Origin of the sequence: Vibrio sp. dhg, assembly GCF_003443775.1 — a bacterium.
In the GTDB taxonomy this organism is placed as follows: Bacteria; Pseudomonadota; Gammaproteobacteria; order Enterobacterales; family Vibrionaceae; genus Vibrio; species Vibrio natriegens.
The window spans coordinates 57,672-115,342 of sequence record NZ_CP028944.1; the positions used below are offsets into that span (position 1 = coordinate 57,672).

Annotated in this window: 42 protein-coding genes (2 of these 42 cut by a window edge); 19 read left to right on the forward strand and 23 right to left on the reverse strand. The window is 45.5% G+C overall.

The genetic code is table 11. The features are described 5' to 3' along the window. Positions 1 to 263, forward strand: the end of a protein-coding gene (locus DBX26_RS15985) for a sodium:alanine symporter family protein (RefSeq protein WP_231113068.1). 1,168 nt of this gene lie to the left of the window's left edge; the window shows 263 of its 1,431 coding nt (coding positions 1,169-1,431); its start codon lies beyond the left edge, outside the window; its stop codon occupies positions 261 to 263. 95 nt (positions 264 to 358) lie between these two features. Here the strand turns inward: DBX26_RS15985 and thpR are convergent, their stop codons facing one another. Together thpR and DBX26_RS15995 are read right to left on the reverse strand one after the other, a co-directional pair. Next, entirely contained in the window at positions 359 to 838 is a 480-nt protein-coding gene (thpR, locus tag DBX26_RS15990) for an RNA 2',3'-cyclic phosphodiesterase (protein WP_254063590.1), read from the reverse strand. Positions 839 to 924: 86 nt separating this feature from the next. Further along, on the reverse strand, positions 925 to 1,815 hold the full coding sequence (locus tag DBX26_RS15995) for a LysR family transcriptional regulator (RefSeq protein WP_118119919.1): 891 nt from the start codon (positions 1,813 to 1,815) through the stop codon (positions 925 to 927). A gap of 143 nt (positions 1,816 to 1,958) precedes the next feature. On the opposite strand from DBX26_RS15995, the gene DBX26_RS16000 reads away from it, so the two are divergent. The 5 genes from DBX26_RS16000 to DBX26_RS16020 all read left to right on the forward strand — a co-directional run bounded on the left by DBX26_RS16000 (position 1,959) and on the right by DBX26_RS16020 (position 13,141). Next, on the forward strand, positions 1,959 to 2,429 hold the full coding sequence (locus tag DBX26_RS16000; RefSeq protein WP_118119921.1) for a nucleoside deaminase: 471 nt from the start codon (positions 1,959 to 1,961) through the stop codon (positions 2,427 to 2,429). Positions 2,430 to 2,549: 120 nt separating this feature from the next. Continuing rightward, positions 2,550 to 3,143, forward strand: coding sequence for a cysteine dioxygenase (locus DBX26_RS16005; RefSeq protein WP_118119923.1), 594 nt, complete (start codon positions 2,550 to 2,552; stop codon positions 3,141 to 3,143). Between the two features lie 1,309 nt (positions 3,144 to 4,452). Continuing rightward, positions 4,453 to 8,229 (forward strand): S8 family serine peptidase, encoded by a 3,777-nt coding sequence (locus tag DBX26_RS16010; protein ID WP_118119925.1) that lies wholly within the window; start codon positions 4,453 to 4,455, stop codon positions 8,227 to 8,229. An 818-nt stretch (positions 8,230 to 9,047) separates the two neighbouring features. Further along, positions 9,048 to 10,130 (forward strand): membrane protein, encoded by a 1,083-nt coding sequence (locus DBX26_RS16015; RefSeq protein WP_014234351.1) that lies wholly within the window; start codon positions 9,048 to 9,050, stop codon positions 10,128 to 10,130. A gap of 881 nt (positions 10,131 to 11,011) precedes the next feature. After that, entirely contained in the window at positions 11,012 to 13,141 is a 2,130-nt protein-coding gene (locus tag DBX26_RS16020; RefSeq protein ID WP_254063592.1) for a D-(-)-3-hydroxybutyrate oligomer hydrolase, read from the forward strand. Positions 13,142 to 13,276: 135 nt separating this feature from the next. Here DBX26_RS16020 and DBX26_RS16025 read toward each other — a convergent pair whose 3' ends face one another. The 3 genes from DBX26_RS16025 to DBX26_RS16040 form a co-directional block, all read right to left on the reverse strand. After that, positions 13,277 to 14,788: a sigma-54-dependent Fis family transcriptional regulator gene (locus DBX26_RS16025; RefSeq protein WP_254063594.1), complete on the reverse strand. Its 1,512-nt coding sequence runs from the start codon at positions 14,786 to 14,788 to the stop codon at positions 13,277 to 13,279. Between the two features lie 555 nt (positions 14,789 to 15,343). Continuing rightward, entirely contained in the window at positions 15,344 to 15,640 is a 297-nt protein-coding gene (locus DBX26_RS16035) for a hypothetical protein (RefSeq protein WP_254063596.1), read from the reverse strand. A 123-nt stretch (positions 15,641 to 15,763) separates the two neighbouring features. Then, the gene (locus tag DBX26_RS16040) at positions 15,764 to 17,554 is read right to left on the reverse strand and encodes a S8 family serine peptidase (RefSeq protein WP_118119932.1); all 1,791 of its coding nucleotides are present in this window, start codon (positions 17,552 to 17,554) and stop codon (positions 15,764 to 15,766) included. A 352-nt stretch (positions 17,555 to 17,906) separates the two neighbouring features. On the opposite strand from DBX26_RS16040, the gene DBX26_RS16045 reads away from it, so the two are divergent. Continuing rightward, positions 17,907 to 18,479: a protocatechuate 3,4-dioxygenase gene (locus DBX26_RS16045; protein WP_118119934.1), complete on the forward strand. Its 573-nt coding sequence runs from the start codon at positions 17,907 to 17,909 to the stop codon at positions 18,477 to 18,479. Here DBX26_RS16045 and DBX26_RS16050 read toward each other — a convergent pair. Continuing rightward, entirely contained in the window at positions 18,472 to 21,189 is a 2,718-nt protein-coding gene (locus DBX26_RS16050) for a cation-transporting P-type ATPase (RefSeq protein WP_118119936.1), read from the reverse strand. The two genes, DBX26_RS16045 and DBX26_RS16050, sit on opposite strands and share 8 nt — an antisense overlap. 260 nt (positions 21,190 to 21,449) lie before the next feature. Between DBX26_RS16050 and fdhF the strand changes: the two genes are divergently transcribed. Genes fdhF through DBX26_RS16065 form a run of 3 tightly spaced genes read left to right on the forward strand, consistent with a single transcriptional unit; the run spans position 21,450 to position 25,505 of the window. Continuing rightward, entirely contained in the window at positions 21,450 to 23,642 is a 2,193-nt protein-coding gene (fdhF, locus tag DBX26_RS16055) for a formate dehydrogenase subunit alpha (protein WP_118119937.1), read from the forward strand. Then, positions 23,639 to 24,691, forward strand: a complete 1,053-nt coding sequence (locus DBX26_RS16060; protein ID WP_118119939.1) for a 4Fe-4S dicluster domain-containing protein — start codon at positions 23,639 to 23,641, stop codon at positions 24,689 to 24,691. Before fdhF ends, DBX26_RS16060 begins: the two co-directional genes overlap by 4 nt. Further along, positions 24,681 to 25,505 (forward strand): FAD-binding oxidoreductase, encoded by an 825-nt coding sequence (locus DBX26_RS16065; protein ID WP_118119941.1) that lies wholly within the window; start codon positions 24,681 to 24,683, stop codon positions 25,503 to 25,505. The genes DBX26_RS16060 and DBX26_RS16065 overlap by 11 nt, the downstream gene beginning before the upstream one ends. 17 nt (positions 25,506 to 25,522) lie before the next feature. Here DBX26_RS16065 and ppsA read toward each other — a convergent pair whose 3' ends face one another. The 5 genes from ppsA to acsA form a co-directional block, all read right to left on the reverse strand. After that, complete coding sequence (ppsA, locus tag DBX26_RS16070; RefSeq protein ID WP_118119943.1) at positions 25,523 to 27,937, reverse strand: phosphoenolpyruvate synthase; 2,415 nt, start codon at positions 27,935 to 27,937, stop codon at positions 25,523 to 25,525. 62 nt (positions 27,938 to 27,999) lie between these two features. Beyond that, positions 28,000 to 28,245 carry an acyl carrier protein gene (locus tag DBX26_RS16075; protein ID WP_118119945.1) on the reverse strand — a complete coding sequence of 82 codons (246 nt, stop codon included), beginning with the start codon at positions 28,243 to 28,245 and terminating at the stop codon, positions 28,000 to 28,002. Further along, a complete protein-coding gene (locus tag DBX26_RS16080; RefSeq protein ID WP_118119947.1) occupies positions 28,242 to 29,555 on the reverse strand; it encodes a dihydrolipoamide acetyltransferase family protein in 1,314 nt (437 codons plus the stop codon). The genes DBX26_RS16075 and DBX26_RS16080 overlap by 4 nt, the downstream gene beginning before the upstream one ends. 13 nt (positions 29,556 to 29,568) lie before the next feature. Further along, positions 29,569 to 31,575, reverse strand: coding sequence for a pyruvate dehydrogenase (acetyl-transferring) E1 component subunit alpha (gene pdhA, locus DBX26_RS16085; protein ID WP_118119949.1), 2,007 nt, complete (start codon positions 31,573 to 31,575; stop codon positions 29,569 to 29,571). Beyond that, positions 31,572 to 33,308 carry an acetate--CoA ligase gene (gene acsA / locus DBX26_RS16090; protein WP_118119951.1) on the reverse strand — a complete coding sequence of 579 codons (1,737 nt, stop codon included), beginning with the start codon at positions 33,306 to 33,308 and terminating at the stop codon, positions 31,572 to 31,574. Before acsA ends, pdhA (DBX26_RS16085) begins: the two co-directional genes overlap by 4 nt. Positions 33,309 to 33,612: 304 nt before the next feature. Between acsA and DBX26_RS16095 the strand changes: the two genes are divergently transcribed. Then, positions 33,613 to 34,302 carry a phage tail protein gene (locus DBX26_RS16095; RefSeq protein ID WP_020334973.1) on the forward strand — a complete coding sequence of 230 codons (690 nt, stop codon included), beginning with the start codon at positions 33,613 to 33,615 and terminating at the stop codon, positions 34,300 to 34,302. 4 nt (positions 34,303 to 34,306) lie between these two features. After that, positions 34,307 to 35,269 carry a tetratricopeptide repeat protein gene (locus DBX26_RS16100; protein WP_118119953.1) on the forward strand — a complete coding sequence of 321 codons (963 nt, stop codon included), beginning with the start codon at positions 34,307 to 34,309 and terminating at the stop codon, positions 35,267 to 35,269. Between the two features lie 63 nt (positions 35,270 to 35,332). On the opposite strand, the gene DBX26_RS16105 is transcribed toward DBX26_RS16100, so the two are convergent. Together DBX26_RS16105 and DBX26_RS16110 are read right to left on the reverse strand one after the other, a co-directional pair. Further along, positions 35,333 to 35,806, reverse strand: coding sequence for a heme-degrading domain-containing protein (locus DBX26_RS16105; protein ID WP_118121213.1), 474 nt, complete (start codon positions 35,804 to 35,806; stop codon positions 35,333 to 35,335). A 10-nt stretch (positions 35,807 to 35,816) separates the two neighbouring features. Continuing rightward, positions 35,817 to 36,860, reverse strand: coding sequence for an oxidoreductase (locus DBX26_RS16110; protein WP_118119955.1), 1,044 nt, complete (start codon positions 36,858 to 36,860; stop codon positions 35,817 to 35,819). A gap of 330 nt (positions 36,861 to 37,190) precedes the next feature. On the opposite strand from DBX26_RS16110, the gene DBX26_RS16115 reads away from it, so the two are divergent. After that, on the forward strand, positions 37,191 to 37,970 hold the full coding sequence (locus DBX26_RS16115) for a DeoR/GlpR family DNA-binding transcription regulator (protein ID WP_065301228.1): 780 nt from the start codon (positions 37,191 to 37,193) through the stop codon (positions 37,968 to 37,970). 88 nt (positions 37,971 to 38,058) lie between these two features. On the opposite strand, the gene DBX26_RS16120 is transcribed toward DBX26_RS16115, so the two are convergent. From DBX26_RS16120 to pdhA (DBX26_RS16140), 5 genes are all read right to left on the reverse strand, one after another. Then, the gene (locus tag DBX26_RS16120) at positions 38,059 to 40,887 is read right to left on the reverse strand and encodes an AMP-binding protein (protein WP_118119957.1); all 2,829 of its coding nucleotides are present in this window, start codon (positions 40,885 to 40,887) and stop codon (positions 38,059 to 38,061) included. Positions 40,888 to 40,980: 93 nt separating this feature from the next. After that, entirely contained in the window at positions 40,981 to 42,642 is a 1,662-nt protein-coding gene (locus DBX26_RS16125; protein ID WP_118119958.1) for an electron transfer flavoprotein-ubiquinone oxidoreductase, read from the reverse strand. 201 nt (positions 42,643 to 42,843) lie between these two features. After that, a complete protein-coding gene (locus DBX26_RS16130; protein WP_162889733.1) occupies positions 42,844 to 43,992 on the reverse strand; it encodes a dihydrolipoamide acetyltransferase family protein in 1,149 nt (382 codons plus the stop codon). Next, on the reverse strand, positions 43,989 to 44,972 hold the full coding sequence (locus DBX26_RS16135) for an alpha-ketoacid dehydrogenase subunit beta (protein ID WP_014234327.1): 984 nt from the start codon (positions 44,970 to 44,972) through the stop codon (positions 43,989 to 43,991). The genes DBX26_RS16130 and DBX26_RS16135 overlap by 4 nt, the downstream gene beginning before the upstream one ends. After that, a complete protein-coding gene (gene pdhA, locus DBX26_RS16140; protein ID WP_118119962.1) occupies positions 44,965 to 46,059 on the reverse strand; it encodes a pyruvate dehydrogenase (acetyl-transferring) E1 component subunit alpha in 1,095 nt (364 codons plus the stop codon). Before pdhA (DBX26_RS16140) ends, DBX26_RS16135 begins: the two co-directional genes overlap by 8 nt. A 669-nt stretch (positions 46,060 to 46,728) precedes the next feature. On the opposite strand from pdhA (DBX26_RS16140), the gene DBX26_RS16145 reads away from it, so the two are divergent. The 3 genes from DBX26_RS16145 (at position 46,729) to yegD (ending at position 49,208) form a co-directional block, all read left to right on the forward strand. Continuing rightward, positions 46,729 to 47,049: a DOPA 4,5-dioxygenase family protein gene (locus DBX26_RS16145; RefSeq protein ID WP_014234325.1), complete on the forward strand. Its 321-nt coding sequence runs from the start codon at positions 46,729 to 46,731 to the stop codon at positions 47,047 to 47,049. A gap of 107 nt (positions 47,050 to 47,156) precedes the next feature. Continuing rightward, entirely contained in the window at positions 47,157 to 47,783 is a 627-nt protein-coding gene (locus DBX26_RS16150; RefSeq protein ID WP_118119964.1) for a hypothetical protein, read from the forward strand. Between the two features lie 72 nt (positions 47,784 to 47,855). Continuing rightward, entirely contained in the window at positions 47,856 to 49,208 is a 1,353-nt protein-coding gene (yegD, locus tag DBX26_RS16155) for a molecular chaperone (RefSeq protein ID WP_118119965.1), read from the forward strand. A gap of 64 nt (positions 49,209 to 49,272) precedes the next feature. On the opposite strand, the gene DBX26_RS16160 is transcribed toward yegD, so the two are convergent. Next, positions 49,273 to 49,746, reverse strand: a complete 474-nt coding sequence (locus DBX26_RS16160) for a copper chaperone PCu(A)C (RefSeq protein WP_118119967.1) — start codon at positions 49,744 to 49,746, stop codon at positions 49,273 to 49,275. 89 nt (positions 49,747 to 49,835) lie between these two features. After that, positions 49,836 to 50,297, reverse strand: coding sequence for a hypothetical protein (locus DBX26_RS16165; RefSeq protein WP_118119969.1), 462 nt, complete (start codon positions 50,295 to 50,297; stop codon positions 49,836 to 49,838). A 382-nt stretch (positions 50,298 to 50,679) separates the two neighbouring features. Here DBX26_RS16165 and DBX26_RS16170 point away from each other — a divergent pair, with 382 nt between their 5' ends. After that, positions 50,680 to 51,732 (forward strand): Preprotein translocase subunit SecY, encoded by a 1,053-nt coding sequence (locus tag DBX26_RS16170; protein WP_118119971.1) that lies wholly within the window; start codon positions 50,680 to 50,682, stop codon positions 51,730 to 51,732. Positions 51,733 to 51,797: 65 nt separating this feature from the next. On the opposite strand, the gene DBX26_RS16175 is transcribed toward DBX26_RS16170, so the two are convergent. Then, positions 51,798 to 52,082 (reverse strand): hypothetical protein, encoded by a 285-nt coding sequence (locus DBX26_RS16175; RefSeq protein WP_014234319.1) that lies wholly within the window; start codon positions 52,080 to 52,082, stop codon positions 51,798 to 51,800. Positions 52,083 to 52,240: 158 nt separating this feature from the next. Here DBX26_RS16175 and DBX26_RS16180 point away from each other — a divergent pair, with 158 nt between their 5' ends. Continuing rightward, entirely contained in the window at positions 52,241 to 53,170 is a 930-nt protein-coding gene (locus tag DBX26_RS16180; protein WP_118119973.1) for an SRPBCC family protein, read from the forward strand. A gap of 442 nt (positions 53,171 to 53,612) precedes the next feature. Here the strand turns inward: DBX26_RS16180 and DBX26_RS16190 are convergent, their stop codons facing one another. Beyond that, positions 53,613 to 54,866 (reverse strand): aromatic amino acid transport family protein, encoded by a 1,254-nt coding sequence (locus DBX26_RS16190; protein WP_118119975.1) that lies wholly within the window; start codon positions 54,864 to 54,866, stop codon positions 53,613 to 53,615. An 818-nt stretch (positions 54,867 to 55,684) separates the two neighbouring features. On the opposite strand from DBX26_RS16190, the gene DBX26_RS16195 reads away from it, so the two are divergent. Further along, on the forward strand, positions 55,685 to 56,638 hold the full coding sequence (locus tag DBX26_RS16195; protein WP_118119977.1) for a glycosyl transferase family protein: 954 nt from the start codon (positions 55,685 to 55,687) through the stop codon (positions 56,636 to 56,638). 99 nt (positions 56,639 to 56,737) lie between these two features. On the opposite strand, the gene DBX26_RS16200 is transcribed toward DBX26_RS16195, so the two are convergent. Continuing rightward, positions 56,738 to 57,671, reverse strand: partial view of a branched-chain amino acid aminotransferase gene (locus DBX26_RS16200; protein ID WP_014234314.1) — the 3' portion only. Its footprint extends 65 nt past the window's final position; 934 of the gene's 999 nt are visible here — the last part of the coding sequence; its start codon lies off the right edge, out of view; its stop codon occupies positions 56,738 to 56,740.

Here is a 57,671-nt window from a genome sequence, read left to right on the forward strand (position 1 = left end):
GAATTGCCGTTATAGCTATCGTATTTGTTGGCGCGGTTGCACCAGGCGCGACTTCAGTATTTTTCTTCTCTGATCCGATGATGGGAATTCTCGCCATCGTAAACTTGCTGGCATTGATCATGCTGTTCCCAACCGCAATGCGTTTGTTAAAGGATTACAGGAAGAAACTTGCTGCCGGTGCTGAGCATCCGGAATTCAATCCCGATGAGTTCCCTGATTTGGATATTGACCGCACGGCTTGGGTACCTAAAAATAAAAAATAGCAAACGTGGAGCAAACCTCCTTTTCAATCCTGTTGAGATTACTTAGAAGGGGGGAGAGCGTTAATCGCGTTTGTTACAGTCACGAGTCAGGGAGCCTATCCCTGACTCTGAAACACCTCATCGATAACTCGATAAGTTAGCTTATTGTCAACGTAGATGCTTTCCATTAGCGCAATTGAATAAACATCAACGTGTTGCGCCTTAACATCGACGTACTTTAGCTGTGTATCGCCAGTATCATGACGAAAAAGCGTAATATGGGGCATATACTTTTTTGCTTCAGTAGCAAAGCCTTGTTCTTTCAGTGCTGTCGTCAATTCTCTTTGTAAATTCATTAATGCGCGATTGCTTGCTATTCCCATCCAAACCAACCGACTTCGTTTTTGGTGAAACGCACCTAAATGATCGATTTGTAGACCATCACATTTTGATTTCAACTGATGCAAGATACGGATTAATTTTTGCTTCTGCTCTTGCGTCGCTTCACCGACAAAAGCCAACGTGAGATGGAGGTTCGCTGTACGAGTATGTCGGCCATTTATACCGTTTGAACGCAATAAATTTTGGTACGTCATTAAGTTGCGCTTTGTGTCATTATCAAAGGTCAGTGCAAAAAATAACCGCATAAAACGCCCTCTCAAACCAGAATCGGTGTTTGTTCTCACTGGATTACTTTAAGAATACTATTGATTATACTTTGGGTCTGTTCGTTCATTTTTACAGTAGACGGCAAGCACACGCAGAGTTCTTCTTCTAGTCGTTTGTCTTTCAGTGGCGTAAACGCCAATTCACCATTCATCACTTGTTTTTCAATGTCATACCAAGTCATAAAACTGACTCCGGCACCTTCACGAACCAGGCTAGCAAGCAAATTAAACGAATTGCTTGTGGCGGAAATATCAAAGCTACTGTTCTGTCTCATGATCTCCGAATAAAGACGCGTATGCACTGATAAGTTTTTGTCAGGAAAGCAAAGTGGCCATTTGAGGCACTCGTGCAATTCTATGGATTTCGTTTTTTCATCGAATAGTTTTGGGAGGTGGACCAGCCCAATCTTAGTCCTGTGCCGCGCTGCAAATTGGATTTTTTCATGTCTGGCGACGTTAAACGCGATAACGAAATCCAATTGATTGTCCAGAAGCAAGTTTGTCAGTGTTTGTGTGTCTCCGGTTGTAAAGTGAACACGTAAATTGTCGAATTGAGAGGAAAGCAAATTGTAAAGTTTAGGCAGAACACTGTGGCTTAGGCAATCAACTGCGCCGATACGTAGTTGAATTAAGTTTTGCTGAGCCTCTTCCTTTAAGCTCCGTCGAAAGCGGTTTTCTTCAGTAATCCATTGTTGCGCTTGTTTATAAAGTGCCTGACCTTGCTCCGTTAGATCAATCCCTTTTGGGAGTCTCACAAGTAGTTGGGTACCGAAATCTTCTTCAAGAATATTCATCTGACGGCTCAGCGCTGACGCGGCAATATGCAGCTTTTCTGCGGCTTTACGTACAGATTTTTCGTGTGCGATGACGACAAACGATCGAATTTCTTTTGTTAATGCAGACATGACTAATATCCGAGAATAAAAATATTGTTCTAAATATTAGCACGCAGCTTTCTAAACGTTCTAGTTTGAATAACGGTTACGCTCTCTTATAGTGTTTTCAGATTCAATAAGGGACTTAAAAACATCAATATATGGAGTTAGTGATGAAACACGACATTGAAAATCTGAAACTCACCATTGAGTTAGCAAAATTGAGTGTGGAAAGTGGGAATCATCCTTTTGGCGCAATGTTGATTGGTCCAGACGGAGAAATACTGATTCGTTCTGGTAACACTTATCAGCAAGATAAGGGAGTCGGTCATGCTGAGTCTAATGTCGCTCGCCTTGCTTCTCGTCAATATCAACCGGAATTTCTAGAGAAGTGTACGTTAGTGACATCAGTCGAACCTTGTTGTATGTGTGCCGGTTCGATTTACTGGGCTGGTATTGGTAGCGTGGTGTTCGGGCTTACAGAAAAGCGTCTCGCTGAATTAACTGGCGACAACCCTGAAAACTTAACGTTAGATTTAGCCTGCCGGGATGTATTCATGGCAGGACAGCGCAAAGTTGAAGTCCGTGGGCCATACGTTCAGCTAGAGGAAGAGATTGCTGCTGACCATATTGGTTTTTGGTAAGGAGAAATATCAAGAGGCTTCTACCTCTCAGTTCTCTGCATAGCTCAAGCGGAAATCCAAGGCCGACTACACGACCTGCTATAGTTAAAACGTTTTATCTAACGAGACGGAAAGTCAGCAATGAGTAACACATCCAGGTTAAGGGACTTTATTCACGCCTTCACACATTTGGTCGATAAAGCGGGCCAAGATGAAGCGCGTATTATGATGGACGGCAAACTGCTTCTCTCCGAACTTGTCAGCTGCGATGATTGGTTACCTGATGAGTTCGCCCAACCAAATCCAGAATCGTATCAGCAATACTTATTGTATTGCGACCCATTGGAGCGCTTTTCCGTGGTGAGTTTTGTTTGGGGACCTGGTCAGCAGACGCCAGTGCATGATCACACCGTGTGGGGTATGGTCGGAGTAATGCGAGGTGCTGAGTGTTGTGAAGAGTTTTATCTGGATCCAAAATCGAATAGATTACAACCGAATGGGAAACATCAACTCCAATGTGGTGACATTGACCTAGTATCACCTCGTATCGGAGATATTCATAAGGTATCAAACGCTCACTCTGATCGCACGTCGATCAGCATCCACATTTACGGTGCCAACATTGGGTCTGTGAGTCGACATGTCTATGACTCACAGACAGGGGAGGTAAAGCGTTTTATTTCTGGATATTCAAACAAAGTGCTGCCGAATATTTGGGACCGTTCAACGGAGTAATGAACGGTCTGTTGATGAGTATTGACCAATGAGACTAGAAAGGTGCTACGCCGAAGCAGCTGTCTTCTTCAACGGTCAATTTCAAGCTCAAGCTTTAGCACGAAGAACATCTCACCTGTAACACGAAAATATCCCTTAATATATTGGCTCACTTCATTCGTTATTTTGTGCAATAGCGATTAATATTTACCTAACACTCATAAAAATAAGTAGTCGTCGTTTAAAACGAACGCGTAAGTTATTTAAAAATCGTGCGGTTTATGGAAGTGAGTGTTTATATAAAGTAGTTGGTCCTGAAATAATATAGAAACTGGGAACTCTTATATCATTATAATTACTATGGACAAATAGTATAAATATTGTCTTCAATAACAGCGGGAATTGTGTGCGATCTTCCAACCATTATCTCTGCACTAGCGCCTAGGGTAATAAATATTCCGCAATCGGTATCTCATACGCATTAATTAAAATTGCAAAGAACGGTAACCGTTACGCACTAATAAAGGTTGCTGAAATATGTTTAAAAATTAATCTCTGCGCATGGTGCTCAAAAGCTTGGAAGAAGTCCTTAACAGACGTCGATTCGCGTGTACATCATGAACCTATTGAATGAAAGTCAGGTACTCTGAGGATCTGTGTAGCCATTTGTCATGAACAGATTGCCAATGAGTCTCTTATGAAAATGATGTAACGTACGTGTAGGAAAATCACTAGTATCCCATTAGTGACTTTATCCATTTAACTCATCACGTCATTAATTTAGCGGAGTATTATATTTTAAAATAACACCTTTGAATTAGAATCACATTTTGTGCGGTAAATGAATGAAAATTTAAATATTAAAATCATTTAAATATTTTTGATGCGGCTAGGCTTTTATTTTGATTTTAAGTGAGATTTTGATGATATTTGAAGTTAAATGTTATCGAATATATTTTTAAAACGACGATTTTATTGAAAGCACTTTGCATTATCTGGCGTGATCTTATCCGCATGTATAGTGTTTCTTGTATCCATTAATATTGGTTTTAGAGGGTTTATTTAATATAACTACTCTCTGTTTTAAGGAGATGATAAGATTTTTAAACCGTACGCTAGTACGTTTAAATATAAATTTTATCCTCATAAAAACGAAAGTTGACGGTAAAAACACATAGTGATTATCTGGTGTAAATAATGTGGTAGTCATTTTTCTCATACTCAGGGGCTGTATGTACTGTGTTTGAAATAAAAGAGATTTGGTTTGCAGTCTGTAAAATCAAACGATAGCAAACTGTATAAATATAAAAATTTAGATATAAGGGAATATATGAGTAGTCGCTTTAAGCGCAGCAAGGTTGCTGTGCATTGTTTAGCGTTATTAGGTGCAAGTATGTCACTATGTACGCAAGCTGAAACGGAATTGGCTGCGGTACAAGGGGGAGCTAAAGGGCTTGAATTCACCTTGATTACTGGCGACAAAGTCAGTGCAGTTGTGAATAATGCCGGTGAACTTGGTGGTATTCGCATGCTGAATAAAGACGGTGTGGAAATTGCCACTTCTGTTTTCAAACGTGGTAAAGACACCTACTTGGTGCCAGCCAAAGCACAGCCTTTTGTAGACTCACGCGCCATTGACTTAGAGTTGTTTAATATCAATAAGCTCTATCAGTCAAATTATGATGACGCGAGCACAGACAATCTTCCTGTGATAATCGAATACGCAGATGGATCGCTTGCAGGTGCAGCAACGCCCACTGTAATCGAAGGTACTTCGCTGACCGGTGAAATCGAATTAATCGACAGTGCCGCATTTGGCATCGAAAAAGAGAAAGCCGAGGCTGTATGGGAAAGCCTGACACAGGATGGACGCATTGAAGGAGTTTGGCTTGATGCTGTGATTCATGGTCATAAGCAATCTGTTGGCACCACGTTAACACCTACCGTACCTTTGACAGGCGCGTTGGGCCCTTCAGCCGTCACGTTTAATGGTGAAGGCGTTACAGTAGCGGTATTGGATACTGGCTACGATGTTGAGCATAGTGACTTGAGAGGGCAGGTGATTGGCTCAAAAGATTTTTCATATTCAGCAAACGGTGTTGATGATTTAAATGGTCACGGCACTCACACGGCTTCAACTATTGCAGGTACGGGGTCAGAATCGAATGGGTATTGGGCAGGCATGGCGCCTGGTGCTGATCTTCTCGTTGGTAAAGTTCTGAGCAACAGCGGTGGTGGCAGTACTTTCGGTATTATTAATGGCATGATCTGGGCCGTCGAAAATGGCGCAGACATCGTCAATATGTCACTAGGTGGTTCAGCCACAGCCTGTGAAGGCCCAATGGTAGACGTGGTTGAAGCATTTAGAGATCAAGCTCTGTTTGTTATTTCAGCCGGTAACAGCTTTACCCGTGAAACGGTGGGTTCGCCGGGCTGTGCGCCAAGCGCCTTGACTGTAGCTGCACTGGATCGTGAAAATCAGACGGCTGTGTTCTCTTCGCGTGGTCCATCACCAGATGGCCACTCAGCGAAACCAGATATCGGCTCACAAGGTGTCGATGTCGTGGCTGCTGCATCTGGAGGCGTGGGTAGCAACGCTTACCGCTCTTTGTCGGGTACATCAATGTCGGCACCTCATGTTGCAGGTGGTGCGGCGATTGTATTACAGGCTCGTCCAGATCTATCTCCTGTACAACTCAAACGCGTTTTAACTTCTTCAGTCTTTGATAATGACGCTCATGTGTTAGAGCAAGGCGCAGGCCCAATGGATGTGAACCGCGCTATTACTCAACCAGTGATTGCCGCGCCAAATGTAGAACTAGGTCGCTTTGTTGACGTATCATCTGCTGTCAGTGTCGATGCGCATGTGACGCTGACCAATATCAGCAACAGTGATGTAACTTATAAGCTGAGCATGGATCTGATCGGCGAAGACGGTATAACGCAATTGCCTGCGACTCTGGCGGGTTTAGGCGTTAAATCAGTAACGGTACCAGCGAATGGTTCAGTGGACGTGCCAGTTTGGATTGAGCCACAAGTGGCGCTGCGCGATGGCGCTTATGGCACCATAACTGGACGTATTAAAGGCGAGGGTACTGGTCAATCGGATGATCAAATTATTGTGCCTGTTTCGTTTTTGATCCAGCCGCCAGAAGTCGAGCTGACATTAAACGCGTACGATAACCGCGGCAAGCCTGCAAACAGTTTCTCTAAAGCCTATATCATTAATGAAGAAGATGACTGGGGGCATGCTCTTTCCTTTACCAATGGTCAAGCCAGCATTAGCCTGCCTAAAGGTAACTACAGTGTTATTTCACACATTGTAACTTACGACAATGACTCTGATTTTGGTGGACTACCAGAATCCGCAGCGCAGATGGCCTACCTTGATCACAAAGTCACTTCAGATACGGTACTGACTTTTGATGCTGGTGTGGCAGAAAAAGTGGAGTTTAAAGCGGATAAGCCAATTGATACACAGGGCTTCTCGTTTGGTTTCACCTACGCTCTGGATGACAATAAAGTAGCGAAACTCGCTGCGATTGATTTGATGCCGGATTATGTTGAAAACATGTATCTGTGGTCACAAGGTTACGACAGCCGTTTCCGTGCATTTTTATCTACTCATGCAACCGCTCCTGAAACTGTGCTAAGCATGGAAAATGGTCAGCAGTTACATGCCGTCGCACAAGGTCTTGCTGTTGGTTTTGATGGTGAAGGTAGCGCTGAAGTAGTACCTGTTGGTGAAGGTGGTTACAGCACAGATTGGAGCCAATTTGATTTGGCTGGCAAAATTGCTTTGATCCAAAACCCTTACAATGTCACTTCTTACATGGTGAAAGGTGCGCTGGAACAAGGTGCAATTGGTGTACTTTTCTATCGTCCAGGCACTAATGGTCGTTATAAAACAGCCTTTACTGGTATCCCGACTAAGCCGATTGTTGGCTTAAGTGCTGAAGAAGGTGAAATGTTGTTTGCAGAAATCCAAAGTGGTCGCAATAAGGTGAGTTGGTCAGGTACTGCCGTTGATAAGACGCCTTATACTTACCAACTACATCACATCACTGAAGGTCACAACAAAGGTGGCTTAATTCGTGTGCATGATAAAGACATGTATCACATCAGTGCTGCGTACCATGCTCAAGGTGAGGAACGTCCTGTTTTCCGCGACATGATGGCTCAAACCAACAGCACTGGTGAGTTCTATTCAACGGGCAGTCCACAAATGTTAGTTGCACCGGTTGTACGTGATGAATATTACACCGCAACCAGCAAAAACACCTGGACCAACATTGTAATGCAAGGCAGCCGCATTCAATCGGATGGCGCGTATTTTGATGGCCCACGAATTATGGAAGCTGGCGCTAAAGAAGAGACTACCTGGCTAAGAGGACCAAAAGGCGCAAGCTTGAACACGAGTTCTCATTCTGTTGGTTACCGCGATACCAATTTGATTCGCTGGAACTTCCCGCAGTTTGGGGATGCGTCAGGTCACGATGCTATTGCAGGTTACAATGGTCGAGCAGCCTATGGTTTATGGGTAAATGGTGAGAGCACGTACATGGACACTGGCACCTTAACCATGCCTGTAGAAAGTGCGGAAGTGCGCCTGGAGCTACGTAATTATAACCGTGGTGTTGCTGAGCGTTCACCGATTGACGACAAGCTAGGTTCGTTTTATCAGGGTATCTTTACCTTTATGACTGACCAAAGCATGCAAGGTGCGCAACCTATTTTGGTGCCGAAAATTGATGTTCCAGTCGATATGCACAACAGCCATCCCGCAGGCGAGCCTGCAAAAGTTGTTCTTTCGGGTGAAATGGACAGCAATGAAGATGTGACTCTCGCAGAAGTGACCCTGCAATACGCTTATGGTCAGGAATGTGTAGTGAGCTATGTTTCTGCTTACTCGTACTGTCCAGTTTATGACAAACTGAATGACTCAGATTGGGTCAATGCTCAAGTGGCTTATGAAGATGGCCAGTGGGTTGCTACCGTGCCAAATGACGCGGAAGCAGGTGAATTTGTTCACTTACGTGTAGTAATGAGCGATACAGACTCAAGCTCTGCGCAAGTTACAACATTACGTGCTTACATGCTCAAATAAAGCTCGCTTATGACAGCCACGGTGACAATCTTTGGCACAGTGTGGTTTTCTAGAAAGTAAAAGCCCCGAAAGGGGCTTTTTTATTGTTCCCATTTCCGTATTAGGCAAAGGCTAGGGTTACTACAGCAGCACTTCTAGCAAGACAGAGCTGCTGCTCAATGAATGAACATATCAACACATTTGAACACACATATCACATGTCTAAAAAATAGATAACTTGTAAAAAAACTCTGATTCCTCAGCGCAATGTTTTCTTATCTTTATTATTTATCTTATTCTAATTTAAGGGAATTTCACCTTTTAATGCTGAGGTTCTTAGTCGGTGTGTCACGAAGATTGTGTAATATCGAATATTTAACATCACTCAGTAGTGAAATGCTTAAATGTACACAATATCATCACAAAAATAAGAAACATTCCCATGGAAAAATAGATCGTAGTGAATAGTTAAATGAGAAGTAGGTTATAGTAAAACTATAATCAATGATAAGAGAGGTTATTTTTGTTAATTTAACTATTTGATATGTCTAGAAAAATAATTAAAATTTCTCATATCTCTTCCATATTGTTTAGATTAAATAAACGTCAATAATCGCACTATACTCTAAGAGTTAAACTTTCAAGAGTTTTAACAAAAAATTAGCAAACTTCCACTTTTGATCACATATAAAACAACACACTATGCAGTTCTGTTAACAGATGTGATACTTATTGCTCCCGCTGTTGTTACATCAATTAACAACAAGTAACCAAAAGAACTACAACTACAAATACAATTACATAAGTTGATTAATAGTCGACAAGGAGATTTGCCTACCATGTGGAACATTCTTAAAATCGCGAGTGCGTTTATCGGAATTATTGTCGGGGCCGGATTTGCCTCCGGACAGGAAGTATTGCAGTACTTCACAAGCTTTGGACATTGGGGCACAGCAGCCGCGGTGCTGGCAACGGCCCTATTTGCATACCTAGGTATGATGCTGACAATGCTTGGCTCTCAAACCAAGACCATGTCACACAAAAAAGTCATCTACCAAATTAGCGGCCGTTGGGTTGGCGTTATCGTAGACTATGTGATTATCTTCACCTTGTTTGGTGTAGGCGTAGTAATGATTGCCGGAGCTGGTTCCCTTCTAACACAACAATTTGACCTGCCAGGATACGTCGGAAGCGCTCTTCTAACGGTCCTAATCGGCCTGACCGCAATGATGAATGTAAATCGTGTTGTCGCGGTTATTGGTAGTATTACACCATTTTTGATTGTTGCTCTGGTCGTTATTTGTGCCTACAGCATCATCACAATGGATCAATCTTTTGATACCTTAGCGCCAATTGCTGAAAGTGTTGAATCAACACTACCTAACTGGTTTATCTCAGCAATCAACTACGTATCTTTCAACCTAGCGGTGGGCGCGGCCATGGCACTGGTTATGGGCGGTGCGGAATCAAACCCTAAAGTTGCAAAACTGGGTGGACTTCTTGGTGGTGCTGGAGTCGGTGTACTAATCGTACTTAGCCACTTAGCACTATTTTCTAAGATTGAAGTGGTCGCAGAATACCCAATGCCGCTACTAAAAATCATCGATATGATTTCACCAGCACTGTCAACCTTTATGACATTCATTTTGTTAGGTATGATCTTCAATACCGCAGTGAGCATGTTCTACGCATTTGCAGCTCGCTTTGTACCAATGAAAACGGCTAAAGCGAACAAGTTTATTTTTGCTACCTTGATTGTTGGCTTTGTGGCTAGCTTTGCCGGTTTCACTCAGTTAGTTGCTGTATTCTACCCGCTGATCGGTTATTTAGGTCTGTTCCTTGTTGGTGCCCTTATCTATGCTCCAATTAAACTAAGAAAAGACGAAGCACAACTTCAGCAACCAGCTTTTGCTGCCGAATAATGTTGATTAACATTGACTAATAGTAAAAACGGCAGACCGGACCAATCGGGATGCCGTTTTTTATAAGAGTCAGTACATTGCCTATCTAACCCAACTATAACTCTTCAGCTTGAACAATATTCTAAACATGTCGTTCACTATAAGTAGGGCAGTATCTTCGTCCATATATACCCAAACACGTGTTATGCCTCGATGTGCGAACTAAGATGAACCGCTAGCGTTGTTATACAAAAAGTAATGAATTGGAAAACTTAAGCTACGCCGAGCTGATTTACGCACAATACGGTTCAATTCTTCTGCAGGTGCTTCCCGGTAGGAGTGTAAAAACAGCGGATTTGGACCCTCAATACATCACTGGTGGATTGAAGTGTTGGAATGGACAGAGAGGAGAGAGGAACCCCCACGCTCAACCTGACTGACATATCTCATTGAACGCTGAATACGCTCGGCCATCTCAGCTAGAGTTACGCCTTTAGCCTTACAAAAATCCCGAATCTGGCGCCAATGCGTAGGTTATCGCTATCTACTGTTTCATTTCTTTTTTATTCATATTGTTGGGTTATAGAACCCGCTCTTATAAATCTCATGTGCCTGAGTTTCAATTCAAGAATTTCATAAGTTCACTTTTGTTGGAAACGGTTATTCATGTATACCGTTTTATAGGTCTCTTTCTCATTGTCTTAAATTCAGGATAGTGTCCAGTGTTTTAGACGGTCATGTGTCCAGCTTTCTGGATATTAGTTAGCAGGGAAGATAGTAAATCATTGTTTATCAGCTGGTTAAGTGTTTGGCATATATCTTGGATTAGGTTGAGTTACGTTGGATTGGTTCGATTTTTATCGATTCTGAACAACTTAGAAAAACAACAAGACGAGGTTGATATGCAAAGGACTGTTATTTTAACGACTGCCAGCTCACTGGTGCTATCGGGTTGCTTAGGCTCTTCCGACAGCTCAGAAGAAACCACGGATTACAGCGTACTGCCCAGTTATCTTTCTGGTTCGGTTGATGTCATTCAGGTAGATGGTATAAGTGATGATTTGCTCACAGGTATGGCTCTGAATAGCAATACTGGTGCAGTAACACCGGAAACGGTGGGGATAGGTTCTAGCCCGGAACAGATCCGTCGCTACCAGTTAGGAGCCAGCTATAACAGTATGATGGATCCGGTAACTCCTGGTGGCTGGGGTATTCATTGGGGGCCTTTGGTTACAGAAGGGATTAGTTCTCATACAGTAGAGACATTTACCGGCCAGGTTTCAGGTACGGAATATCAAGCCATTGTGGATGATGGCTCTGGTAAAACCAATGTCAAACTGGTGGTGCAGGTTCCGAGTAGTTTCTCTACTGAGAGGCCTTGTATTATTGCCGGGCCATCATCCGGTTCCCGTGGTGTTTATGGGGCGGCAGGTACGGCAGGTGATGCGGCGTTAAAACGGGGTTGTGCCGTAGCCTATACCGATAAAGGCACCGGTGATGGCGTACACTTTATTGGCAGTCAACAGGTGATTAATCTGGATGGAAAGGTTGTTGATGCCATCAGTGCAGGCTCTTCTTCTGCATTTACCGCTGAGTTTGCAGAAGGCTTTGCGGATGCTGCTGATCCGCGTACTGCAACAACCAAACACGCTCACTCCCAGCAGAATCCTAGTAAAGACTGGGGCTTGAATACCTTGCAATCCATTGAGTTTGCTTTCTATGCCTTACTCCAGGCTTATCCTGATCTGGCTTTTAATCCTGACAATACCACAGTGATTGCAGCCAGTTGGTCCAATGGCGGGCGTTCTGTACTGATGGCAGCAGAGCAGGATACGCAAGGGCTGATTGATGGTGTGGTTGCTGTTGAGCCGAGTACGGCAATGAATCAGCATGATTTTACCATTACTCAGGGGGAGCGCAGCTGGGGGCCTGAATCGGTAGGCTGGAGTTTATACGATATGCATGCCTTTGGTGCGGTGTATCAGCCCTGTGCTAATAACCTGACCGAAAACGACAGTGCCGATCTGGTTAACTCTGCTAAGTCTCCTGAACGTTGTACCCGCCTGCAACAATTAGGGCTGTTAACGTCCTATTCTGCTGATTTGCAGGTACTGGCTCAGGAAGCACAGGATCTGATGAATACTGTCGCGGGGTTCCTGCCTGAGCAGAATCTGGGTATGCCAGCGTTTACTAATATGTTTTCTGAAATCACCAATACTTATGGTAACTCCTACGGTCGTTATAGTATCTCAGACCAGCTGTGTGGTATCAGCTTCGCCAGCTATAATGGCGGGACGAAACAGTTTGAGGTGCTGAGTGATGAAGATAAGGCGCTGCGCTTCCTGGGACAGAATATGATCGCTGGTGGTAGCCGCTGGATTCAACCGGTCAATATGAATTCGTATGATCCTTATGGGGCGACGGCGTTTAACTCCACAGCGGATAAAAATCTGGATGCAGATCTGTGTTTCTTTGCGATGTCCCACTACGGAAAGGCCAAGCTAACTGAGTTGGGGATTCTGGATACTTACAAAGGCAACGGTGATTTTGACCGGGTTCAGGCGGGTATTCAGGAAGCGATAATGAGTGGTGATCTACAGGGTAAACCAGCCATAATTATGCATGGTCGTGCCGATCAGGTGGTTGCACCAAATCATGGTGGTCGCGCCTACTACGCCCGTAATCGTCAGGTAGATGCCCGCGATGATGTCGTGTACTGGGAAATCGAAAATGGCCATCACCTGGAGATGTTTGCCTATCTGTTAGCCCCGAACCTGGGTTTCTATGCCACACCACCTAATATGCAGCATCGTTATGCCTATATTCATCCTTACTTTGAACAGGCGCTGAATCAGATGTTTGCTCATCTGAGCTCAGGCGAGGCGCTGGCTCCGAGTCAGGTGGTTCGCACGACGTCGATGCAGGAAAGCGGTGAAGAGCAGATTACAGATGACATGTTTGGTGAAGTGCTGGCTATGCCGGGTGATGATGCTGTCCGCTGGCAGGATAATACGCTGGTGATTCCTCATTAATCCGCTTCCCTAAAAACAGTTCTATTATCGGCTGCCCCGATCAGTTCTCTTGTGCTGGTCGGGGCTTTTTATTTCTACAGGTTAATACGCCTTTTCACCGACTGATAGGTATGAGTGGCAATGAGTGTTTGCTGTTCATGAGTTCTTTATGTACTGAATATCCAGCTTACGCATCTTTTCATACAAACTTGCACGGGATATGCCCAGCAGCTTAGCTGTTTGTACCTTATGCCCTTGAGTGTAAGCAAGTGCGGTTTCAATAGCTTTACGCTCTGCTCGGGCAATCTGTTCATGCAGTGGTTGTGGTGGAGTGTTGGCCTGAGGCAGAGTGGGGGAAAGTCGGTTAGCTGACGAGAGAGTATATATAGGCAATCCCGTGTTCGGATCTATTCTCGGTGATATTAGTTGCGTCTGTGCAGTCTGTTGAAACTGTGCTGTTGGAACTAACAGTGACTGAATCAGTTGGACATCAATCTCGGTGTCTTCCTCTGCCATAATCACCGCTCGTTCCAGCAGGTTTTGCAGTTCCCGTACATTGCCCGGCCAAGAGTGCTGACACAGTAGGTTAATGGCATCTGGTGTCAGGTACTTAACTGGCAGATGCAGTCTGATACAGAGCTCATCCAGCAGGCGTTCTGCAATCAGGTCAATGTCTGCCTGACGCTCCCTGAGAGGAGGCAGATGGATCGGCATGGCATTAAGGCGGTAGTAAAGGTCTGCGCGAAACTCGCCGTTTTCCACCATTTTTGGCAGATTACGACTAGTGGCGGCAACGATGCGAATATTGACTTTTTTTACCTTATTGGAACCCAATGGCTCAAACTCTTGCTCCTGGAGGGCTCGCAGCAGTTTACTTTGCAGCTCCAGTGGCATATCGCCAATTTCATCCAGAAACAGGGTGCCGCCATCGGCCAGCTCCAGTTTACCTTTACGCCCCTTGTTGGATGCGCCGGTATAGGCTCCGGGGGCGACACCAAAGAACTCTGCTTCGATCAGGTTATTGGGAATGGCGGCGACATTAAGTGAGACAAAGGCGTTATGGGAGCGGGCTGAGAGTTCATGCAGGGCGTGGGCAAACATCTCCTTGCCGGTGCCTGTTTCGCCGGTCAGTAGAACAGAGATATCAAATCGTGCCGCTTGTCGTATCTGATGTTTGACATTCTGCAGTTGTTCGCTGCGGCCAGTAATCTGAGATAAGCGGTATTTATTTTGTCGTGCCTGATTTAACTCCTGGGTGACATTGTCCAGCTGTTGCTGCATTTGGTTGAAGCGGTTGGCCAGGGAGTGAAAACCTTTGCGTTGCTCCAAAGCAACAAAACCAAAGGCTCCGATCACCTCTCCCTGATCCGATTGCAGAGGAATCACGCTCACCAGTGTCCACTGTTGTTTGACCCATAACAGTTCCAGCAGTACCGGTTCTCCACTGTCGGAGACTCTGGGTAGAAAACTATTATGAATATAACGGGTGATCGGCTCACCTACAGGGTTATGGCTCAGCCCCAGAAACTGACGATAGCCCTTACTTATCCAGGTGATGCGGTGCTGTTGGTCAATAGCGATGGTATTGCTATAAAAGGTGGCAAAGGAATCCGCCAGGGTTTTGAAGGCGGAGTCCTTGAGTGTCGCTGTTGCATGTAGTTCTGTCATAATCAGCTTATTATTTTTTAGAGGCACTCTCTAATTTATATCATGGCCCCGACCATGAGAGAGATCCATGAGAATGGCCGGCAGAATCGCCATGGTGAATGGTATCTTCAGAGTATCGTTATTCATAATCCCTCTTACTCTAGATTTTTGAGTATAAAACTCAAAAGTAACTGAATAAAAAAGATAACATTTCGGTCACAAAAAGAAATAAATTAATTTATATATTTGTAACAACTTTCTTTGTCCCAGGTAACAGAATTTATATTATTTTGGGGTCATGACTCAAAATCGGAAAAGTGGTATTACTGCGCTTTATTGTAGGTGCCATTAGGATGCTTCCGATGAATGTAATTGACACTCACTTTTCGAATTGAAAAGTTGAGCACCCTGGTAATTGAGTAACGAAGTCAGCGCCCATCAACTTTGACGGCGTGTATACTCCTGCTACTGAATGAGATATTAATAGGTGTTCAGCAATGGCGAGAGAGCCTGTAACGGCCAGGTCGTAACCATTCGTTGTAAGGATACGGACGGTTTTCTTCATTCCCTCTGCATTTATTGCTTCTCCCCATACATAAGTTTTTGTCTCTTCACTTTACCTGCAACAAGAGCATCGATAATGGTCGAGTTCGTGATGCTTTGCGTCTTACCCGGACCATAAAATTCAGGCGCACGACAGATAACAGCTTCGATTGAACCTTGCTTAATCGCGTCAAGCAGCATACCAGTGATCTGAGCACGAACTTGTCCTTTAACTCTATTAGGTGCAAAAGGCGCGTTCTCTAATTGAGGTGAATCGGTTTGTGTAAGGTTGAAGCGCGAAAAGTAATCGCCTTTGAATTGACCTCGCAAGACGACCGCTAGAAGTAGTTCTAAGTTCTGATTTATAACTTAATGTTTACGTAGTGATGAAAGGAACAATCCCTTTCAGCGCACTATATGCTGAAAGGGACGTCAGTCATTAAAACTGTGTGGCTAAAACTCAACTGTCACTGTATCAGAACAGTCACTATTTCCAATGCTGCCAGCGTTACATACGTGATACGTGAATGTGCCCCCACCTTTACCAAGATTGGCGTCAGTATATTCCCCGTTATCAACCACATTTTCGATGAGTGGGCTACCATCCCGGTATATATCTATTTCTTTGCCGTCATCTGTTGCAGTCCATACAAGATCAGCGTACATGGTTCCTCTGACTTTGCGAGGGATAACGGTGAGATCAATACCATAGCCTGATCCACCACCTGCGTTAGGATCGTCAACCGGAATGTTTTGTGAATAAGTACCTGTTACTCCACCGTCATCAGTTACCGTTAACGTAACAGTGTAGGTACCATAGTCTTGATAGGAGTAACTTGGATTCTGAATAGTCGACGAATTACCATCACCAAAGTTCCACAACCAACTTTCAATATAACCATCGCTATCATCAGAGACGTCAGTAAAGTTAACGGTTAGCCCACTAACATCATCACTATCAATCGAATGGGTGAATTCTGCCGTAGGTGCTTGATTAGAGCCTTGATCAACTTGAACTAGATTAGGGAACAAGTTACTAACATCCAGTAACGGTTCTTGAGTCGCGTCATCCGAATCATCGGTCCAATCAAAATTACCCGCACCTACAACGACACCATATAATATAGACACATCTGCTGCATTTGAAGGTGGACTATTACTCGCCAGTAGCGCCAGGGCACCGGCCACATGCGGAGAAGCCATGGATGTACCACTAATTGTGCCGTACTCTCCCTGCTCCAGTGGATAGGTAGATCGAATACAGACGCCCGGAGCTGCAATATCAACAGCACTACCCCAGTTACTGAAATCAGCCAGAGTGTCATCTTGATCTGGGCGACAGGTCTGAGAGCCAAAACCTCCAGGCGCACCATCAAAGTCTGCCAGGGCACTTACGGTTAATACGTTATCGAATGCTGCGGGGCTATAATTATTAGCATCATCGCCATCATTACCTGCCGCAACAACAAAAGCGACACCAGCGTCAACGGCTCCTTGAATGGCATCGTATTCAGCCTGGTTGAAACCAGGACCGCCCAGACTCATATTGGCCACTTCAATATTTCCGTTAGCTGCTATCCAATCGATCCCAGCAACGATCCATGAGGCATAACCGCTGCCTCTGGAATTTAGCACCTTCACTGACCACAGACGGGCACCGGGGGCAACCCCAACCACACCAATATCGTTATCCAGAGCCGCTATGGTTCCGGCTACATGAGTACCATGATAGTGGTCATCATCACCACCACTACCACAGGTTGTGTTAAATGGCCCTCCAGTTGCACAATTAACGCCTCCAACGACATTCAGATCCGGGTGCTCAAAATCGATGCCGGTATCAAGTACAGCAACATCCACATCTACTCGATAATCATCGTTACTATCAATATCAATGCTAGTATTCGTATCAGCGAAAATTCTTTGGATACCTGTTGGAGGGATCTGAGCTGAAATATAGCGTAGATCATCTGTGGCGACATATTTGACCTTAGGGTTTCTTTCTATAGCCGCAATCGCTTGGGGCGGTACTGTGATAGAAAAGCCTTTCAGGGCGTGCTGGTAGATAAAGCCAATATTGCCGCCAACCTGACGTGATATTTCGTTGGCTGTAGCCGCTGGGTTATCGATATGGTCATGAAAAACGACAATATATCCTCCGGAAGGAGGCGCTGCTATCGTGATTGGTGTAACGCCAATCAACGCTGCCAGCGAGAGTAGCAGAGTAACTAAAATTGGTTTCATCGTAAGTGCTCCAAACTAGGTTAATCTTTTCCAGTGGTAATTAGCTGTCCGGATGATCTTCAATGTAAGCGTAGTAGCTGATAGCGTTATAAATAAACTCAGAAACCATCCAATTTGAGATATATAACTTCAAATAGTTAGCTTTCTGGTTAGAGTAATTGTGATTAAAGGTGAGATATTCTACGCGTTTCTGTCCGATAACAGCCTAGCCCCTAAAAGTGAAGTTTGTAATCTCCATCTACTTTGTTGTTTGACTAACTACTGAGGAGCATACCGCTAGGACGTTTACACTTAAGTGGAAAATTGCTCTGTGTACACCACAATTAAAGTAGTCAAAAATTAGGGTGGCATCATGGAACGAAGGCATTTTCTAGCTTTATGGACACTACTGTTTGCTCCATCGCTCAAAGCGACGAGTCCAATGAAACCTACACCAGCGCAAACAGAGGGGCCGTTTTATCCGGTTAAGCGAATACCGCTTCGTGAAAACTTGATTTTGCAGCCTGATGGATTAGTGGGTAAGCCCATTGTATTACAGGGTAAGGTCGTGGATACGTCTGGTAATCCAGTTTTTGGTATTAAGGTTGAGATCTGGCAGTGTGACGGTCAGGGCATTTATGACCATCCCAATCAATCGAGCAACGAAAGGTTTGATCCTCACTTTGCTGGCTTTGGTGCCGCTATTACGGACAAAAACGGGCGTTACCTCTTCCAAACCTTATATCCCGTTGCATACGGTTCGCGTCCTCCTCATATACATGTAAAACTGTGGCGAGGAGATAAAGAACTGTTAACCACGCAACTCTATCTGAAAGGCAATACTGGTAACGAGTGGTGGGGCGGTAAAGCGCGCGACTATTTGCAGTTTGAGCCAATAAAAATCGACAATCGCTTAACGGGAGAGTTTACCTTTGTGATTACATAGATAGCAGACTGCTTTTTATTTTACTTAGGCAATACTTTTCTAATTCGACTAGAAATAGCACTGAAGAGGCGACGATCACTATTCGCAGCCATACATCAAACTCTAGAGCTGTTGTTCCAAACAGTACCTGCATGAAAGGTAGATAGGTGAAGCAAGCTTGAAAGACGATCAGCACCGCGATCGCTATTAATACGTAGACATTGCCTATTAACCCTTGTCGACAAAAAGCGGTGTCGAGAATAAATCGAGTATTGAACAAATAAAATATTTCAAACATAACCAATGTGTTTACTGCAACGGTACGCGCTCTACTAATGTTTTCTTGCTGTTCCATTTCCCAAACAAACATGCTGAGAGTGCCAAGCATTAATATCAGGGAAACAAATACCACTCGCCAGATCAGGTGTGAAGTTAATAGCGGTGATTTTGCTGAGCGAGGTTTACGTTGCATTAGATTTGGTTCTTTGGGTTCAAAAGCCAAGGCTAAGGCAAGTGTAACGGCCGTGATCATGTTGACCCAAAGAATTTGAATGGGTGTGAGGGGCAAGTCTTTGAACCCCCAAACTACCGCTGCCAGTATAATCAACGCTTCTCCTCCGTTGGTTGGCAGAATAAATAGAATCGCCTTTTTCAAGTTATCGTAGACAGCGCGTCCTTCTTCTACCGCGGCTGTAATCGACGCGAAATTGTCATCGGTGAGCACCATTTCGGCGGCTTCTTTGGCGGAGTCTGTGCCTGTAATACCCATGGCTGTCCCTATGTCAGACCGTTTGAGTGCTGGGGCATCATTCACGCCATCTCCAGTCATCGCAACTATCTGTTGATGTTTTTGTAGCGTGTCGACCAGCCGCATTTTATGTTCTGGGCTAACGCGAGCATAAACATCAATGTCTTTGGCAACGGCAAAAAGCTCATCGTCTGTCAGCGCATCGATTTGCTGGCCAGTCAGCGTGTTATGTGAATTGATAAGTCCAATCTGGCTCGCGATTGCTTGTGCCGTAAGCGCATGATCGCCAGTCATCATCTTTACGCGTATTCCAGCATTCTTACACACACTAATTGCGTTGATGGCTTCTTGTCTGGGCGGATCTATAAGGCCAAAAAGCCCAAGCATGATGAGCTCATCTTTGACGTCATCAAAGGTGAGTTCAAGCTGAGTATAATGAGTTGGCCGATATGCAATCGCCAAAACCCGCATCCCTTGTTTAGCCATCATTTCAATCTGCGCGTGCCAGTAATTACGGTCAATTTCAGTGGTCGAATTGTTCGTATCTGTATCGATATGTTGTTGATTGCAGATTTCAATAACTCGTTCTGGTGCACCTTTTATGAAAATAAACGCTTGTCCATCATGATTATGATGAAGTGTTGCCATAAAGCGGTGTTCCGACTCGAAAGGGATAAGATCAGTTCTTGGAAAGTTTTTCGTCTCTGTCTCAATATCTATGCCCGCTTTCATTCCGGCGATAAGCAGTGCTCCCTCCATCGGGTCACCTTGTATCTGCCACTTTCCATCATGCAGTTGAATGTTGGCATCATTACACAACACCGCAGCTCTCATCGCCTGAATAAGAAAAGGATGCTGCTCAGGGTAAATCGATGTGTTATCAATAGTCACTTCACCATGAGGGTCGAACCCTGTGCCGCCGATTCCGAACTCGTTGTTTGTAGTAATGACTTTTTGTACGGTCATTTCATTTCGCGTAAGGGTTCCAGTCTTATCGGTGCAGATAACTGAAACCGCCCCTAGCGTTTCTACGGCAGGCAAACGGCGAATAATGGCATTGCGTTTGGCCATTCTTTCTACGCCAATAGCAAGCGTGATGGTCATAATTGCGGGTAACCCTTCCGGAATCGCCGCAACCGCTAGGCTGACAGCCGCAAGAAACATATCTGTGATCGGGTAACCTTGAATCAGTAAGCCATAAATGAAGGTAGCAAGCGCCACAATTAAAATCCCAGCGGTTAAAAGGCGACTGAACTGAGCAATTTGCTTAAGGAGTGGGGTGGTGGTGGGTTTTACTCGAGAAACCAGAGAACTGATTTTTCCCAGTTCGGTGTCTATGCCAGTTGCCACAACGACACCTGAACCTTGTCCGTGAGTAATCATCGTTCCTGAATAAGCCATGCAATAACGGTCTGCTAATTCACTTTCGGGACTGACTGGGTGAGTGGTTTTCTCTATTGTCATTGACTCACCAGTGAGTATCGCTTCAGCCACTTGTAAGCCTTTAGTGCGAACCAAACGAAGATCGGCGGGAACTCGGTCACCTGATTGGAGGATCACAACGTCACCAACAACGAGATCTTCGGCATTGATAGTCGCTTGATGGCCGTTTCGCAGCACTAAAGCGGTTGGAGCAAGCATGGATTGAATAGCATTGAGCGCATTTTCTGCTTTGCCTTCCTGCAGGAACCCAATAATGGCATTAATGATCACTACGCCTGCGATTACTGCTGCATCCACCCAGTGACCGAGCGCAGCGGTGACGACCATAACCACTAACAACACATGAATCAGGACATTGTTAAACTGGCCGAGTAAGCGTTGGAAAATCGATCGACCATGAGAAGTCGGAAGCTTGTTAGCTCCAAACTTAGCTAGGCGTTGAGATGCCTCTTGAGGCGCCAGACCGCCTGCTTGGCTAGAGAGCGTAGCAAAGGTATCTTCGATGGATTTATTGTGCCAAAGGTCGCTAATTTTATCCATGAACCTGCCTCTTACTAGTGGCACTTAAGAATATGCTCTTCGTTTTATAATTATAGAATATCGGCTAGATGATGAGATGAGAAAACAGGGGGAGTATCATGACTTAGCTCAGTGATTTTGATTCACTTTATCTCAATCAACTTGTGCATAAAGAGAACGCTATTGAAGTAACGCCTCGCGCGCTACTTTTGGTGTCAGAACGCAACGGATAACTGTGGACTGCTATAATTTATCTAAGTTCACGTAGCAAGGTTAAGGCTATGAGCTCTCAGCCGAAAAACTCATCAAAAGCTTCTAAGGCTCCGGTATCTGGTGTGGGCCATTCCATGCCATCAATTCCACTTCTCAATCATATTGCTGTTTGCCCCAAACCGACGCAAACCGTGTGCCCATTTTGCGGTGTAGGGTGTGGGATGCTGCTTTCGTGTAACGAACATGGAAAAGTTTCTGGTATTAGCCCGTTAGAAAGCCATCCTATCAGCGGGGGGAAGCTGTGTGAAAAAGGATGGAGTAGTCTCTATGCCATTTCACCTGAAAACAGAATAACTCAGCCATTAAAGCGCATTAAGGATAAATTTACCCCCATCAGTTGGGACGAGGCGCTAGAGGAAATCAGTTCATCTCTTCTTAGTATTATCGATGAGTTTGGTTCTGACGCGACTGGCGTGATCAGTAGTGCTCGAGCGACCAATGAAGATAACTACGCGGCTCAGAAATTTGCTCGTACGGTACTAGGTACCAATAACATCGATCATTGCGCCCGTATTTGTCATAGCCCGACTGTAGCAGGCTTACAGCAAGTTCTTGGCTCAGGCGCTATGACCAACAGCATCAAAGATATATTCGAGGCAGAAGTGATCGTGGTGATCGGTGCAGACCCTACGGAAAACCACAGCGTTCTCGGAGGGCAGGTGATGCGCGCCAAACTGGCCGGAGCCAAGTTAATCGTTATTGATCCCCGAGTGACGCGTTTGGCTAAGTTGGCGGATTTGCACTTGCAGCTTACACCGGGCAGTAATATTGCGCTCATTAATGCCATGATTCACGTTATTTTGAGTAATCATTGGCATGAAGAGGAATTCATCGCTGGCCGTTGTGAGGGATTTGAATCTTTAGAGAAACACGTTGAAGGAATAACGCCTGAATCCGTGGAGAGTGTTACTGGCGTCGAGGCTAATCTGATTCGGCAGGCCGCCCAATATTATAGTCAATCCGAGCGGGCGATGATTCTGTATGGGATGGGTATCACTCAGTTTGTTAGTGGTACTTCCAGTGTGATTGCGTTGGCGGATTTGGCTCTGATTTGCGGACATATTGGCAAACCGGGTACGGGCATTAATCCGTTACGCGGACAAAATAATGTGCAGGGCGCTTGTGATATGGGCTGTTTACCTAACGTTTATCCGGGATATCAGTCCGTGGAAGACAGTATTGTTCAGCTGCGCTTTTCTGATTACTGGGATTGCGATGTGGCATCGACACCGGGTTTAACATCATTAGGCATGACCAAAGCGGCGTTAGCTGGGCATTTTCGGGCTCAAATTCTTTTTGGTGAAGACCCCGTGGTAACCGATCCGGACCAAAACCACGTTCGACAAGCTTACAAATCTTTGGACTTGCTGGTGGTTGCAGAATTGACCATGACTGAAACAGCAAAACTGGCTGACTATGTTCTTCCTGCTGCTTCGTTTGCTGAGAAGTCGGGCACCTTTACCAATTGTGAACGTCGTGTACAGCATATTAACCCCGCGATGACACCTATTGGCGAAGCCATGGCGGATTGGCAGTGGTTGCAAGCACTGGCAAAGAAAATGGGGAGTGACGCATTAAATTGGAGTAACAGTGAAGAACTGTTCGATGAGATGGCAGCGATTACCCCTGCTTACCAAGGGATGAACTACGCCAAACTGGATAAGAACTACGGTCTACAGTGGCCTTGCAACGACGATGCGCCCGAAGGTACCGCGGTGCTTCATGAAAAAGAGTTTCCCATCGGACGGGCTCGTTTGACACCGGTTAAATACATACCGATTGATGAATCCACCGACTCTGACTTTCCACTGCTATTAACCACCAATCGGCTGCATTTTCACTATGGCTGTGGCTCCATGACGCGCAAATCACCGTTGTTGGAACGAGAAATCCCTCCTGGAATTTTGTTCATTAACCCTAAAGATGCTGATCTCCTCGGGATTTCTTTGTATAGCCCGGTCAGCGTTCGATCAAGACGCGGCTATATCGAAACACGAGCGGTGATCACCGATGATGTTGCGCCTGGAGTGGTGAGCATGCCTTACCATTTTAAAGAGGCACCATCGAATCAGCTGACCAATACTGCGCAAGATCCGGTCACTAAAATGCCAGAATTAAAAGCCTGTGCTGTTGAGGTGGAGCTATTGCCTGTTGGGCATAAGCCGCTCGCTCCTTGGGAAAAACCGGGAGAAGGAAAATGACAAAGACTTACCTGTTAGATTCTTTAGATGAACTCCGAATGCATTTACTACAGAGTCGTACTCTGTATCAGGTCGTTGCGAATAGTGAGAATGGGACAGAAGATTATTTTTGGCAACAAGTGCTAGCACAAGACCTACCACCTTTGATCAATCAATTACCGACCCATTCGGCTAAGGGGTTCTTCTTCACTGAAAACGAGCCACTGTACGTATTTGACGGGAAGTTGTTTAAAGAGACACTGCCAAACGTGGAACCGTTTGTTTTGTTTGGTGTGCAAAGTTGTGATTTGGTCGCGATTCGTTATCAAGACGAGTTCTTTGAGCAAGACCCATACTATCAAGCTCGCCGCAAACAAGCGTTGTTGGTCGGTGTGGATTGTACTCACCCATGTAAGCACGGCTTCTGTCCTACCGTTAATGCGGGTCCGAGTGTGCGAGACGAAACCGCGGATTTAGTTATTCATCCTTTAGACGAGGAATCATGGCTATTGGTGGTATTGTCAAAGTTGGGCGAAGAGGCAATACAAGGACTCGATCTTAAAGTGGCGTCGACTCATCATCGGAGCAAGCGCTGGGAAAATATCGCCCATTGTGAGCAGGCTTTCCCCGACGATCGTTATCTTATCGATGGTATCGAAAAAATAAGTGAAGGCAGAGTGACAGAAGAGTTTTGGCAACACGTGGGCATTCAATGTTTAGGGTGTTCTGGGTGTACGACTCTTTGTCCAACGTGCTCGTGCTTCGGTACTCGTTCAATTACAGAAAAAAATGGTTCTGAAGACCCTCATGCTTCTCAAGGTAACAATGTTTCTCAAGTCAGGTTTTGGGACTCCTGTTTATATGAGGGATTCCAGCGTGAAGCCAGCTTTCACAATCCCTCTAAGGAAGCTGGGAAAAGGGTAGAGCGGTTCTGGTATCACAAATTCAGCATTGATTTTGTACCTGAGTTTGGACGTTATGGCTGTGTGGGCTGCGGACGATGTGAGCAGACATGCCCTGGAGTTATTGGCGTACATTCACTAATGAAAAGGATAGCCGATGATGTTTAACCTAACGCCGGATAGTATCGAAATTATTGATTTTTATGATGATGGCGAAGACACGCGCCATTACCATTTTCGGCTACTCGATTTGGACACAAAATGGATGAAAACCCAAAGTGGTCAGTTTTTCATGCTTTGCGTACCGGGGAGTGGTGAAGCACCGTTTACCTTTACTCAACTACCTGACGAGACGGGAAATTTTAGAGCACTGGTACGCAAAATGGGCACTGTCACAACGGCTTTGTTCCGCAAAGAACGTGGGGAAATATTGGGTGCCAGAGGACCTTTTGGTCATGGGTGGCAAGTCAGTGAACTGGTGGATAAGAAGGTTTTAGTCATAGGTGGTGGGTGCGGTCTCGCGCCTTTGGTTAGCGTTGTTGAACAACTTATTGATCAGCAAAGTTATATTCAGTTGGAAGTGGTTTATGCTGCGCGTAACAAGAAAACTTTGTTACTTAAACCAGAGCGAGAGCGTTGGAAGCACTGCATTCCTATGTTCAACGTTGTTGAAGATCTCACTGGGCTGGATGAGCAAGATTATTATCCCGGTACGGCAATCGGCGTTTTACCGAAAGTTCTGCATTCATTTGGTGAGCAGCCAGATTGTGTACTGGTTGCCGGGCCTGAAGCGATGATGAGTGTGGTGAGCGAATATTTAGTTTCTTACGGTATCGATGCGAAAGACATTTATCTGTCCGTCGAGCGAAGAATGCACTGTGCGGTGGGGTTGTGCGGACATTGTTACCTGAAAAATCATTATGTTTGCACCCATGGCCCAACATTACGTTGGGCCGAGGTGGGTGAATTATTAACCGTATAGTGCTGTTTAAGTTTGCGTTACGGTTTGTTGGCTTGAGAAATTTCCTGTTCCGCTTTGGCAACTACTGTACAGCCTTTGGCGAACGAGTCTGGGTTGAGTGAAATTGAATCAATGCCACAAGATACAAGAAACTCAGCAAATTCCGGGTGATCAGAAGGTGCTTGCCCACAGATACCGACTTTGCATCCTTTGCTGTGTGCGACATGAATGACTTGCTCAATCAGGCTTTTAACCGCGTCATCTCGGGCATCAAACATCGGTTTCAGTTCTGCTGAGTCGCGGTCAATCCCCAACACTAGTTGAGTTAAGTCGTTACTACCGATAGAGAAGCCATCAAATCGCTCTGCAAATCGGTCGGCAAGAATGACATTGGATGGTATCTCGCACATTACATAGACTTGCAGCCCGTTTTCTCCTCGTTTAAGCCCTGCTTCCGCCATTACTTCCAGCACTTTGTCGGCTTCACTGACGGTACGACAGAATGGGATCATCACGATGATGTTATCGAATCCTATTTCTTCTCTGGCTTTTAAAATCGCCTTACATTCAAGTTGAAACGCTTCTTTGTAACGAGGATGGTAATAGCGAGAAGCTCCGCGTAAACCCAGCATCGGGTTCTCTTCATGAAGCTCAAAGAAATCCCCGCCAAGCAAGCCACGATATTCATTTGATTTGAAATCAGACATGCGCACAATGACCGGTTTAGGGTACTGACTTGCGGCTATTTTACTGACGCCAAGGGCGAGGTTATCGACAAAATAATCCGCCAGCGTATCAAACCCTTCACACCGTTTTCGAATTTGGTTTTCGACCTCAGGATCGGTAATTTGCTCTGGGTGTAACAGTGCCATCGGATGAAGCCCTATATGGCTGGAAATAATAAATTCGATACGGGTTAAACCAATCCCAGCAGTAGGTAGTTGCCACCAGTGGAAAATACCATCTGGCATGGCGGCGTTGATCATGATTTTCGTTTTAGTCGAAGGCAATGCTTTGAGATCAATCTCTTGCGTGGTGTAACTGACTTTGCCTTCATAAACCTGACCAACCGCACCTTGGGCACAACTCAATGTCACCAGTTGTCCTGATTGGAGTTTCTGTGTCGCGTGTTCGGTGCCTACAATCGCAGGAACTTTAAGCTCGCGGCTGACAATCGCCGCGTGGCTGGTTGGTCCACCTGAGTCGGTGATGATACCAGCCGCTTTACGCATTAACGGCACCCAGTCCGGATCGGTGCGCTCAGTCACCAGAATGGCTCCCTCTGGAAATGAGTCGATATCATCAGGAGACAGCACTGTGTAGGTTTGGCCGATTGCGATGGCACCACCGACACTGGCGCCTTCAAGCAACACTGGTGCGGAGGTTTTTTCCAGCTTATAGTTGACCAACAGAGCGGCATCTCTATGGGATTCCACAGTCTCAGGCCTTGCCTGAACCATATACAATTGCTGGGTTTGGGTATCTTTTGCCCACTCCATGTCCATAGGGCAGCCATAATGACGTTCGATGATCACCGCCCACTTGCTCAGTTGCAATATTTCGTCATCACTTAGTACCAACTGACTGCGTTCTTCGCTACTGGTTGGCAGGGTAATGGTTGGCTGAGTGACGTTTCCTGACTCATTGAACTGCATTTTTTCCAGTTTGTTACCGAGCTGTTTTTCAATGATAGGGCGTTTGTCTGATTGCTCAAGCAGAGGTTTATAAACCATAAAGCGATCCGGCGTGACCGAGCCTTTAACAATGGTTTCACCTAAACCCCAACTACCATTAATCATGACCACATCCGGGAAGCCGTTTTCAGTATCCAAACTGAACATAACCCCTGCGCACTGTGATTCGATCATATGTTGAACACCAACTGATAAAGCAACTTGTTGGTGCTCGAATCCTTGCTCTTGACGATAAACAATGGCGCGGTCGGTATAAAGGGAAGCGAAACATTGTTTGCAAGCTTCAAGGACGTGTTGATCACCACGAATATTCAGATAACTTTCTTGCTGACCAGCAAAACTGGCTTCAGGGAGGTCTTCTGCGGTGGCGGAGCTACGCACTGCGACGGAAGCTGAAGGCACACCAATTTGTTCACATAAAGCGTGGTATGCATCTAAGATCGCGTTCTCTTGCTCTGGGGTAAAGCTTGCTTGACTGATTAGGGTGCGTATGTTTCTACCGGCTTCCGCTAGGCTGATCTCTTCGCGATTCATCCGGTTGAGAAATTCGCCAATTGGATCGTTCAGTTCATTTTGCGCGAGAAAGTCGCGGAAGAACTGCGCGCTGGTGGCAAAGCCGTCTGGTACCCGAATACCGCTCTCACTGAGTTGGCTGAGCATTTCACCTAAACTGGCATTTTTGCCTCCGACGAGGCTGACATCTGTTTTATGAAGCTGTTGATAGCGATATATCAACGGTTGCGCGTTTTGTGTAGACATAGTCAGCGTCCTTTATTCTGTTTAAAGGGCTGTCTGCCGTCATTGGCGCGATAGTGCTGCGCCTACTGACACCTTTCTTGCAGATAGCTTTTTAATTGGTTGTAACTGCGTACTTGGGTGTAGTCTCCTTCCGGGATACTAACGCCGGTACTCTTTTTAAGAGACGCGAGGAGATTAAGAAAATCCATCGAATCCAGATCGCACTCTTCGCGCAAATCTTCATCAAGGTCGATTTCGTCCATTTCAATTTCCGGTGCGATGTGTTTTATCGCTTCGGCAATCGTGGTTGGTATATTGATATTGCTCATAAAGCCTCCGGATGTTGAAGTTGCTTCGCCAGCGCTTGCAGAAAACGAGCTCCTGTGACGCCGTCACTTACACGATGGTCAGCGGCTAGTGTGACGGTCATGATTTCTCCGACTTCTATTTGATTCTCTCTTATGACCGGAGCCTGACGCTGGCGGCCAAGACCAATGATCGCCACCTGAGGTGGGTAAATCACACCAGTAATACTGTCGGCTCCACGTTCTCCGATACTGGTTACCGTTATGGTGGTCTGGCTAATCTCGGAGCTGCGAAGTCGCCCGCGTCGGCTACGCTCTGCCAAATCGCGTAGTGCATCCATGGTTTGATCCACGGATAACTGGTCCGCATTGAGAATGCCCGGAATAACCAAACCGCCTTCTCGCAGACTGATGGTATTACCGATATTGACCGCAGTAGAAGGGGTGAAGTGACCGTCTTGATAAAATCCATTGAGATCAGGGAATTTTACCAACTGACGGGCGATGGCGTTGAGAATAACGGCGGGTAGCAAAAGCCGTTGCTCAGGTTCACGTTGTTGATTCTGTTCCGCCAGCCAGGTTTGTACTTTAGTCAGCTCAATGTCCAACGCGAGATAATAGTGGGGAATCTCTTTTTTCGAGCGACTCATGGCATCACTAATTGCTTGACGCATTGGTGATACGTCTTGTCGTACTGCTTTTGTTTTGTCAGCAGGTGGCGGTGTTTGTGAATCGGCGTCTTTAGGTAAGTCTCGTAGGAGAACGGCACCATATGGACCACTGCCAGTTAACGTCGAAAGTTCAATGCCTGATAGATGCGCCGTTTTTCTTGCGACTGGCGATGCGTATTGCCGTTGTTGGCTTTCAGAAGGAGAGGTCTCTAAAATGTGTTTTGATAGTTCGGATTCAGTTACGGTGTCACTTGCTCGTTTAGGCTCATTAACTGAAGTTCGGGCTGTTTTAGGCGCAATGTAAGGCGGCAATTCTTCAGCTTCTGCTTCGGCTACAAGCTGTGATGTTTCTGCTGTTGTTGATACTGGTTGTGTGTGCTCAATATCATTGGAAACAGGGGTGTCGCTTGCCATTCGAGCTATAACACTACCAACCGGCAGTTTGATGTCCGGCTCTATCAGAAGCTCAGTGATGGTGCCCGTATGGTAAGACTCCATGTCTATCGCACCTTTACTGGTCTCTATTATCGCAATGATGTCACCTTTTTCTACATGATCGCCCGGCTTTATTTGCCACTCCATCAGCGTACCATCGCGCATGTCGGCACCAAGTGCGGGCATGGTGATATCAATTAAGGAGCCATCGCGCGTATTGTTTTCCATGAGCTGATACTCCTCATTTATTCTGCCAATCGGGCGACATAAAGGTTGCCTTTGCTGCGCTTACGATTTTTTCCACTTGCGGAATGGCAGCCTGTTCTAAATGGTGAGGGTAAGGTATTGGCACTTCTTGTGTACAAACCCGGCCGACTGGGGCATCGAGTTGCCAAAAGGCGTTTTCCATAATGATTGCGCTGACTTCACCCGCCAGACTTCCGGTATACCAACCTTCATCAATAATGACAGCTCGATGAGTCTTCGAAACACTGGCAATGATGGTGTCGGTATCCAAAGGGCGGAGAGAACGCAAATCAATCACTTCGGCGTCGATGCCTTCGGTTTCTAGCTGATAGGCGGCTTGTAAGGTTTTACCAAGGTTGCCGCCATAGGTAATGAGTGTGACGTCTTTACCATCCCGACGAACCAACGCTTTATCCATTGGCGCATCAGGCGCTTCCGTAATTTGACCTTCTTCATTGAGCAGCATCACATGTTCAAAAATGATTACCGGATCAGGATCGGCCATTGCCTGATTGAGCATGTAACGAGCATCATTGTGGGTGGCTGGGCTTAACACTTTTAAACCGGGAACATGCGCATAGAAATTCTCCCAGCTGTGTGAGTGTTGTGCAGCAAGCTGTTTACCTGCACCGCAGGCCATACGAATGACGATAGGAACATTAAACTGACCTCCGGACATATGTTGCAAAGTCGCGGCGGTATTAATGATCTGATCCATGGCGAGCAAGCTAAAGTTAACGGTCATGACTTCTATGATAGGGCACATGCCACCCAGTGCGGCACCGACACCGACACCGACAAATCCCGACTCACAAAGTGGGGTATCAATGATTCGGTCAGGGCCAAATTGTTCAAGTAATCCTTTGCTGACGGCGTAGCAACCACCATAACGACCGACGTCCTCACCCATTAGGAACGAGCGTGGTTCACTAATTAGAACGTCATTGATCCCAGCACGAAGTGCTTCTCGGTAGGTCATTTTGTCAGGCGCTTGGCTACAAGGTAGAGGTTCTGGTGGTGGCTCGCCTCCCGGACTGTGCACAAAACGGGTAAGTTGTTCGGTGGGTTCTAACTCACCATTTTCTGAGAAAGTGATGGCTTCACTGATTTCTTCGGCAATTTTCGCTTCAATATCAGACAGCTCTTGATCCTGAAAGTGGCTGTTTTTTTGCAGCCAATGGATGAGTTGCTTCACTGGGCCTTTTTCTTCCCACAGGGCGACTTCACTTTTATCCCGATACAATTGCGTATCGAAACTAGAGTGGCCGCGGAATCGGTAGGTCTGACACTCGATAAAATACGGTTTATTCTGCTCGCGGACGTAATCAACCGCTTCACAGGCTGCGGCTTCTACATCAACCACATTCATGCCATCAACTTGAGTAGATTCAATGCCATAACTTCTGGCTTTTTGTGAAATATTAGTGTTTGACTCTGAGAGCGCTAAAGCCGTGCCCATAGCATAACGATTGTTCTCACAAATAAACAAAACCGGAAGATCCCATAGAGCCGCGAGGTTAAGGCTTTCATGGAATTCGCCTTCAGCAACAGCCCCTTCACCAAAAAAACACACCGCAATCGCATTCCTCTGCAATTTTTTATTCGCAAGCGCGAGGCCAGTTGCAAGAGGCAGACCGCCACCCACGATGGCGTTGCCTCCGTAAAAGTTGTGATTTTTGTCAAACAGATGCATCGAACCACCACGGCCACGGCTACAACCATTCGTTCGACCATACATTTCTGCTAAAACACTACCCATGCTCATGCCTCTGGCTAAGGCGTGCCCGTGTTCGCGATAGGTTGCGACGATCTGGTCATCTTTATTAAGTGCAGACATGACACCGACAGCGATGGCCTCTTCGCCAATATACAGGTGCAAAAAGCCACGAATTTTCTCTAGTGCATAAAGCTCCGCGCATTTTTCTTCAAATCGACGAATTCGTAGCATCTGCTCTAGCTGTTTGAGCAAATGCTCTCGATTGATATGGAGTCTTTTGTTCATTGTTCATCACTCTCCAAAGTCGAAATATCACCTTCAGGCAAGCCCAGCTCTCGTGCTTTAAGTAAGCGGCGCATGATCTTGCCACTGCGTGTTTTTGGCAGGTTGTTACGAAAGACGATTTCTTTCGGTGCGACTGCGGCGCCAAGGCGTTTGCGAGCTAAACCAAGCAGCGATTGCTGAAGTTCTTCATCTGCGGTCACATTTGGTTTAAGTGCGACAAAGGCTTTGACGATTTGACCTGCAACAGGATCGGGTACGCCAATCACACCAGCCTCGGCGACTGCTGGGTGCTCCATGAGGGCACTTTCTACCTCGAAAGGTCCAATCAAGTGGCCAGAAGATTTAATAAGGTCATCTTTACGCCCGACGAACCAGAAATAGCCGTCGGCATCTTTCATCGCGAGATCGCCGCTGAGGTACCAATCGCCTTTAAAGCAGGACTGATATTTTTCTTCTTGATTTAAATAGCCGCGAAACATAGAAGGCCAGCCGGATTTGAGCGCGAGTTCTCCGACTTGCATTGGCTCGGTTTCTTCACGTAGGGAACCGTCATCGTTTTGATTCACAATGCCAGCTTCAATATCGGGAAGTGGTTTGCCCATTGACCCCGGTTTGACCGGCCTCGAAGGAACATTGGCAATCATGATCCCGCCAGTTTCCGTCTGCCACCAGTTGTCATGAAATGGCATACCAAAAACTTTTTCACCCCATTCAACCGCTTCAGGATTCAGTGGTTCGCCAACGCTGGCCATAAAACGTAAACGAGACAAATCGAATTGCCTAGGCAGCGCTTCACCTATTTTCATCAACATACGAATTGCAGTAGGGGCGGTATACCAAACGGTCACACGTTGATCCTGTAAGATCTGATACCAACGTTCAGCATCAAACTCGGCTTCGTCAATAATCATGCTTACGCCCAAACAGAGTGGGGCGATAATGCCGTAAGTGGTGCCCGTTACCCAGCCCGGATCGGCAGTACACCAATAGATGTCATCAGGTTTTAGATCTAACGCGTAAAAGGCCGAATTAATATGATGCTGTACGGCCTGATGAACATGAATGACACCCTTAGGTTTTCCAGTTGTGCCGCTGGTAAAGTGAAGTAGCGCCATATCTTCTGGCTGTGTAGATTCGCAAGGGTGTTCAGGGTTCGTATCAGCCATCATCTCGTGATAGTTGTAGCATCCGGGTTCCCCATCAGCGCCACCATCAATCAGCAATACCGCTTTAATATGATCCAATTCCCGCCACCAGCCTTTGAGTTTTTTCCGGTATAAGCTGCGAGTAGTAATGACGACATTCGCCGAGCCAATCTCCATTCTGGAGCGGATAGGCTCGGGGCCAAATGCTGAAAAGAGTGGAGTAAACACACAACCGGCTTTGAGGGTTCCTAACGCCGCAATGTAGAGTTCCGGTCTGCGACCCGCAAGGCTGAATACTCTGCTACCACGCGGTAAATCGAGTGTAGATAATAGATCTGCAAAGCGGTTAGTTTGCTCACTTAGGTCGCGGTAACTGAAGTCAATGACCTCGTTGTCTTTACTGATCCAACGAATAGCCAGTTTATTATGTTCCGGTTGGGTAAGGTGTCTATCTAATGCCTCGAAGCCTATGTTTAAACCGCCTTCGCTCAAACCTTTCAGTAAAGGAGGAGAGAGCACTGCGTTACGTGGATCTAATTGCAGGTTGGCATTGTCCGCTAGCGTTTGGTGAAAAATTGTTTTAACCATAATTTGGCATCCCGCACAAAAGTGAACGATTTCCTGATTAGGGAAATAAACCTGCTAAAAGTATGGTTTATCGCAGTAAGTTTGCCACCGAGTAATTAAGTTTTTACTAATGTTTTGAGCTAGCCCAATTCTCTGCGTAATAGGTGTATAAAACTGGGCCAGTTGGCATGCCAATTCCAAATTTAATCTATACTGTGAGGATTCATAAATAACAAAAACATCAATAACGATTCGTGAATTCATGACGCTATCCATCATTCCAATGATTTTTGCTTCCTCACCTTTTTATTAAAGGATTCGGATTATGAAAAAGTTCACAAGAAAGCTGCTGGTTACTGCGTGTGTATTACCATCATTAATGTTCGGTTCGAATGCGCTAGCTTGCAGCGGCGATGGCAACCAACTCCTTGGCAGTATGTGTGCGTTCGCCGGTAATTTTGCTCCGCGCGGTTACACCTTAGCCCATGGTCAGATTTTGTCGATCGCACAAAATACAGCGCTGTTCTCTATTTTAGGTACAACCTATGGCGGTGACGGACGCTCAACGTTTGGTTTACCTGATACTCGAGGTCGTGCACTCATCGGATGGGGAAATGGTCCAGGGTTAACTAACTATCCACTTGGCTCCCGCGGAGGTACTGAGTCAGTCATCCTTTCCGAGGCTCAAATGCCATCTCACTCTCATACAGCATCGACGTTGATGTCTGGTGATATAGATATTGACGGTGTGATCGATCTTCACGCATTTAGTGGCAAGTCAAACACAAAAAGTCCGGCTGGTAATGCGCTTGCCGGAGCAAAATACGCGACTGAGACTCCGGATGTCGCGATGAGCCCGGATTCGATTTCTTTTAGTTTTGTCGCGGAGAATAACCTGACGGCTTCGACAACAGTATCGAGTGCTGGTGGGAGTCAGTCTCACGAAAATCGCATGCCATATATCGCAATAACCTGGGTCATTGCGCTTCAGGGCATTTATCCATCGAGAAATTAAAGAAATGCTAAACGTCACCCTGATACGACTTGCTCTGTTTACCCTAAGCTTGGCTTATCCGTCGTTTTGCGTTGCAGAAAAGCAAGATAAGGAATTGGCACAAGCGTATCAGGCACTCGCCAATGGAGACTATACAGAGTCGTTTGAAATTTTTACTCGCCTGGTAAAAGAAAACTCCGCTGAGGCACATTTTGTCTCAGCCTTGTTTTATAAGCATGGGTGGGGAAAGGTAGAGCAAGATCCTGATAAAGCTTGCGAGTTATTTTTGTATGCTACTGAAAAAGGAATCCCTGTCGCTCAGCAAGAATATGGCTATTGCGCGATGAATAACGACTCAGACAGTGCAAATGAAAGGCCTGACGATTGGTTTAAGCTCGCGTATGAAAATGGTGTCTATGAAGCAGCCTGCGATATAGGTCGTTTATATTTAGGCACTAGCTGGCAAGAGCAAAATTTGCCACAAGCAATAGAATGGTGTCTGCGTGCAGCGGAGAGAAGTGCAGTCAAAGCTCAGGTAACACTGGGTGATATTTACATCTCCTATTCGGAAGTTTTCAATTTAGAGCGGGTAGAGTTTTGGTATACGCAGGCAATAAACAACGGCTCTGGGGAGGCTGCTTATAAACTTGGAACTCTCTATCTTAGAGTTGTCGGTCAAAAAGGTGGCGATGACCACGCCAATAATAAAGCCCTTTATTTGATGGAACTCGCCTCATCTCGTCACATCGAAAAAGCGTATGAACCGACTGCAAAGATGTATTGGAAGAAGTTGCAAAATAGCTCCCATGATAGCTCTAAACTATTGGCTAAAAGCTATGTATGGGCAAAAGCGGCACACCAAGTTAATCCAACGACTGACACGGCCCGTTTCTTGGGTGAAATTGAAAAGGAGTTACCAAGACAATGGAAGGAGGAGTTAGATTTTCAAGTTGAACAGTTTAATGAAAATGTTCCGCAATTTAAGTAGAAACGGCGAAGAGCCGGCGACGTTATGTCACCGACTATTTGGCCAATCGAACCATCAGGATCTTTATGGCTGAGAATGATCTAAATGCGCTCTCAGTACCTCAATCACCATGTTATGGTCTTCTTCTGACGGTAATCCTGATACAGTGAGCACACCAACAAGTCCACTTCCTTTGATACGAATAGGAAAGGCACCTCCATGGGCACAGTATTCTCTCGCATCGATATGAGGCTGACTGTCAAAGTCACGTTGCTTAGATGCATTGTAATGACCAAGATAATGAGAGCTGTGACCAAAGCGCAGAACAGATTGACGCTTACGCTTTGCCCAGTCTTGCTTGTCTTTGGTGCTGCCTTCCATTGCGTAACTAAACAGCACTTGTTCGAACGCGTACACTTCGATAAAAACGGTAGCAGATCGTCCCTCCGCTGCCGATTTCAATGCGCAGCCGAGTTCCCATGCAGTGCCATGATTAAAATGATTTAACTGTAATTCCGCTTCTTGCTCTAGTAGCTCTGATAAAATGCCTTTACTCATTTCCTTGTTCTCACACATTCTTAATTGGTAATTTTTGACCCAAACGGCTGCTTTCCATCGCTAGTTCAATCAGCTTGATGTTCCATAGAGCATCTTCAGCACTCACTGGTGGAGCCGTTTTATTACGAATTGCGTCCGCCATTTGTAAGAAGTAGTGCTGATAGCCACCTTGCTCGGTGACCACGGCTTCACTGTTATCGGCATTATAAAAGTAGCCATAATTATCAGGAGATTCATCTGCCCAGTCAGGGCTGGTTGGCTCAACACCTTCTATCAGACGTGGTTCCTGAGGGTCTAAGCCTAGCTTTTCGTAGCTACCTTCAGTCCCTTTCAGGGTAAAACGCTTATTTGGTCCGGCACTAAAGAGATCACCATGGACAATAGCTAAGTGATTAGGGTAGTGCATGACAACATCAAAATAATCAACATTTGTCGAGCCTTCACGCATCATCTTACATTCTGCGCTGATGGCATCAGGAAGTCCGAAAAGCTCAAGTGCCTGATCAATTAAATGCGAGCCTAAATCAAACAAAATGCCACCGCCGTCAGTAGCCTGTTCGCGCCAACGTTGACGCACTTCAGGTCGGAAGCGGTCAAAGTGTGACTCAAAATGTCGGAGCTCACCAATGCGTTTTTCTTCAATTAATTTCTTAACGGTTAAGAAGTCACCATCCCAACGACGGTTATGATAAACACTTAGAATGAGGCCTTTTTCTTTTGCGAGCGCGATAAGTTCTTCACCATCCGACACATTGGTCACGAATGGCTTTTCAATGATCACGTGTTTGCCGTTTTCAAGGGCTTGCTTAGCGAGATCGAAGTGCACATCGTTTGGTGCGGTAATGATGACCAGTTCAGCATCCGAACTTGAGAGTAAATCTGACGCCGAAGCATAATGCTGTGCGGTAGGCCAGTCTTTGGCTACCGCCTCGCCATTACGGGTACTGATGGCAACGAGGTCGAATTCAGCTAACGCGCTCACAAATGGAATATGGAAAGTTTTGGCTGAAAATCCGTAGCCGATAACCGCAGTTTTGATTGGTAATAAAGTCATAAATTCAAACTCTCAATTGGTGGATTACATGATGTCCGAGCCGTTTATTCGGAATTACATCACTCGGAAGATCTATCTACCTTTGGCTACAACATCACTTATACACTACGCGTTAGTGCTTATATTCACGTATTAATGCGTATGTAAAACGCGTATGTAAAACACAAATACTGCACGTTTGCTTACGCACATTCAAGCGTTAAAAGCGATGTCCTGCGTATCAATCGCATGGAACCACGTATAAATGTAAGTGATTTTACGCGTATTCAAGTGTTTAACTTCGCGTGAATACGTTACACTCATACAAAACTAAGCATAGTGTGATTGTGAATGACGCAAGAAGAACGTTTGATAGAGATAGAAGCTCATATAAAAAGCACAGGTAAAGTCACGATAGACGAGATTTGCCTTAAGTATGACATTTCTTACGATTCAGCCCGAAGAGATCTGGTTAAACTCGCTGACCATCCGGGAATATTGCGCATCAGAGGCGGCGCAATTCTGGATGATAAAAAGGTGACGATTTCCTTTAATCAGAGATCGAAATCCAATCCGATTAAACAAAATCTGGCTGCATTTGGAGCATCACTTATCAAAGAGCATGACATCGTATTTTTAGACGCTGGCACCACTTGTGCCGCGCTGGCGTATCATCTCAATGAGCCTTGCAGTGTGATAACAAATTCACTTGAGGCGCTTAGTGAACTTCAGGATAAGGCTGGTATCAAAAAGTGTGTGCTTGGTGGAACGTTTGATGACTTTTCTCACGCCATACTCGGCGATATGACCATTCAACAGATCAGAAAATATCAGGCAAACAAAGCGTTTATTGGTGTGAGTGCTTTATCTGAATCGGGAATCACAACCGACTTAGAGACGGATGCCAACCTAAAGCTGGCGATGGCAGATCAATCTACTCAGGTTATCTGTATTGCGGAAGACAGTAAGTTCAATACCCAACTGATGTTCCAGTCCTGTTTGTGGTCAGATATCGACTTTGTCGTGACTAATCGTCGACCTCCAGAGAATATTGCGAAGAAAATGCAAGACCACGATGTCGAACTTATAGTACTGGATATAGAATCAGAATCTAAATCCGTTAGCCTCTAGTTTTAAAACAATCAGTTAGAGAAAGTTAAAGAAATCAGTGAGCTTCCTCAGGCACGCCGCAATTCACGACTTTTATTGCGGGTATTGGCTAACTGCGTGCCATATCTGGCTCACCACAGTGGGTGAGGATCTCTGATCGGGCTTTATCGCGAAGTTCAAGCGCTGCGTTCCAGTCATTACCATTGGGGAAGAGCGGTGCACCAATGGTTACACTGATGTCGCCTCTACGTGGGAAAAGAGAGTTACCTCTGAGTTTAGAGCGCGTGCCACATAAGGTAATCGGGATAACTGGCACTTGTGAGCTTACGGCAGCAATAAATGCGCCCATATGAAACGGATGAAGGCCAGACATTCGATATAATGTTCCTTCAGGAAAGACGACCATTGGCTGACAGTCTTCAGCTTCAAAAGCCAGCCTCTTAGCGTCCACAACGCTTTTTTCTACATCAAACCGTTCAACAAACTCCGTGCCGAGTTTGCTTAAGAAAATTCTGGTAAATGGATTATTGAGTAACTCACTTTTTGCCACAAAACGGCAAGGCAATTCTGAAACGGCGACGATCACCAGCCCATCAAGATAACTGCAATGATTCGCGACAAAAATACAGGGGGAATTTCCTGCTGGTAAGTGTTCCTTTCCTTCGATGGTGCACTTTGTGCCAGTAAGTCCCATGAGCGCTTTGGCACCAAACTGGGCTATTTTCCAGCATATGGCCTTATTGGGTAAGACGGCAACAAGTAACCAGACGATAGGAGCAAGTATTCCCAACACTAACCACGAATAGGCCGCGTACCCGATGTCTAAAAGGATTCGCATGTATTTACGCAGTTGCGGCATGATGCCAGCTAAGGCGAGATTCAGGGTTTGTAACCACAAAGCCCGATGCTGCTTCGCAAAGGATCCACGTTCATGCAGATCTTTACACGCACTACGACGAATTTTCCCACTGGACGTTTTTGGAATGGAGTGAGGCGGGCCGATAATGACATCATCGACGGGATTGCCAAGTAGTTTTAGAGATAGTTTGTTAATTTTACGTTTTAGCTGTTTTACTTTGTCTTTACTGGTTTCGCGGCTTTCCGCCAACACGATCAGTTTCTCCGTACCGGAGTGCGCGTCGTGGCTACCAAACGCGGCCACACAACCTTTGCGAATACCATCAATACTCCCTACCGCTTGTTCCAGCTCATGAGGATAGATATTACGCCCGGCTTTGATAATGATATCTTTGCTACGTCCGGTGATAAAAAGCTCGCCGCCTAATGTAAACGCGCGATCCCCTGTTACCAGCCAACCATCATGATACAGCGCTTTGGTTTTTTCTGGGTTTCGATAGTAACCCTGGGTGGCGGACGGACCCTGAAACTCAAGTGCGCCTTCTTCTCCATCGGGTAATTCTTTGCCCAGATCATCAACGATACGAATTTGATGCTCGGGAAGTGGGTAGCCTAAGCCAATAAACGGAATGGTATCTTCATCTTCCTGTTGGGCGAGTACAGCACGACCAAACTGGCTTAACGATGCTCTTTGGAAATACTCAATACGCGGTTCGCGGACGGTCACTGGGAATGTCAGCCCGACCGAAGATTCCGCTAGCCCATACACAGGCGACATGGTTTCTGGCTTAAATCCATACTTGGCGTATTTTTCAGAGAAGTTTTGGATCGATTGTGGACTCACGGGCTCTGCGCCGTTCCAGGAAAGCCGCCAACTGCTTAAATCGAGCCCTTCAAGATCGCTTTCCTTCACTCGAGAAACGCAAAGCTCATAGGCGAAGTTTGGTGCGGGAGAAAGGGTGCCTCGATGATGATGAATCGCCCATAGCCATCGCTGAGGTTTAGTTAAGAAGAGCAATGGCGACATGATCACCAGAGGGATCGCATGATACAAGCTACCAAGCCATGCTCCGATGAGTCCCATATCGTGGTAGACGGGTAGCCAACTCACAAACACATCGTCCGACTTGGCGTTAATGACTTTACCCATCGCGCGGATATTAGCGAGTAAGTTCGCATGGGTAAGGGTCACGCCCTTAGGTACACCCGTACTTCCGGATGTGTATTGCAAAAAAGCAATATCGTCGGTTTTAGCTTCACCCATATCGGGGAAGCTGGTGTCTTTTTGCAAATCATTCGCGGTAACGACGGCATCAACAGACGGTACTTGTAATTTAAGTAAGTGGGCCACAGGTTTTGCCTCTGGCACCGTAATCAATAGTTTTGCCTGAGCATTGTTGAGAATACTGGCGTGACGATTCAAATGATCTTCGACATGTTCAATTCGGGCTGGTGGATAAATGGGAACAGGCACCGCTCTGGCGTAAAGTATTGCAAAAAAGCTGTAGAAGTAGTCGGTACAGGTTGGCAACATGATTGCGACGCAGTCCCCAGCTTCAACTCCCGCGTCAATTAGCCCAGCGGAGATTTTGAGAGCTTGTTGTTTTAGTTGTTTATAGTTGACTTCTACCACTTCATCAGCGTTTTGATAAACGTAAAGATGGGGGCGTTCCGGGTGATGTTCCACATGCCAGTCGAGTAGCGCTTGTAGCGTTTTGACCTCAGTTGGTAACTGATGGACTGAGTCGAGTTTGATCGCTTTCGCCGACTCATCTAAGTAGGCTGTTTTATTTGATGATCCTGCCGTTAAAATCTCGCCGATAATATCTTCTGGTGTCGATATGCTGGACAATGCGTGATCAGGAAGTGACACGTCGAAACGACTTTCTATGCGTGTGATTAGCTCAGCACGCGTTAGGCTATCCAAACAAAGGTCATGGTCGAGGTCACTTTTTAAGTGAATAGAAACGGACGAGAGACCTTCGGGGTCTAGTTCAAGTTTTAGGTCCCGAACGATCTCTAACACAGTTTGCGCGATGTTTTCAGAGTCTCTACTTGTAGTGTCATTTTGGTCAGACATGCTGAAGCTTCCTGATCGAAGAAGAGTGCTGCTCGTTTTACTCTGTTATAAACGTTTTCCGTGCTTAAAGCTTAGACCACTCATCAGATGAGGTTACATATTCTGATAATTCGGGCCGCCTCCGCCTTCTGGCGTTTTCCAAGCAATATTTTGGAATGGATCCTTAATATCGCAGGTTTTACAGTGAACACAGTTTGACGAGTTGATCTGAAATGTGGTTTTTCCATCGACTTCAATCACTTCGTAAACCCCAGCGGGACAGTATCGCTGACTCGGTTCATCAAACATCCCAAGGTTCACATCTATCGGAATGTGTGGGAATGTGAGAACGAGATGACATGGTTGATTTTCTTCGTGTTGTGTCCCCGACAAAAAAACGGAAGAGGGCTTATCAAAACTGATTTTTCCGTCCGGTTTAGGGTAGTGAATAGGATGACATTCACTGGTTGGCTTGAGTTGTTCGTGATCATGCGAATTATCTCGAACTTTCCATGGCAATGGCTTGTTAAACAGTGGTCGCCAAACATTATGCTCAAAGGTAGAAAGCGCACCTCCTAGCAGACTGCCAAACTTGTGAATATTTGCGCCGAAGTTGCGTGTCTCGACAAGCTCATCATACAACCATGACCCTTCAAATAGCGTTTGGTAATCAGGCTCGACTGAAGCCTTTTGTATCGCTTTGTCGATAGCTTCTGCTGCCAACAAGCCAGATTTCATCGCCGTATGACTGCCTTTGATCTTGGCGACGTTCAATGTACCAGCATCACAGCCAATCAAAAGTCCGCCGGGAAACTGTTGTTTAGGAAGTGAAGAAAAGCCGCCTTTCGCCAGTGCTCTGGCTCCGTAGGCAACACGCTGAGCATCTTTGAGTTGCTTCTTAATCGCTGGATGGTGTTTAAAGCGCTGGAACTCATCAAATGGACTTAAGTAGGTATTGTAGTAGTTAAGGTCGACGATAAGCCCGACAGCAATTTGATTGTCTTCCATGTGGTAAACAAATCCGCCACCGGTCGTTTTCGTTTCACTCAACGGCCAGCCAACGGAGTGAATAACTTTCCCTGCTCGTTCCGCATCGCCATCAGGTAATTGCCAAATTTCCTTTATACCCAACGCGTAATGCTGTGGCTGTTTTCCTGAGTCCAAGCCAAACCGACTGATGAGCTCTTTACCTAAATGTCCACGGCAGCCTTCGGAGAATACTGTGTATTTTGCTTTTAATTCGATGCCCGCTTCAAAGTTAGCTTTTTGGTTCCCGTTTTTATCCAGTCCCATATCACCAGTCGTAATGCCTGTAACAGCACCGGATTGGTCGTAATTGATGCTCGCTGCTGCAAAACCCGGAAAAATCTCAACCCCAAGCTCTTCAGCCTGTTTTGCCAACCAACGGCAAAGGTTTCCGAGGCTAATTATGTAGTTGCTTGCATCGTTGTGCATCGGCTTCGGAGTAAGAGCATTAGGTACTTTGACATGGTTAAGTGATGTCGTTAGATAGAGAAAATCATCGCTTGTCACGGACGTGGACAGTGGCGCTTCCATAGTTTGCCAATCAGGAAAAAGTTCATCCAGAGCACGAGTTTCAAATACGGCCCCTGAGAGAATATGGGCTCCGACTTCGGATCCTTTTTCTACCACACAAATAGATAGCGGATTGTCTCGGCGCTGCTGATTCATCTGAGCCAAACGACAAGCGGTACTTAAACCAGCAGGACCGGCACCTACGATCACGACGTCAAACTCCATAATTTCTCGTTCCATATCTCTCTGTCCTTTGATCAAGCTGAACTATGTTATTGTCATATAAAGAACTATAGCTCAGTTAACGTAAACGTGATTGAACGTGTTTGCTTATGTCAGAACGAACGTGACAGGAAAGACCGGGGCAGGTTTCTAAGGTGTATATCAAAAGCAAAAACAAAAAAGGCTTCCATCAAGGAAGCCTTTGAGATCATATCAAAGCTAGTTTCCACTTGGCCTTTGCAAATGCTCCGCAAGTACTTTGGTAAACCTTGCCGCTTCACCACCAGTACATGCACGGTGGTCAAAAGTGATGGATAACGGCATAACTTTAACCGCGACCGCTTTTCCGTTTCTTATCACAACGCGCTCGATGATACGGCCAGCGCCGACAATCGCGACTTGTGGCGGAGAAACGACTGGCGTAGCAAAAATACCGCCGATTGCGCCAAAGTTAGACAAAGTAATCGTGGCGTGTTGTAAATCTTCACGATTGATCTTTCTTTCGCGAATGCCTTCTACAGTTTGGTCGAGCCAGCGACGGACGTCTTTTGACTCATACTCATCGGCATGACGAAGAACGGGTACGTACAGGCCATGACGACTATCCACAGCAACGCCGAGGTTTACAGTGGTATGAACACAGCGCGTCATGGTTTCTTCGTCGAACCAAGCGTTTAGGGCTGGCTCTTCCTGGCAAGCATGAACGATAGCCTGAACAAGACGAATACTGATGTCTTCACCTACAGTCCAGTTTTCCAACAAGGCTTCTTCGGTGATAGTAACGGCTGCAACATTTTTGTGTGACTCTGCCATAGCAGAGACCATGGTTCGGCGGGCGCCTTTCAGCACCTCGGTGCCCGGACGTTGCTTGCCAGCTTCATCGTAGATATCAGAATCGATTATCAAGCCGTTTGGACCACTGCCAGAAACCGCGTTTAAATCTACCCCCAGTTTCTTCGCTAATAGTCGAGCTGAAGGCAGGGCGGTGATCAAATTATTGTTGGATGTACCGTCGCTACTGCCAACCCAAAAGTCATCGACATTCACGTTTTGAGTTTGGTGCGACACATTACCGACCACAGTAGCCGCGTCTGCAGTTTGCCTTTTCTCAGCGGAGACATGATGCTCTGCACCGCTCTCATCGATTTCGAGAAGTAAGGCACCAATGTTGACGATATCGCCTTCTTCACCGTGGCGACTGACCACTCTGCCGGAATAAGGCGCCGGAACATCGACTGTTGCTTTGGCTGTTTCGACAGTAAGGATCACCTGATCAACTTCGACCATGTCACCCACATTCACGTGCCATTTTACAATTTCTGACTCAGCGAGGCCCTCGCCGAGATCGGGTAAGTTAAACGTCTTCATTTCCAATCCTCCACGAGTTCACGCGCTGCGTTCACAATGTCTTCTTCCTGAACCATAAAATAATCTTCGTTACGATAGTAAGGCATGATGGTATCCATTCCGGTAACCCGTTTCGGTGGCGCTTTTAATAAGCACATGGCGTGTTCGGCGGTGCGAGCTAAAAGCTCAGAACCAACACCACAAGTTTTACTTGCTTCGTGAACCACGAGCAGGCGACCGGTTTTCTCCAATGAGCGGAAGATGGTAGTGGTATCAATTGGTTTGATGCTGGCTAAATCCAGTACTTCGACTTCGATACCCTGTTTCGACAATGTTTGAGCTGCTTGTAATGACTCAACAACACAAGCGCCCCACGTAACTAAGGTGATGTCTCGACCTTTGCGTAACGTAAAACAAGTGTCCAGAGGTAATGCTTCACCATTATCAACCACTTCCGATTTTACGGTGCGATAGATTCTTTTTGGTTCAAAGAACATGACCGGGTCATTACTGCGGATAGCAGCAAGTAATAATCCGTAGGCGCGCTGAGGTGATGATGGGACGATGACTTTCAGCCCAGGTGTGTGGGCAAACAATGCTTCCACACTTTCTGAGTGATGCTCTGGCGCGTGAATACCACCACCAAATGGGGCACGGAATACGGCTGGGCAGGTGAGTCGACCGCGAGTTCGGTTTCTCATTCGAGCGGCATGGCACATTAAATGTTCCATCGCCGGGAAGACAAATCCCTGAAATTGAAACTCTGCGACCGGGCGCAACCCTTGTGTTGCCATCCCGACTGCAACGCCACCAATCAAGGCTTCGGCTAGTGGCGTATCAATCACTCGTTTCAAACCGAATTTCTGTTTGAGGTTTACCGTAGCTCGGAATACGCCGCCGTTTTCACCGACGTCTTCTCCCAGCACGACCACGTTTGGATCATGTTCCATTTCATGATGCAGCGCGAGGTTTACTGCTTCAACTAAAGTCAATTCAGCCATGTTTGCCTCCCTGCATGCGCATTGCTTTATTGATGAGTTCATCTCTTTGAGTATGAAGTTCTTGAGGAAGAGACTCATAAAGGTAATCAAACCCTGATTCAGGCGCTTGACTAGGCATATTCAGGTAACGTTTCACTGCTAATTCAACTTGTTGTTTGCACTCTTCGAGCCATTGTTTATCTTGTTCTTCGCTCCAGGCATCTTGGTTGATCAAGAAAGTTTTGAGTCGACGAACGGGCTCAAATTGCCATGCAGTCTGAACATCATCTTCGTTACGATAGCGGGTAGCATCGTCGGCGGTTGTATGGTCGCTGAGGCGATAGCTTACCGCTTCTATAAGTGTTGCACCTTTACCTTTGCGGGCTCTTTCTAGCGCGGTCATAGTGGCGTCGAAGACTGCGACTACGTCATTACCATCGACGGTAATGCCTGGAATACCAGCCCCTTTTGCTTTTTCAGATAAAAACTCAGCGGCACATTGAAGGCTGCGAGGTACGGAAATCGCCCATTGGTTATTGTTAACAACAAACACGAGAGGAATGTTCCAAGCACCAGCACAGTTAATGGACTCGAGGAAATCGCCTTTGGAAGTACCACCGTCACCACACATGACAAGCGCTGCCTCATGGTTGCCCTGAATTTTCAGTGCCGAAGCGACCCCAACGGCGTGGGTACACTGTGTGGCAATTGGGACACAAAATGGCAGGTCCCGACTTGGTATCGGGCTACCTTCTGGTGCGAAATCGCTACCGCGTTCATCACCGCCCCAGTATTGCAGGTTCTTTTCCATACCAATACCACGGCACCACATAGCAGGCATGTCGCGATAGTAAGGAACGAAGACGTCATCGGCTTTTAGTGCACGACCGACAGCGATCCCAATAGCTTCAGAGCCAAGATGCGAAGGGTAGGTCCCTAATTTCCCTGTGCGTTGCAAAGCAACAGCTTTATTATCATAGGTACGCGTTAATACCATATCACGGTAAAAACCGACCAATGTTTCTACGTCAGCCCAGTTGGGTAGTTGGCCGACTAGGTTCCCATGATGGTCGATAAACCGATGCATGGGTAATGCCTGAACGTTCATCTCAAGCTCCTTTTGACGCTGCGGGTCTTTTGGACTGCAGCTGTTCATTATCAAACCAAAGTTTGTATGGGTACTCAAACTTTGGCATCAGCGTAAAAGGTTATGCCTCAGGCTGCGTTTGTTTATGACCGTTATAATCCTTTCAGTCATTTATTGATTAACAATGTCGTGTTTGGGTAAAACACAAGGCATTGTTAATACTGATACGTAACGCCTAACCCTTTTAGTCATACCAATCCGAGTAATTGTCTAATCACTGGGTTTGGTAATTCATCTTGGTATAACCAGACATCATAAGTGTAAACAAATTGTTAAAAAATGCTTTATTTTAACAATTATTCAACAGTAAAGTTTTGCTTACACCCCTGATATGCAGAGTAATATGCTGGTTTTTTCGTTCTGTAACGTCGAAATCTGAATCTAATCACTAGTTATTGGGAACTATTTGCAACAAAATTAGGCTGTAAAATTTAACAAACTGGGCCATTATTATTGAATCTCGACGGTTAAGATGATGGGAAAAAGATAATTTCTTCCCTATAGAATGGAATCAAGGTAGTGTTGCGGCACATTGAAGCCGTTTCTATTCCAACCACTTGCGTAAGTAAGTGAGACGATTACTAAGACAGCATTACCTAAACTTAAGGTAGAGTGCATCATGGAGAAGTTATGTATCGCGCCCACGTTTATTTTCCATTGCGACAGCAAGATAAAGCTCAAGCGTTAAATGAGATCATTCGTCAGGAACGTCAGGATGTTCTCAGAGTTTGTCCTTTAGTCGGTCGTTTACAAGGCCCACATAAAATGCCGATGTTCGAGATACACCTAGAAACGCTGAGCGAAGAATTTATCGCTTGGTTAGATGTGATTCGCGGTGATTTCTCTGTACTGATCCGTCCGGTGAGTGAGCGAGAGCTACTCGATTACACGGAGCATGCTATTTGGCTTGGTCGAGAGTTAGGTGTATTCGAAGAAAAATTGAATCAATAGTGACAAAGCAAACTGTTGTTCATTGATGAGTAAATAATAACAAGGAAGTGCAGTTTACGTTCCAACGCCAAAGGCAGTGAAATCGACAAAATGAAAAGGGGAAGGGTATGCTGACAATACTCCTGGTCGCACTTGCACTGTATATTTTTTGGTTATTGTTTCGTAATGGCCCTGCATTTGACGAGCCAGTTCCTGCCAGAGAGCGAAGTTGGGTTGGCCCGACAGACAACGACGAAGAGTGGCAAGGTTACCGTAACGAAGTATTCCAGCCATTCAGTTCCCAAACCTCCTTTTATGCTATCGCCTATTTCGCTAACTTTGTTTCAGCGGCTAACGCGATTTCCTGGTCAACCGTGTATGAGGGGGAATACCCCTTCATCATCAGCCGATTTGGCAGCTACTTTGCCATTAATACCTACGACTCGTTACTGGTGGCTGGATTTGTGGCGCTGGCCGTCTTTGTGATTAACTGGCAACTTGCGATGCATTGCGCAGGTATTCTCAGCCAATACCTGGTTCGTATTCTGATCATCAATCGAGCCCGCTTTGTGGCGGTAAGTTTGGTGTTCTGTAGCTACTTTGCTTATCTGCTCACCGTGGGCATTTTTTGGCTTTTCCATGATAGCTATTCCATTTGGCATGGGTTAAAGCTGACTCCGGTCTTCTTATTGTTAGCTTTCATTGTCGTTGTCGCTCTGCCATCTGCGAAAAAAGATCCTGAACAAAAACAATAACACGCTGTACAGTAGCAATTCATTCAGTGTTGAGTTAGCATTGCCGACCTTTTTTAGTCAGTGGGAGGATCCATGTTTATCGGCTTTGACTATGGCACTGCAAACTGTTCAGTGGCAAAAATGGAATCAGGTGAGCCAGTATTGCTCAAGCTTGAAGAGAGTAATTATTTCATTCCTTCCACGCTAGCGGCTCCGACGCGTGAATCGGTATCTGAGCATCTATTTCGACATCGAAATATTAAACCGTTCGATCAGGTCGGAGAGCAAGTACTTCGCCGCGCAATCAACTTAAATCGCGAAGAGAGCATTGAACTGGAACCCGAGGATATCGATTTTGGCCAAGCGGCACTGAATCGCTATTTAGAAGATCCTCGTGACATTTACTATGTTAAATCGCCAAAGTCATTCCTTGGGGCGTCAGGTCTACGTGACGTGCAACTCGCCTTTTTTGAAGACTTGGTTTGCGCCATGATGGATAACATCAAATCGCAGGCAGAAAATGACGCTCAACAAACGATTACGGATGCGGTGATTGGCCGTCCGATTAACTTTCATGGCCGTGGCGGTGAAAAGGCCAATATCCAGGCGGAAGGCATTCTTTTAAAGGCAGCGAAACGCGCTGGATTTAACAACGTAGAGTTTCAATTTGAGCCTGTCGCAGCGGGTTTAGAATACGAAGCGACACTTACCGAAGATAAGACGATCCTAGTGGTCGATATCGGTGGTGGTACAACCGACTGTTCACTGATTCAAATGGGTCCGTCATGGTCTGGTAAAGCAGACAGAACCGCGAGCTTGCTGGCACACAGCGGTCAGCGTGTTGGCGGTAATGATTTGGATATTGCGATTGCGTTTAAGCAACTGATGTTCCCGTTTGGCATGGAAAGCAAAATGGAATCGGGCATCGTGATGCCGACGACTCAGTTCTGGAACCCAATCGCGATTAATAACGTCGAAGCGCAGAATGACTTTTATTCCCGTGACAACCTTGGAGCGTTAAAGCTGCTTCATAAGCAGGCGCAGGAACCGGAAAAGCTTAAGCGTCTGCTTGAGGTTTATCATGAGTCTTTGGGCTATAACATTGTTCGTCGTGCTGAAGAGGCGAAAGTAGCGCTTTCTGATGATGCTTCGTATCGCGCAGGTATTAACTTGTTGTCCGAGCTTATCGAAGTGGACGTAAAGCGTGAAGAAATGATTGATGCTATTCAGTCACCAAAAAATAAGATGACCGCATTGGTCACCGAAGCCGTCGAGCAAGCTGGTGTTAAACCGGACGCGATCTTTATGACGGGTGGTTCTGCACGTTCACCTATTTTACGCGATGCCGTGCAGTCGGTACTGCCGAATATTCCAGTGGTTAGCGGTAATTACTTTGGTTCGGTCACTGCGGGTCTGGCTCGTTGGGCCGAAGTGTGCTTTAAGTAATCGACAGTCCGAAAAGAGCCCGACCAATTGGTCGGGCTCTTTGTATTTATAAACCAGTTAGCGATTAATGGTTCATATGCTTTTCCATATGACCTTTATTTTCGACAGCTATCTCTACGTCTACTTTACCTGCGTTTTTAAACGTTAACGTCATAGGGAAGCGGTCACCTTCTTTTAGCGTCTGATTCGGGTTAAAAATCATCAGGTGGAAGCTTCCTGGTTCCAGTGCGACCGTACCTTTTGCTGGTACGCTAATCTCGCTAACCTTCACCATCTTCATCACGCCATCTTCCATAATGTGGTTATGAAGTTCGATGCGCGCCGCAATTGGGCTTTGTGCCGCGATCAATGCGTCTTCTTTTTCACCGTGGTTGTTGAGTTGTAAGAACCCGCCAATAACAGGAGCATTAGGTGGTGCTTCACGGCTCCATGGGTGATCAATATGAATCTGACCCGCTTCATATTCGTGAGCAAGGCTGACTGGGCTCATAACGAGAGCTGCAAAAGTAATAGCAAGGGTTTTAATTTGTTTAAGCATGGGTATTTTTCCTTTTGAATATAATGACTGCCCTGACCAAACGTAGGTGAGGGATTTTGTTGTTTTTAACCTGATTACTTTTTAGGAATTCAGGCTGGAAAAATACAAGGTGGAGATTGTTTTGGGGCGAGATGCTTGTAAACCAATCTTCCGGAAAGCGTAAAATGATAGGGAATCAGTGCGTGTTTAACACGTCGGAACCAATGGGTAGTGCCTAAGTAAAGCCCAATAGCACACAGCATGAAAAACTGCACGGCTTGAAGCAAAGGACACTCAAACTGAAAACCTTCGTGTAAGTTAAGGTCATGGATAACTGGTGAAGCGTCTTGGTTATTAGCCGCAATCAGCGTGTCGATGTCGACCCATTTAAAACCGTCCGCAGTACAAAGCAGTACTTTTTCGTTTTGAACTTCGCTTAACCAGTTTGTGTTATGCACATTTCTTGGGTTAAGTACCGCAGTCGAAGCGAGATAGAGTTGAAACAGCACAGCGAAGATGACCGTCAAAGCGGCTACGCGTTGCGTTCTCTGCGATGTCTGAGTCATTTCCATGTGGCTTTTTTAATTGTTGTCTTTTGGCGCAGGATACTAACAAATATCCCTGAAAATGTAATGGTAAGATAGATAAAAGGTGATTCAACTGTATTTTATTTGTGTCTCGCTGGTGGGGCGAGGGTGTGAATAAGCGTTACCATTAGCCTAAATCTGTATTTAATCCTTTGTCAGTACAGGGCTTGCGATAATTGGTTGGTGAATTAGCGTGCTGGATTTGCGGGATATCAATTCAAAATGAGCATCTATTCTGCACTTGTTTACCATTAACGCAAATATGACAGTAATTTAATACAGGATACGGTATTCTCTCCCACCTTTGTTATATCCCTGAGCGTGTCTTAGTAAATTATTGGCCGCGCAATCTTAAGAAATTTCTCCAATGAAATACGAACAACAGATCGAGTTTCGATACCCTAAAGGTCGTTTTGCCATGGTGAGTGTTTACGCATTCACGGGAGCGGCGATATTAGCATCGACCATTTTTTCTCTTTTGCTGTTTTTGTCTATAGACGAAAACCCGATGATGCAGACCTTGTTTGGTGGTCTGGCTATCATATTCGAAGCCGGTAAGTTCTATGCCTGGTATGAGTACGGTGAACGTCGCGCTCACAGAAACTATCCCGGTGCGATTACCGCATTGGTGTTTTACTCTGTGCTCGCTGCTATCTCTATTGGCGGCAGTGTCGGTGGCATAAACAGCGCGACCAATAGTGCACAAAGTCATATATCAGTTGAACAAGCAAAAGTAGACGCCTTCAACCGACAGATTGAAGCTATCGACAAACAGATCGAGCTTAACAATATTGCTGCTCAGAAATATATCGAGATGGAACGTATTGCCACAGGTGTTACGCGAATTCAGGAGCAAAACAAAACACTGCGCGAAGAGCAGCAAAAACTGGCTATGGAGCGTGACAGCTTACCGCCAGTAACTCAAGGTTCAGTCATCGGATTGATCGACAGTCTTGCGAAAGCGTTTGGTACGAGCTCTCAGCATGCTCAGCTTGGGCTGGTCGTATTCTTATCCATCCTTCTCGACTTTTTTGCCGCGTTCTTTGTAGGCTTAATTGGTGAAGAACAACGTTTTCGTTACTTCTACCGTCGTTACGATGGGATTAGGCTAGAACGTATTCGAGATATCGAACCAGAGCCTGCGGGCTACCTTCCTCACATTAAAGAAGAACAAGAGCCAGTGGTGCAAGAAGAAAAAGTTGAACCGCAAGCACCAGAGGAGCCTAAGCCTTTGATAGAACAAGTGAGTGATGCGCTCCGATCGCATCAGATTACTTGCACTAAAAAAGCGGTGGCTAAGGAATTTAGGCTTTCTGCTGAAGAAGTAGACAAGGTGTTTGAAACGCTTGCAGAGCAGGGGCTTGTCGGTAAAAAAGCGAATCACCATTACCACTGGATTGGTGAAAAAGAAGCGGCATAGCGCGCAATCTGAATGGTAAAAAAGAGCGTCAATTGACGCTCTTTTGCTATCTATACTCGAGAGAACTAATCTTTCGTCAACTTTTTAGTCACGTCTTTTACCGTTGTCTTTTCTTTTTCTGGTGTCACCGCATCAACGGCTTTTCCTGCAATCCCGTCATCCGGAACCTTATCAGCTGCTGTATCTTTTAATGCTTCTTTAGGTGTACAGCGCCCACCAACACCAACCACTGCTTTCGTCGCTGCGGCTTTTGCTGCCTTGCCAGCGTCACAATCTGGGTCAAGGACACCCGCATAGGTCGCTGTTGAACCGAACAGGAGGATCAGCAGAGCTAAATTACATTTCTTCATCATTGTCACCGTAGGGGTTAAACATACTTAAAGTGTAATTGAGTTATGTGAGTTTGTTAGTCTGGAAAATCGTTCTGCTTCTAACATACAGTGAAACCAGTAAAAACCAGAATTTGAAGTAGACTGAATAGAGCGAAATAGAAACTCAAGGAGTCAGTATGCTTTCATATTTGGTCAGCAGAAGTATTGAAATCGAAAAGTCTCAAAAGGAAATTATCGACTATCTAAAGGATTTTAAGAACTGGCCAGAATGGTCTCCGTGGGTCATTCTCGAACCGAGCTGTGAACTCACTTATCTTGGGGACCAAGGGCATGTAGGAGCGGCGTACGAGTGGAATGGGCAGCGCATAGGTTCTGGCTCTATTGTGTTAGAAAGTACCCAAGAGCACCGATTGGATATGGAGTTGCACTTTTTCCGACCGATGAAAAGTCACGGTAAGGTCACTCTGATAGTGACGCCGTCACAAAAAGGGTGTTTGGTTGAATGGCAATTGCATTCTTCGACTCCGTGGAATCGATTTTTTCTTAAAAGTGTATTTAAGTCGATGCTCGAAATGGATTTTGACCGCGGGCTCAAAATGCTCAAAAGCCAATTAGAAACTGGGAAAGTGTTGTCAGAACTTGTTGAAATAGCTAATCGCAAACAACCAGCCATTCATTACGTTGGCATATCAGGTTCTGGAACGATCCTCGAGTTGGGCGAAATCATCAGCGATCACATGAGTCGATTGAAAGAAATGGTCGCCGTTGAAAATGTGTCCGTGAATGGTCCCATGTTTTGTTATTACCTCTCCATGGATATGAAGCTTGGCCGATTCGAGTTTGTCACCTGTTTACCTGTCGACAGTCCAACTTCAGTACCAGAAGGGTTTGTTTCAGGGACAATTCCAGAGTGTGATACTTTTGTCGTTGAGCACTGGGGAGAATATCGACTACTGGGTAATGCCTGGGCGATGGCAATGAACTTAACGCGCAGCAGCGGGGTTAAAGTGAAAAGTAAACCCCTTGGAATCGAGCGTTACTTAAATAGCCCTGATGAGGTTGAGCAAGCGAATTTAAAAACTGAGGTGATACTTTTCGAAAGGTGAGGTTTTACTAACACTTTGATAGATAGAGTGAAGATGTCTTTTATTGTTATCCGTAGGCAATGTTTGCTTCGTTATTTAATGTGAACCAAAGCACAAAGAAAGGCTCTATTACCAAAGTTACAACTTACTGTAATAAATATTTAATATAGGTATGAGTTGTAAAAAAACTTTAGTTTAGACATAGTGTTATTAAGTCGTTAAGAAACGGCTTTAAACCGCAAAAAGGAGCTTGCCTATGCACAACGAAATGATTCAACCTTCACACTTCGGTATTATCGGCCGTACTTGCATTGCCTCAATCATCATGATTGCAGGTGTTTTCACTCTTCTTTAACAGAGCTGTAGATTCTAAACTTCTACATAGAAAACGACGCAAAATTCAGGGAATTACCTTAGATGTTTACAAGGTATTCCCCTGAACTCCCATCTAGTTCAACTTCTGTTAGCCCACCAAGCTAAAAATCAAAGCACTCACCGCGACAATACCTGTCACTAAGACAAAATAAGTAGATAGCTTACCGCGATAATCTTTTAATGATTCAATCTTATACACAGCCATCATTGGCATAATGAATAAAATCATTGCGATAACTGGGCCGGAAAGGGCTTCCATCATACCAAGAATGCTCGGGTTCATGATCGCTGCTATCCAAATCGAAATAAACAGCACAACCACACTAACTTTATCTGCTCGGTGTTGAGGTAGGTTTGAATTTTTCGTCAGTAACCCGTTCAGGCTTTCTCTTGCGCCCAAAAAATGGCCTAGGAAAGAGGAAGTGATCGCAACAAAAGCGACCAAAGGCCCCAGCGTTGCAATGAATGGGTTATCAGTCGCATTGGCCAAATAAGACAACACGGATACGTTTTGCGCTTTCGCTTCAGTCAATTGCTGCGGAGAAAGGGACAAAACGCATGAAAAGACAAACAGCAGTACAAACGCGATCAGCATGACGCTTGTGCGGCGGAGAATTAGCTCGGATTTGAAGTCGGCGTCTTTTCCGTAGTGGCGTCGTTGCACGTTGGCGAAGCTTGATATCGCTGCTGCGTGGCTAAAAGAGAAAATGACCACAGGTACGGCTAACCACATGGTGTTTGCAAACGACCCCATTTCTGGCGCGTTTAACATTGGCATCGTCCAGTTGGGCATCAAATAGAATGATAGGAAAGCAAGGATAGCGACTAACGGGTAAACCATAACCGCAAAAGCACGCAACATTACTTTCTCTCCAGCCATCATAATCGCAATCAAGCCAAAAACGAGAACACCAGAAAGAAGAGGACGGGGAATGGACGCCATGCCAGCCTGATTCACCATAAAACTATCAACGGTATTGGTAATGCCTACGCCATAGATCAGTAGAATTGGAAAAATAGACAGAAAATACAGCAATGAAATCGCACGTCCCGCTTTTGCGCCAAAGTGCTCTTCTACCACATCCGTAAAGTCGGCATTTTTAATTTTTGAAGATAAGACAAATCGAGCCAACCCTCGATGGGCAAGATAAGTCATAGGAAAGGCGAGTATCGCCATACTTACTAGAGGCCAAAAGCCACCAATACCTAAGTTGATTGGAAGGAATAAAATACCAGCACCGACCGCAGTGCCAAATAGGCTAAGCACCCAATGTGTATCGTGTTTAGACCATGATGTAGTGTTTAACTCACTATAACCTAAGGTTTTTTGAGACTCTTTCACTGAGGAATTGCCTTCTTATAAATAATAATGTGGCAGATGGTATATTTTTTAGTGGTTGTTATCACATTGGAAAGGTGGTGAATCATACTGTAAAAAAGGCAAATTCATAAATTTTCAAACCATGAATATTTCAAAAAAGCAGTTTTTTATGTAGGTTTTGGGTTTTATAATTAGTTGTAAATACCTTTTTTGTTCATTTTTTTGGGATTTGATTTTGTGCTTTAATTTTGAACATCAAGGAATGATCTGTGGTAATGCCTTCATTTAGAGGATGAGCGTGACGGCTAATCTACAACAGCACATCCGTCTAAAACCCGAGAAGTAGACCAGGTTGTGAGCGTATGAGCAATTCTGCACGATAATGAGTGCCATTTGCACTCAATCAGTGCGCAGTAATTTAAAGGATACTTATAAGAAAATCTTCAACGTGTTGTTATTTAAGGTTTTTAAAAGTTGGCACTTAGATTGCAATACTATAAATGTTCATCGTTAACTCGATGCACCGCTCTCCTTAGCAGGCGGAGATGCGGGATAGGGTATTACTTTTGTTAAATGTACTAACAGCGTTTAAGGCAGTGCAGCCTCTCTCGGTTCGAGAGAGGTTTTTTTTTGCTTGTCGCATCGTTCGGTATCATTGCTGACATTGTTATCCGCATCTAATTTGTGAGTGAAACAATCATATATTTGGCGAAGTTGCTGAGTCAGCTCGAAAGGTCAACAAACCCTGAGGTATACGTCTAGCATTGATTGTAATGAGAAACGTGGTACAACTACGTTTATTATTTTTAAGACATTAAAAGCCGATAATAAGAGGGAATATGAGCAGTATTTTGGAATGTATCCGCACGGCAGGACGCGGAGAGCGAGGCAGAAAACCTCTGAACTTTGATCAGGCCTTCCAAGTAATGGATGAATACTTAAATGGTGAGTTTGACGATGACCAGATGGCGATGCTTTTAATGCTCATCCGAGTACAAAACGAAACTCAGCAAGAAATCGCAGGCTTTGTGAAAGCATTTCAGTCTCGTATGCCTGCAATAGGCGCAGATATTGATTGGCCTTGCTATGCAGGCAAACGTCAAGCAGCAGGGCAGCCATGGCACCTTCTATCAGCAAAAATCCTTTCAAATAACGGCTATAAAGTTTTGATGCATGGCTATCATGATCGCCAGTCTGGACGTCGTCATGCAGAAGATTACCTAAACAAGCTTAACATTCAAAAAGCGCAATCAACGGAAGAAGCGAAACGAATCCTGGAGACAGAAAATATTGTCTACCTTCCTTTAAGCGTCTTTGCGCCTCGAGCTGAAAAGATGATTGGCTGGAAAAATCGTTATGGATTGAGAACGCCGATTAACACGGTTGTTCGCGCATTAAACCCTGGTCAAGCGACAATTGGAATTCGTGGCAGTTTTCACCCTGGTTTCCAGCAGCTTCATGCAGAAGTCGAGCATGAAATTGGACAGACGCGTCATGCAGTTGTTTCGTTCAAAGGTCAATCTGGTGAATCGGAATATAACCCTAAAGTCAGCCAAACCGTTTGGTTGAGCCAAACCAGTGGCGTTACTTCGCACTACTGGACTGAGCAAATGATTTCTGAAGTGCCTCTGCCTTCTTCTTGCCTGTTTGAGACATCAGAGCAAGATTTAACACAAATGGCAAATACGGTGATTGCAACAATGGCGGTTGTACTATTCGCTGAAATGCAAGACCGAGAAAAAGCTTACGAACGAGCTTTTTCGATGTGGGAGAGTTATGTTCAACAAGCGTAACGAATAACGTTTTGCCGGATAGATTAAGCAGATACAAAAATGCGCTATTTTCATAGCGCATTTTCATTATTGCATTATTGGCTTACAGCGAATCTACCATCAGGCAATCTTAGTCAACCAGTTATGAGTATCTGGCGCTTTACCCCATTGGATATCGTTCAGTGCTTGGCGCAATTTTTTCGCCGCTGGGCCAGCTTCACCAGTACCAACTTTAAAATCTTGACCGTTGTGGATAAGCGTACCGACAGAAGTTAGTACCGCTGCAGTGCCTGAAAGCATTGCTTCAACGCCCGGTTTAGCGGCGCGCTCAAGTAGCTCTTCCACAGAGACTTCGCGTTCTGTAACGGTCATACCTAGATCTTTAGCAATCGTTAGGATACTAGAGCGTGTTACACCGTGTAAGAAGCTTGAATCTAGGGCTTTAGTAATGATCTCGTTACCATCAACCAACAGGAAGTTTGCAGCACCTGTTTCTGTAATGTAGCCGTTTGGACAGAAAAGTACTTGGTCTGCCTGGTATTTTGATTTTGCTTCTAAAGTTGGTGCTAATGCACTCGCGTAGTTACCACCACTTTTGATCATACCCATGTGTGGCGCACAACGTTGGCCGGTTTCGTCTAGCAGTAGACGTAAGGCGTGGGCACCGCCAGAGAAATAGTCACCTACTGGAGAAAGTAGGATATATAGCATTGATGAGATTGAAGGTGCTGCTGCTTTACCAACGGCTGCCTCTGTACCAATGTGAGTTGGACGAATGTACATTGAGCCTGGAGGCAAAGGCACTTCAGATGAGAACTCAGACACAATATCAACAATCATTTTTGATACTTGTTCTTTATCAATCTCAGGTAGCGAGAGTAGCTGACTACTTTGAGCAAAACGCTCGACGTTTTGATCCATTCGAAAAACGTGTACGCTGCCATCTTCGTGACGGAATGCTTTCAGACCTTCAAAGCAAGTGCTTGAGTAATGCAATACGTGAGCGCCGGGATGAAGTGAAATACTGTCTGATGTAACGATCTGTGTGTCAGAC

Excerpts from the sequence above, each read along its gene's own strand:
- DBX26_RS16025 (WP_254063594.1), bottom strand. The coding sequence starts at position 14,788 with ATGACAGAACTACATGCAACAGCGACACTCAAGGACTCCGCCTTCAAA.
- DBX26_RS16170 (WP_118119971.1), top strand. The coding sequence starts at position 50,680 with ATGAAATACGAACAACAGATCGAGTTTCGATACCCTAAAGGTCGTTTT.
- DBX26_RS16180 (WP_118119973.1), top strand. The coding sequence starts at position 52,241 with ATGCTTTCATATTTGGTCAGCAGAAGTATTGAAATCGAAAAGTCTCAA.
- DBX26_RS16040 (WP_118119932.1), bottom strand. The coding sequence starts at position 17,554 with ATGAAACCAATTTTAGTTACTCTGCTACTCTCGCTGGCAGCGTTGATT.
- DBX26_RS16135 (WP_014234327.1), bottom strand. The coding sequence starts at position 44,972 with ATGGCTGAATTGACTTTAGTTGAAGCAGTAAACCTCGCGCTGCATCAT.
- DBX26_RS16010 (WP_118119925.1), top strand. The coding sequence starts at position 4,453 with ATGAGTAGTCGCTTTAAGCGCAGCAAGGTTGCTGTGCATTGTTTAGCG.
- DBX26_RS16165 (WP_118119969.1), bottom strand. The coding sequence starts at position 50,297 with ATGGAAATGACTCAGACATCGCAGAGAACGCAACGCGTAGCCGCTTTG.
- DBX26_RS16045 (WP_118119934.1), top strand. The coding sequence starts at position 17,907 with ATGGAACGAAGGCATTTTCTAGCTTTATGGACACTACTGTTTGCTCCA.
- DBX26_RS16110 (WP_118119955.1), bottom strand. The coding sequence starts at position 36,860 with ATGACTTTATTACCAATCAAAACTGCGGTTATCGGCTACGGATTTTCA.
- DBX26_RS16145 (WP_014234325.1), top strand. The coding sequence starts at position 46,729 with ATGTATCGCGCCCACGTTTATTTTCCATTGCGACAGCAAGATAAAGCT.
- DBX26_RS16120 (WP_118119957.1), bottom strand. The coding sequence starts at position 40,887 with ATGTCTGACCAAAATGACACTACAAGTAGAGACTCTGAAAACATCGCG.
- DBX26_RS16095 (WP_020334973.1), top strand. The coding sequence starts at position 33,613 with ATGAAAAAGTTCACAAGAAAGCTGCTGGTTACTGCGTGTGTATTACCA.
- DBX26_RS15995 (WP_118119919.1), bottom strand. The coding sequence starts at position 1,815 with ATGTCTGCATTAACAAAAGAAATTCGATCGTTTGTCGTCATCGCACAC.
- DBX26_RS16115 (WP_065301228.1), top strand. The coding sequence starts at position 37,191 with ATGACGCAAGAAGAACGTTTGATAGAGATAGAAGCTCATATAAAAAGC.
- pdhA (WP_118119949.1), bottom strand. The coding sequence starts at position 31,575 with ATGAACAAAAGACTCCATATCAATCGAGAGCATTTGCTCAAACAGCTA.
- DBX26_RS16080 (WP_118119947.1), bottom strand. The coding sequence starts at position 29,555 with ATGGAAAACAATACGCGCGATGGCTCCTTAATTGATATCACCATGCCC.
- fdhF (WP_118119937.1), top strand. The coding sequence starts at position 21,450 with ATGAGCTCTCAGCCGAAAAACTCATCAAAAGCTTCTAAGGCTCCGGTA.
- DBX26_RS16065 (WP_118119941.1), top strand. The coding sequence starts at position 24,681 with ATGATGTTTAACCTAACGCCGGATAGTATCGAAATTATTGATTTTTAT.
- DBX26_RS16015 (WP_014234351.1), top strand. The coding sequence starts at position 9,048 with ATGTGGAACATTCTTAAAATCGCGAGTGCGTTTATCGGAATTATTGTC.
- DBX26_RS16125 (WP_118119958.1), bottom strand. The coding sequence starts at position 42,642 with ATGGAACGAGAAATTATGGAGTTTGACGTCGTGATCGTAGGTGCCGGT.
- DBX26_RS16005 (WP_118119923.1), top strand. The coding sequence starts at position 2,550 with ATGAGTAACACATCCAGGTTAAGGGACTTTATTCACGCCTTCACACAT.
- pdhA (WP_118119962.1), bottom strand. The coding sequence starts at position 46,059 with ATGAACGTTCAGGCATTACCCATGCATCGGTTTATCGACCATCATGGG.
- DBX26_RS16100 (WP_118119953.1), top strand. The coding sequence starts at position 34,307 with ATGCTAAACGTCACCCTGATACGACTTGCTCTGTTTACCCTAAGCTTG.
- DBX26_RS16130 (WP_162889733.1), bottom strand. The coding sequence starts at position 43,992 with ATGAAGACGTTTAACTTACCCGATCTCGGCGAGGGCCTCGCTGAGTCA.
- DBX26_RS16020 (WP_254063592.1), top strand. The coding sequence starts at position 11,012 with ATGCAAAGGACTGTTATTTTAACGACTGCCAGCTCACTGGTGCTATCG.
- DBX26_RS16195 (WP_118119977.1), top strand. The coding sequence starts at position 55,685 with ATGAGCAGTATTTTGGAATGTATCCGCACGGCAGGACGCGGAGAGCGA.
- DBX26_RS16050 (WP_118119936.1), bottom strand. The coding sequence starts at position 21,189 with ATGGATAAAATTAGCGACCTTTGGCACAATAAATCCATCGAAGATACC.
- DBX26_RS16060 (WP_118119939.1), top strand. The coding sequence starts at position 23,639 with ATGACAAAGACTTACCTGTTAGATTCTTTAGATGAACTCCGAATGCAT.
- DBX26_RS16160 (WP_118119967.1), bottom strand. The coding sequence starts at position 49,746 with ATGCTTAAACAAATTAAAACCCTTGCTATTACTTTTGCAGCTCTCGTT.
- DBX26_RS16150 (WP_118119964.1), top strand. The coding sequence starts at position 47,157 with ATGCTGACAATACTCCTGGTCGCACTTGCACTGTATATTTTTTGGTTA.
- acsA (WP_118119951.1), bottom strand. The coding sequence starts at position 33,308 with ATGGTTAAAACAATTTTTCACCAAACGCTAGCGGACAATGCCAACCTG.
- DBX26_RS16175 (WP_014234319.1), bottom strand. The coding sequence starts at position 52,082 with ATGAAGAAATGTAATTTAGCTCTGCTGATCCTCCTGTTCGGTTCAACA.
- DBX26_RS16075 (WP_118119945.1), bottom strand. The coding sequence starts at position 28,245 with ATGAGCAATATCAATATACCAACCACGATTGCCGAAGCGATAAAACAC.
- DBX26_RS16105 (WP_118121213.1), bottom strand. The coding sequence starts at position 35,806 with ATGAGTAAAGGCATTTTATCAGAGCTACTAGAGCAAGAAGCGGAATTA.
- thpR (WP_254063590.1), bottom strand. The coding sequence starts at position 838 with ATGACGTACCAAAATTTATTGCGTTCAAACGGTATAAATGGCCGACAT.
- yegD (WP_118119965.1), top strand. The coding sequence starts at position 47,856 with ATGTTTATCGGCTTTGACTATGGCACTGCAAACTGTTCAGTGGCAAAA.
- DBX26_RS16000 (WP_118119921.1), top strand. The coding sequence starts at position 1,959 with ATGAAACACGACATTGAAAATCTGAAACTCACCATTGAGTTAGCAAAA.
- ppsA (WP_118119943.1), bottom strand. The coding sequence starts at position 27,937 with ATGTCTACACAAAACGCGCAACCGTTGATATATCGCTATCAACAGCTT.